General features: G+C 53.7%; 51 protein-coding genes and 1 pseudogene (1 of these 52 running past the window's edge). 25 read left to right on the top strand and 27 right to left on the bottom strand.

Annotated features, from left to right (window positions below; all coding sequences use genetic code 11):
- Window positions 1-227: 227 nt before the first annotated feature.
- Window positions 228-1,241 carry a phage shock protein operon transcriptional activator gene (gene pspF, locus A6A26_RS16530; protein WP_063879745.1) on the bottom strand — a complete coding sequence of 338 codons (1,014 nt, stop codon included), beginning with the start codon at window positions 1,239-1,241 and terminating at the stop codon, window positions 228-230.
- A gap of 163 nt (window positions 1,242-1,404) precedes the next feature.
- On the opposite strand from pspF, the gene pspA reads away from it, so the two are divergent.
- The 7 genes from pspA to tyrR all read left to right on the top strand — a co-directional run bounded on the left by pspA (window position 1,405) and on the right by tyrR (window position 7,266).
- The gene (gene pspA / locus A6A26_RS16525; RefSeq protein ID WP_063879744.1) at window positions 1,405-2,070 is read left to right on the top strand and encodes a phage shock protein PspA; all 666 of its coding nucleotides are present in this window, start codon (window positions 1,405-1,407) and stop codon (window positions 2,068-2,070) included.
- A gap of 37 nt (window positions 2,071-2,107) precedes the next feature.
- The gene (gene pspB, locus A6A26_RS16520; protein WP_063879743.1) at window positions 2,108-2,335 is read left to right on the top strand and encodes an envelope stress response membrane protein PspB; all 228 of its coding nucleotides are present in this window, start codon (window positions 2,108-2,110) and stop codon (window positions 2,333-2,335) included.
- Window positions 2,332-2,682 carry an envelope stress response membrane protein PspC gene (gene pspC, locus A6A26_RS16515; protein ID WP_063879742.1) on the top strand — a complete coding sequence of 117 codons (351 nt, stop codon included), beginning with the start codon at window positions 2,332-2,334 and terminating at the stop codon, window positions 2,680-2,682. Before pspB ends, pspC begins: the two co-directional genes overlap by 4 nt.
- A gap of 54 nt (window positions 2,683-2,736) precedes the next feature.
- Window positions 2,737-2,985, top strand: a complete 249-nt coding sequence (pspD, locus tag A6A26_RS16510) for a phage shock protein PspD (RefSeq protein ID WP_063879741.1) — start codon at window positions 2,737-2,739, stop codon at window positions 2,983-2,985.
- Window positions 2,966-4,363: a YcjX family GTP-binding protein gene (locus A6A26_RS16505; RefSeq protein WP_063879740.1), complete on the top strand. Its 1,398-nt coding sequence runs from the start codon at window positions 2,966-2,968 to the stop codon at window positions 4,361-4,363. The genes pspD and A6A26_RS16505 overlap by 20 nt, the downstream gene beginning before the upstream one ends.
- Window positions 4,360-5,421: a YcjF family protein gene (locus A6A26_RS16500; RefSeq protein WP_063879739.1), complete on the top strand. Its 1,062-nt coding sequence runs from the start codon at window positions 4,360-4,362 to the stop codon at window positions 5,419-5,421. Before A6A26_RS16505 ends, A6A26_RS16500 begins: the two co-directional genes overlap by 4 nt.
- 279 nt (window positions 5,422-5,700) lie before the next feature.
- Window positions 5,701-7,266: a transcriptional regulator TyrR gene (tyrR, locus tag A6A26_RS16495; protein WP_063879738.1), complete on the top strand. Its 1,566-nt coding sequence runs from the start codon at window positions 5,701-5,703 to the stop codon at window positions 7,264-7,266.
- Between the two features lie 41 nt (window positions 7,267-7,307).
- On the opposite strand, the gene tpx is transcribed toward tyrR, so the two are convergent.
- Window positions 7,308-7,811, bottom strand: a complete 504-nt coding sequence (tpx, locus tag A6A26_RS16490) for a thiol peroxidase (protein WP_063879737.1) — start codon at window positions 7,809-7,811, stop codon at window positions 7,308-7,310.
- A gap of 150 nt (window positions 7,812-7,961) precedes the next feature.
- Between tpx and ycjG the strand changes: the two genes are divergently transcribed.
- Window positions 7,962-8,945, top strand: coding sequence for an L-Ala-D/L-Glu epimerase (ycjG, locus tag A6A26_RS16485; protein ID WP_063879736.1), 984 nt, complete (start codon window positions 7,962-7,964; stop codon window positions 8,943-8,945).
- Here the strand turns inward: ycjG and mpaA are convergent.
- Window positions 8,920-9,627: a murein tripeptide amidase MpaA gene (gene mpaA, locus A6A26_RS16480; protein ID WP_063879735.1), complete on the bottom strand. Its 708-nt coding sequence runs from the start codon at window positions 9,625-9,627 to the stop codon at window positions 8,920-8,922. The genes ycjG and mpaA overlap by 26 nt on opposite strands.
- A gap of 154 nt (window positions 9,628-9,781) precedes the next feature.
- Here mpaA and A6A26_RS16475 point away from each other — a divergent pair, with 154 nt between their 5' ends.
- Window positions 9,782-11,401, top strand: coding sequence for a peptide ABC transporter substrate-binding protein (locus tag A6A26_RS16475; RefSeq protein ID WP_063879734.1), 1,620 nt, complete (start codon window positions 9,782-9,784; stop codon window positions 11,399-11,401).
- 116 nt (window positions 11,402-11,517) lie between these two features.
- Window positions 11,518-12,501: a zinc transporter ZntB gene (gene zntB, locus A6A26_RS16470; protein WP_063879733.1), complete on the top strand. Its 984-nt coding sequence runs from the start codon at window positions 11,518-11,520 to the stop codon at window positions 12,499-12,501.
- 477 nt (window positions 12,502-12,978) lie between these two features.
- On the opposite strand, the gene ttcA is transcribed toward zntB, so the two are convergent.
- From ttcA to A6A26_RS16450, 4 genes and pseudogenes are all read right to left on the bottom strand, one after another.
- Entirely contained in the window at window positions 12,979-13,914 is a 936-nt protein-coding gene (gene ttcA / locus A6A26_RS16465; RefSeq protein ID WP_063879732.1) for a tRNA 2-thiocytidine(32) synthetase TtcA, read from the bottom strand.
- Between the two features lie 47 nt (window positions 13,915-13,961).
- A pseudogene (locus tag A6A26_RS26050) lies at window positions 13,962-14,213 on the bottom strand (site-specific integrase); the annotation flags it as partial.
- A 485-nt stretch (window positions 14,214-14,698) separates the two neighbouring features.
- Window positions 14,699-15,810 (bottom strand): IS3 family transposase gene (locus tag A6A26_RS16460; RefSeq protein ID WP_156506674.1). Its coding sequence is split into 2 segments (ribosomal slippage): window positions 14,699-15,549 and window positions 15,549-15,810, totalling 1,113 coding nucleotides; the frame shifts between segments, so codons are not numbered across the junction.
- Between the two features lie 1,062 nt (window positions 15,811-16,872).
- Entirely contained in the window at window positions 16,873-17,529 is a 657-nt protein-coding gene (locus A6A26_RS16450) for an MgtC/SapB family protein (RefSeq protein ID WP_063879730.1), read from the bottom strand.
- A gap of 182 nt (window positions 17,530-17,711) precedes the next feature.
- On the opposite strand from A6A26_RS16450, the gene A6A26_RS16445 reads away from it, so the two are divergent.
- Window positions 17,712-17,987 carry a putative hemolysin gene (locus A6A26_RS16445; protein ID WP_063879729.1) on the top strand — a complete coding sequence of 92 codons (276 nt, stop codon included), beginning with the start codon at window positions 17,712-17,714 and terminating at the stop codon, window positions 17,985-17,987.
- 33 nt (window positions 17,988-18,020) lie between these two features.
- On the opposite strand, the gene A6A26_RS16440 is transcribed toward A6A26_RS16445, so the two are convergent.
- Window positions 18,021-19,013, bottom strand: coding sequence for a 2-hydroxyacid dehydrogenase (locus tag A6A26_RS16440; protein WP_063879728.1), 993 nt, complete (start codon window positions 19,011-19,013; stop codon window positions 18,021-18,023).
- A 154-nt stretch (window positions 19,014-19,167) separates the two neighbouring features.
- Between A6A26_RS16440 and A6A26_RS16435 the strand changes: the two genes are divergently transcribed.
- From A6A26_RS16435 to A6A26_RS16425, 3 genes are read left to right on the top strand one after another with little or no spacing between them, the layout of a single operon-like run.
- Window positions 19,168-21,789 carry a YdbH family protein gene (locus tag A6A26_RS16435; RefSeq protein ID WP_063879727.1) on the top strand — a complete coding sequence of 874 codons (2,622 nt, stop codon included), beginning with the start codon at window positions 19,168-19,170 and terminating at the stop codon, window positions 21,787-21,789.
- Window positions 21,786-21,974 (top strand): YnbE family lipoprotein, encoded by a 189-nt coding sequence (locus A6A26_RS16430; RefSeq protein ID WP_063879726.1) that lies wholly within the window; start codon window positions 21,786-21,788, stop codon window positions 21,972-21,974. Before A6A26_RS16435 ends, A6A26_RS16430 begins: the two co-directional genes overlap by 4 nt.
- A gap of 11 nt (window positions 21,975-21,985) precedes the next feature.
- Window positions 21,986-22,306, top strand: a complete 321-nt coding sequence (locus A6A26_RS16425) for a YdbL family probable chaperone protein (RefSeq protein ID WP_063879725.1) — start codon at window positions 21,986-21,988, stop codon at window positions 22,304-22,306.
- A gap of 71 nt (window positions 22,307-22,377) precedes the next feature.
- On the opposite strand, the gene azoR is transcribed toward A6A26_RS16425, so the two are convergent.
- Window positions 22,378-22,977, bottom strand: a complete 600-nt coding sequence (gene azoR, locus A6A26_RS16420; protein ID WP_063879724.1) for an FMN-dependent NADH-azoreductase — start codon at window positions 22,975-22,977, stop codon at window positions 22,378-22,380.
- Between the two features lie 247 nt (window positions 22,978-23,224).
- Between azoR and hrpA the strand changes: the two genes are divergently transcribed.
- Window positions 23,225-27,124, top strand: a complete 3,900-nt coding sequence (hrpA, locus tag A6A26_RS16415; RefSeq protein WP_063879723.1) for an ATP-dependent RNA helicase HrpA — start codon at window positions 23,225-23,227, stop codon at window positions 27,122-27,124.
- 94 nt (window positions 27,125-27,218) lie between these two features.
- Here hrpA and A6A26_RS16410 read toward each other — a convergent pair whose 3' ends face one another.
- From A6A26_RS16410 to rstA, 5 genes are all read right to left on the bottom strand, one after another.
- Window positions 27,219-28,028 carry a trypsin-like serine peptidase gene (locus A6A26_RS16410; RefSeq protein ID WP_063879722.1) on the bottom strand — a complete coding sequence of 270 codons (810 nt, stop codon included), beginning with the start codon at window positions 28,026-28,028 and terminating at the stop codon, window positions 27,219-27,221.
- A gap of 279 nt (window positions 28,029-28,307) precedes the next feature.
- A complete protein-coding gene (gene asr / locus A6A26_RS16405) occupies window positions 28,308-28,805 on the bottom strand; it encodes an acid resistance repetitive basic protein Asr (RefSeq protein WP_013025879.1) in 498 nt (165 codons plus the stop codon).
- Between the two features lie 168 nt (window positions 28,806-28,973).
- Entirely contained in the window at window positions 28,974-30,461 is a 1,488-nt protein-coding gene (locus A6A26_RS16400; protein WP_063879721.1) for a carboxypeptidase M32, read from the bottom strand.
- An 18-nt stretch (window positions 30,462-30,479) separates the two neighbouring features.
- A complete protein-coding gene (rstB, locus tag A6A26_RS16395) occupies window positions 30,480-31,781 on the bottom strand; it encodes a two-component system sensor histidine kinase RstB (RefSeq protein ID WP_063879720.1) in 1,302 nt (433 codons plus the stop codon).
- The gene (rstA, locus tag A6A26_RS16390; RefSeq protein ID WP_063879719.1) at window positions 31,778-32,503 is read right to left on the bottom strand and encodes a two-component system response regulator RstA; all 726 of its coding nucleotides are present in this window, start codon (window positions 32,501-32,503) and stop codon (window positions 31,778-31,780) included. The genes rstB and rstA overlap by 4 nt, the downstream gene beginning before the upstream one ends.
- A 174-nt stretch (window positions 32,504-32,677) precedes the next feature.
- Between rstA and A6A26_RS16385 the strand changes: the two genes are divergently transcribed.
- A complete protein-coding gene (locus tag A6A26_RS16385) occupies window positions 32,678-33,088 on the top strand; it encodes a hypothetical protein (protein WP_063879718.1) in 411 nt (136 codons plus the stop codon).
- On the opposite strand, the gene A6A26_RS16380 is transcribed toward A6A26_RS16385, so the two are convergent.
- On the bottom strand, window positions 33,085-34,473 hold the full coding sequence (locus tag A6A26_RS16380) for a basic amino acid/polyamine antiporter (protein ID WP_063879717.1): 1,389 nt from the start codon (window positions 34,471-34,473) through the stop codon (window positions 33,085-33,087). The genes A6A26_RS16385 and A6A26_RS16380 overlap by 4 nt on opposite strands.
- Before the next feature lie 210 nt (window positions 34,474-34,683).
- Window positions 34,684-35,637: a DUF1471 family protein YdgH gene (gene ydgH, locus A6A26_RS16375; protein ID WP_063879716.1), complete on the bottom strand. Its 954-nt coding sequence runs from the start codon at window positions 35,635-35,637 to the stop codon at window positions 34,684-34,686.
- A 534-nt stretch (window positions 35,638-36,171) separates the two neighbouring features.
- On the opposite strand from ydgH, the gene pntA reads away from it, so the two are divergent.
- Window positions 36,172-37,704 (top strand): Re/Si-specific NAD(P)(+) transhydrogenase subunit alpha, encoded by a 1,533-nt coding sequence (pntA, locus tag A6A26_RS16370; RefSeq protein WP_063879715.1) that lies wholly within the window; start codon window positions 36,172-36,174, stop codon window positions 37,702-37,704.
- 3 nt (window positions 37,705-37,707) lie between these two features.
- Entirely contained in the window at window positions 37,708-39,096 is a 1,389-nt protein-coding gene (pntB, locus tag A6A26_RS16365) for a Re/Si-specific NAD(P)(+) transhydrogenase subunit beta (RefSeq protein ID WP_063879714.1), read from the top strand.
- 46 nt (window positions 39,097-39,142) lie between these two features.
- Here the strand turns inward: pntB and uspE are convergent, their stop codons facing one another.
- Together uspE and A6A26_RS16355 are read right to left on the bottom strand one after the other, a co-directional pair.
- Window positions 39,143-40,096, bottom strand: coding sequence for a universal stress protein UspE (uspE, locus tag A6A26_RS16360; protein WP_063879713.1), 954 nt, complete (start codon window positions 40,094-40,096; stop codon window positions 39,143-39,145).
- Window positions 40,097-40,215: 119 nt separating this feature from the next.
- Window positions 40,216-40,956: an FNR family transcription factor gene (locus A6A26_RS16355; RefSeq protein ID WP_013025869.1), complete on the bottom strand. Its 741-nt coding sequence runs from the start codon at window positions 40,954-40,956 to the stop codon at window positions 40,216-40,218.
- Window positions 40,957-41,274: 318 nt separating this feature from the next.
- Here A6A26_RS16355 and smrA point away from each other — a divergent pair, with 318 nt between their 5' ends.
- Entirely contained in the window at window positions 41,275-41,841 is a 567-nt protein-coding gene (smrA, locus tag A6A26_RS16350; protein WP_063879712.1) for a DNA endonuclease SmrA, read from the top strand.
- Here smrA and A6A26_RS16345 read toward each other — a convergent pair.
- The gene (locus tag A6A26_RS16345; protein WP_063879711.1) at window positions 41,838-42,758 is read right to left on the bottom strand and encodes a LysR substrate-binding domain-containing protein; all 921 of its coding nucleotides are present in this window, start codon (window positions 42,756-42,758) and stop codon (window positions 41,838-41,840) included. The two genes, smrA and A6A26_RS16345, sit on opposite strands and share 4 nt — an antisense overlap.
- A 318-nt stretch (window positions 42,759-43,076) precedes the next feature.
- Between A6A26_RS16345 and A6A26_RS16340 the strand changes: the two genes are divergently transcribed.
- Both A6A26_RS16340 and A6A26_RS16335 read left to right on the top strand, forming a co-directional pair.
- Window positions 43,077-44,417, top strand: a complete 1,341-nt coding sequence (locus tag A6A26_RS16340; RefSeq protein WP_063879710.1) for an MFS transporter — start codon at window positions 43,077-43,079, stop codon at window positions 44,415-44,417.
- A 67-nt stretch (window positions 44,418-44,484) separates the two neighbouring features.
- Window positions 44,485-45,825, top strand: a complete 1,341-nt coding sequence (locus A6A26_RS16335; protein ID WP_063879709.1) for a 2-oxoadipate dioxygenase/decarboxylase HglS — start codon at window positions 44,485-44,487, stop codon at window positions 45,823-45,825.
- A gap of 35 nt (window positions 45,826-45,860) precedes the next feature.
- Here A6A26_RS16335 and A6A26_RS16330 read toward each other — a convergent pair whose 3' ends face one another.
- Window positions 45,861-46,295, bottom strand: coding sequence for a DoxX family protein (locus A6A26_RS16330; RefSeq protein ID WP_063879708.1), 435 nt, complete (start codon window positions 46,293-46,295; stop codon window positions 45,861-45,863).
- 172 nt (window positions 46,296-46,467) lie between these two features.
- Here A6A26_RS16330 and A6A26_RS16325 point away from each other — a divergent pair, with 172 nt between their 5' ends.
- Both A6A26_RS16325 and A6A26_RS16320 read left to right on the top strand, forming a co-directional pair.
- A complete protein-coding gene (locus tag A6A26_RS16325) occupies window positions 46,468-47,988 on the top strand; it encodes a carboxylesterase/lipase family protein (RefSeq protein ID WP_063879707.1) in 1,521 nt (506 codons plus the stop codon).
- A gap of 188 nt (window positions 47,989-48,176) precedes the next feature.
- The gene (locus A6A26_RS16320) at window positions 48,177-49,847 is read left to right on the top strand and encodes a methyl-accepting chemotaxis protein (protein ID WP_063879706.1); all 1,671 of its coding nucleotides are present in this window, start codon (window positions 48,177-48,179) and stop codon (window positions 49,845-49,847) included.
- A gap of 61 nt (window positions 49,848-49,908) precedes the next feature.
- Here A6A26_RS16320 and pepT read toward each other — a convergent pair whose 3' ends face one another.
- Entirely contained in the window at window positions 49,909-51,135 is a 1,227-nt protein-coding gene (gene pepT / locus A6A26_RS16315) for a peptidase T (RefSeq protein ID WP_063879705.1), read from the bottom strand.
- A 127-nt stretch (window positions 51,136-51,262) separates the two neighbouring features.
- On the opposite strand from pepT, the gene A6A26_RS16310 reads away from it, so the two are divergent.
- Together A6A26_RS16310 and A6A26_RS16305 are read left to right on the top strand one after the other, a co-directional pair.
- Window positions 51,263-52,858 (top strand): ABC transporter substrate-binding protein, encoded by a 1,596-nt coding sequence (locus A6A26_RS16310; protein WP_063879704.1) that lies wholly within the window; start codon window positions 51,263-51,265, stop codon window positions 52,856-52,858.
- 102 nt (window positions 52,859-52,960) lie between these two features.
- Complete coding sequence (locus A6A26_RS16305; RefSeq protein ID WP_063879703.1) at window positions 52,961-53,227, top strand: DksA/TraR family C4-type zinc finger protein; 267 nt, start codon at window positions 52,961-52,963, stop codon at window positions 53,225-53,227.
- Between the two features lie 2 nt (window positions 53,228-53,229).
- Here the strand turns inward: A6A26_RS16305 and A6A26_RS25550 are convergent, their stop codons facing one another.
- The 6 genes from A6A26_RS25550 to A6A26_RS16280 all read right to left on the bottom strand — a co-directional run.
- Window positions 53,230-53,328, bottom strand: a complete 99-nt coding sequence (locus tag A6A26_RS25550; RefSeq protein ID WP_015700245.1) for a YoaK family small membrane protein — start codon at window positions 53,326-53,328, stop codon at window positions 53,230-53,232.
- 56 nt (window positions 53,329-53,384) lie between these two features.
- Window positions 53,385-53,708 (bottom strand): hypothetical protein, encoded by a 324-nt coding sequence (locus A6A26_RS16300; protein WP_063879702.1) that lies wholly within the window; start codon window positions 53,706-53,708, stop codon window positions 53,385-53,387.
- Between the two features lie 615 nt (window positions 53,709-54,323).
- Window positions 54,324-55,508 (bottom strand): sugar transporter, encoded by a 1,185-nt coding sequence (locus tag A6A26_RS16295; protein ID WP_063879701.1) that lies wholly within the window; start codon window positions 55,506-55,508, stop codon window positions 54,324-54,326.
- Window positions 55,509-55,673: 165 nt separating this feature from the next.
- On the bottom strand, window positions 55,674-56,219 hold the full coding sequence (gene cybB, locus A6A26_RS16290; RefSeq protein ID WP_063879700.1) for a cytochrome b561: 546 nt from the start codon (window positions 56,217-56,219) through the stop codon (window positions 55,674-55,676).
- A 203-nt stretch (window positions 56,220-56,422) separates the two neighbouring features.
- Window positions 56,423-56,680 (bottom strand): hypothetical protein, encoded by a 258-nt coding sequence (locus A6A26_RS16285; protein ID WP_063879699.1) that lies wholly within the window; start codon window positions 56,678-56,680, stop codon window positions 56,423-56,425.
- Window positions 56,681-56,845: 165 nt separating this feature from the next.
- Window positions 56,846-57,671, bottom strand: the 3' portion of a protein-coding gene (locus A6A26_RS16280) for an MFS transporter (protein WP_063879698.1). It continues 422 nt past the right edge of the window; only the last 826 of its 1,248 coding nucleotides appear in the window; its start codon lies beyond the right edge, outside the window — the gene reads right to left on this strand; its stop codon occupies window positions 56,846-56,848.

Raw genomic sequence — 57,671 nt, 5'->3', positions numbered from 1 at the left:
ACAGATGCGAACAGGAATGATTATTATTCAGTTGCGATTCGACGGTGGCTCTACCGAAGAAGAGCACGACATTGCTCACATTGCTTCCAGTTGCCCGCTTCGGCGGGCCCTTTTTTCCCGCCCCCATCCTTTTGACTCCACCCGCCCGGTCTCAGCCGTACAATGATCATTGCTTACCACAGCAACAACCCAGCGTTTATCTGCAATCTAATCCGGTCGATCGTCCGTTATGCCTGGACGTCCCGCGCCTGGATACCGTGCTTTTTCATGATGGCTCTGAGCTGGTGGTAGGTGACGCCAAGTAAGCTGGCAGCGCGGCGTTGATTATATTTCGCCTGTTGCAGACTGATTTCCACCACATCGCGCTCCTGCTGGTTTTGCCACTGGCGCAGGTCGAGCGGCAGAGATGGCAGGGCAGCGGGTGCATCTGGCGTGCTGGCAGGAAGCGGAGCTTCTTCAGGGGCCGTACGACGCGCAAACGGGTTGATGATAATCTCATCCAGCGGTTCATCGCTGGTGTTGTGGCGGTACACCGACCGCTCAACGACGTTTTTAAGTTCACGCACATTACCCGGCCAGTGATGATCAAGTAAGGTGTTTTGCGCCTGCTGTGTAAAGCCTGGAAACAGGGGCAGCCCCAGTTCACGACACATCTGGATAGCGAAATGATCGGCCATGACCAAAATATCGCTACGGCGCTCGCGTAACGGCGGCAGTTGAACGACATCAAACGCCAGGCGGTCCAGCAGGTCTGCGCGAAACTGACCTGCGGCCGCGAGCGCCGGTAAGTCTTCATTGGTGGCGCAGATCAGGCGCACATTAACCTGAAAGACGTGGTTGCCGCCGACGCGCTCCAGCTGACCATATTCAATGACCCTCAGGAGTTTTTCCTGTACCAGCATTGGTGCGGTAGCCAGCTCATCTAGAAACAGCGTGCCACCGTCTGCACGCTCAAAACGGCCCAGATGACGCTTTTGCGCACCGGTAAATGCCCCGGCTTCGTGGCCAAAAAGCTCAGAATCCAGCAAGTTTTCATTCAGCGCAGCGCAGTTGAGTGAGATGAAAGGGCCCTGCCAGCGGTCTGAAAGATAGTGCAGACGGCTGGCGATCAGCTCTTTACCTGTACCGCGTTCACCCACCACCAATACGGGTTTTTCCAGTGGAGCGAGTTTCGACACCTGTTCCAGTACTTCCAGAAAGTTGTTCGATTCCCCTAGCAGGTTGTCGTTATTAACGGACATGATGAATTTCGCCACGGATTAATCAATTTAACTATCTTAGAACAGTTTAAAAAAACTGCAAAGCCACCAATGCAAATAAAATCAATAAGATAAAAGTTGGCACGCATCTTGAATCAGGTATCACCAGCAAGATGAAACCATGACAAATAAGAGGAACATCATTATGGGTATTTTTTCTCGTTTCACTGACATCGTTAATGCCAACATTAATTCACTGCTTGAGCGTGCAGAAGATCCGCAGAAGCTGGTGCGCCTGATGATTCAGGAAATGGAAGACACGCTGGTTGAAGTCCGTTCCACCTCTGCCCGCGCCCTGGCTGAAAAGAAACAGCTGTCACGCCGCATCGAACAGGCCGAGATTCAGCAGGTGGAATGGCAGGACAAAGCCGAACTGGCCCTGCGTAAAGATAAAGAGGATTTGGCCCGTTCAGCGTTAATCGAAAAACAGAAACTGACCGATCTGATTGCCTCGCTGAAGCAGGAAGTTGCGCAGGTAGAAGAGACGCTGGCGCGTATGAAAGGTGAAATCACTGAGCTGGAGAAAAAGCTGAGCGAAACCCGTGCACGTCAGCAGGCCCTTACGCTGCGTCATCAGGCCGCGTCTTCTTCACGTGATGTGCGTCGCCAACTGGACAGCGGTAAAATTGATGAGGCGATGGCCCGCTTCGAATCATTTGAACGTCGCATCGACCACATGGAAGCGGAAGCAGAGAGCCACGGTTTTGGTAAACCTAAAACGCTGGATCAGCAGTTCACCGACCTGAAAGCGGATGATGAAATCAGTCAACAACTCAACGCGCTGAAAGCCAAAATGAACCGCAGCGAATAATAAGCCGCTTTCTGCTGGAAAGGATTAAGGAGAGTCAATGAGCGCACTATTTTTAGCCATACCTTTAACAATATTTGTGCTGTTTGTGGCACCTGTCTGGCTATGGCTACATTACAGTAACAAGCGCAACGGCGGGGCAGATCTGTCGCAAAGCCAGATGCAGCGCCTGCAACAGGTGACCAAAGATGCACAGCGCATGCGGGATCGTATTGATGCCCTTGAAGCCATCCTTGATGCTGAACATCCTAACTGGAGGCAACCATGATGAAAGGCCGCACGCTATGGCGCAAGCCTGACGAAGGGAAACTGATGGGGGTTTGTGCCGGCTTAGCCGAATACCTTGATGTGCCGGTGCGACTGCTTCGTGTCATTGTCGTATTGTCGCTGTTCTTTGGTCTGTTCGTGTTTACGGTGATTGCCTATTTCGTGTTGGGTTTTGTCCTGGACGTCAAACCGGCAGGCGCAGACAACGGGGAACATCAACCCAGCCCCGGCGAATTGCTGGACCAACTGGAAACTGCACTGCAGCAGGACGAACGTAATGTCCGGGACATCGAACGTTACGTCACCTCTGAAACCTTTAGCGTGCGCAGTCGTTTCCGTCAGATTTAACCGTTGTCCTGCGGCGGGCCAGACTGGCCCTCTGCGGACCGTCAGGAGGAAATGATGACTGTTTCACGCACTGCGGCTTTTCGTCATCGTGCAACACCTGCATTGAAGTCAGCCGCCAAATTTATCATTATCAATGCGGTAACCTATGGTCCTGCTGGCGTGACTGGCTGGGCCGTAAAATCGGTGGCGCGCCGTCCACTTCGTCTTCTGTTAGGACTGGCGCTTGAGCCGCTGCTGAAACGCGTGATGAGCCGGGTTGCATCACGCTTCATCAAGGAGAAAGATGAAAAGACTGCAAACTGAGTTGCTGGCATTGATGAACCGCGGCGTCGATCGACATCTTCGTCTGGCGGTAACGGGACTGAGCCGCAGTGGTAAAACGGCCTTCATTACCTCGCTGGTTAACCAGCTCCTTTCTGTACACAGCGGCGCACGACTGCCGCTGTTTTCTGTGGTGCGCGATGAGCGCCTGTTGGGCGTGAAACGTGTGCCGCAACGGGACATGGGCACCGCCCGTTTCACCTATGATGAAGGGCTGGCGCAGCTGTACAGTACGCCGCCCGCCTGGCCCACGCCCACGCGAGGCGTCAGTGAAATGCGGCTGGCACTCCGTTACCGTCCCAATGATTCACTGCTCCGCCATCTCAAAGATACCGCCACGCTCTATCTTGAAATTGTTGACTACCCAGGTGAGTGGCTGCTCGATCTGCCTATGCTGGCACAGGATTACCTGACCTGGTCGCGGCAGATGAACGGCTTAATGCAGGGCGATCGCGCAGACTGGGCCGCACCCTGGCGCGAACATTGTCAAAAACTCGATCCGCTTGCCCCCGCCGATGAAAACCGCCTGGCCGGGATCGCCGCAGCCTGGACTGATTACCTGCATCGGTGTAAAGCGGAAGGGCTGCACTTTATTCAGCCGGGGCGTTTTGTGCTGCCTGGCGAGATGGCGGGCGCGCCAGCGCTGCAGTTTTTTCCGTGGCCGACAGCTGATGAAGCCCAGGAGGCTAAGCTGGCGCAGGCGGACAAAGGCAGTAACTTTGCCATGCTGCAGCAGCGATTTAATTACTACTGTCAGCACGTGGTGAAAGGGTTCTATAAAAATCATTTTCTGCGCTTTGACCGCCAGATCGTACTGGTGGATTGTCTGCAGCCGCTCAACAGCGGGCCGCAGGCGTTTAACGATATGCGCCTGGCGCTAACCCAGTTGATGCAGAGCTTTCATTACGGACAGCGAACGCTGTTCCGGCGGCTGTTTTCACCCGTGATTGATAAGCTGTTATTTGCCGCCACGAAAGCCGATCACATCACCAGCGATCAGCACGGCAATATGGTCTCGCTGTTGCAGCAGCTGGTGCAGGATGCCTGGCAAAACGCGGCGTTCGAAGGCATCAGCATGGACTGCATCGGCCTGGCCTCGGTTCAGGCCACGCAAAGCGGGCTGGTCGATCATCGTGGCGAAAAAATTCCGGCACTACGAGGTCATCGCCTGCAGGACGGCGAGGCATTAACCGTTTATCCGGGTGAGGTTCCGCCGCGGCTGCCAGGCAGCGCGTTCTGGCAGCAGCAAGGCTTTCAGTTTGAGCAGTTTCGCCCGCAGCAGCTGGATATCGATCGCCCCGTACCGCATATCCGCATGGATGCGGCACTGGAATTTTTACTGGGAGATAAATTGCGATGAGCGATCCGTTGAAACCGCGCATTGATTTTGCCCGGCCTCTGGACGATAAGCCCGACGCGGTGTTGCGTCCGGCTCAGACGTTTGAAGCCGATTCACAGGCCGCCTTTTTAGCCGTGCAGGATAACGAGGCGGCGGTTGAAGAAGAAGGTGCAGGCGAGCGGGCGGTCGAGGCGGCCTTAAAACCCAAACGCAGCCTGTGGCGTAAAATGGTGGGCGCTGGCCTGGCGCTGTTTGGCGTCAGCGTGGTGGCGCAGGGCGTGCAATGGAGCCACAATGCCTGGCTGGCTCACGACTGGTTTGCGCTGGGCAGCGGCATGGCGGGCGGGCTGATTGTGCTTGCTGGCGTGGGCGCGCTGACCAGCGAGTGGCGTCGTTTGTATCAGCTCCGTCAGCGGGCCGAAGAGCGCGATCTGGGCCGGGAACTGCTCAACAGTCACGGCATTGGGAAAGGACGTGCCTTTTGTGAAAAGCTGGCACGCCAGGCCGAACTCGATCAGGCGCATCCTGCCTTGCAGCGCTGGCATGCTGCGCGCCATGAAACCCACAATGACGGGGAAACGGTCCGGCTTTATGCCCAGATGGTGCAGCCTGTTCTTGATCGCCAGGCGCGGCGGGAAATCAGCCGTCATGCGGCCGAATCCGCGCTGATGATCGCGGTCAGCCCACTGGCACTGGTCGATATGGCGTTTATCGCCTGGCGTAACTTACGACTGGTCAACCGGATTGCCGCCATCTACGGCATTGAGCTGGGGTATTTTAGTCGATTGCGTTTGTTCCGACTGGTGCTGCTGAACATGGCCTTTGCCGGGGCTTCTGAGCTGGTGCGTGAAGTTGGGATGGACTGGATGTCGCAGGACATTGCCGCCAGGCTTTCGACGCGTGCTGCGCAGGGCATCGGCGCGGGATTGCTGACGGCGCGTCTGGGCATTAAAGCGATGGAGTTATGCCGCCCCTTACCCTGGCTCGAAAACGATAAACCGCGCCTGGGTGATTACCGTCGTGAGCTGTTGGGACAGTTAAAAGACGCGCTACAAAAGGGCGGTGAGAAACGCCAGTAAATGAAACAGGATGACGAGCGCTGTGGCCCAACGGCGCGGTCATGTCATTCTGCAGTACGTGAACGAACGCGCATCAGCTGTATTGTGCCATGCCTGCCGGTGCGTGTTCATTTCTGACCCACTCAGCACGCGTAAGGCTGTCATCCTGGCTGACGCCGTTTACGCGTTTAAAAAAATGCGCGTGCGTCACCGCTGTCAACTTTTCCTGACAGCCCTCTTTCTGCGGGCAGGTTATTTAGCGTATTATCGCCAAATATCAAACGGATTAAGGCCTACGCAATGCGTTTAGAAGTGTTTTGTCAGGACCGTATCGGGCTGGCGCGCGAATTGCTCGACCTGCTGGTGGCGCGCAGCATCGATCTTCGCGGCATTGAAGTCGCCGCCTCAGGCCGCATCTATCTTAATTTCTCTACGCTGGAATTCGAACAGTTCAGTAATCTGATGGCGGAAATCCGCCGTACGCCGGGCGTGACTGATGTCCGCACTGTGCCCTATATGCCTTCCGAACGTGAGCACCGGGTTCTGAGCGCCTTACTGGTGGCCATGCCGGAGCCGGTGTTTTCGGTGGACCTGAGAAGTAAGGTTGAGCTGGCGAACCCGGCGGCACAAAACCTGTTTAATCTTGATGAAAACAAGATCCGCAACGTGACGGCCGATCATCTGATCAACGGCTTCAACTTTATGCGCTGGCTGGAAAGCGACCGCGTTCAGGCTCAGGCACAACATGTGGTGATAGAAGGGCGCGATTTCCTGATGGAAGCGCATCCGATCTACCTGTCAGAAGAAAATGACCAGGCAGAACAGCTTGTCGGTGCGATGGTGATGCTGAAGTCCACCGCTCGCATGGGCCGCCAGTTGCAGAGTCTGGTCGTCACCGACGAAACCGAGTTCGATCATATCGTTGCGGTCACGCCCAAAATGCGTCAGGTCGTGGAACAGGCGCGCAAGCTGGCGATGCATGATGCGCCGCTCCTGATCATCGGTGACACCGGTACGGGCAAAGATATGCTGGCGCGGGCCTGCCACTTACGCAGCGCTCGCGGGAAAATGCCTTTTCTGGCCCTCAACTGCGCATCCCTGCCGGATGATGTGGCGGAAAGTGAGCTTTTTGGTCATGCGGCGGGTGCCTATCCTAATGCGCTTGAGGGAAAAAAAGGCTTTTTCGAGCAGGCCAACGGCGGGTCGGTACTGCTGGATGAGATTGGTGAGATGTCGCCGACCATGCAGACCAAACTGCTGCGCTTTCTCAACGACGGCACGTTCCGGCGCGTGGGTGAAGAGCACGAAGTTCACGTCAATGTCCGCGTGATTTGCGCGACCCAGAAGAATCTGTTTGAGCTGGTGCAACGTGGCGAATTCAGGGAAGACCTTTTTTACCGGCTCAACGTGCTGACGCTAAACCTGCCGCCCCTGCGCGAGCGGGTTCAGGACATTATGCCGTTAACGGACATGTTTGTGGCGCGCTTCGCCGATGAACAGGGCATTCCGCGTCCACGGTTGTCCTCACAGCTGAATGCTTTTCTGATGCGCTATAACTGGCCCGGAAACGTGCGTCAGCTCAAAAACGCGCTGTATCGTGCCTTAACGCAACTGGAAGGCCACGAATTACGGCCTCAGGATATCGTTTTACCTGAACAGGCACTGGATGTGTCACTCGGGGAAGAGGCGATGGAAGGGACGCTGGACCAGATCACCAGCCGCTTTGAGCGGTCAATTCTGACGCGTTTATACCTTTCGTATCCCAGCACGCGCAAACTGGCAAAACGCCTGGGCGTTTCCCATACGGCTATTGCCAATAAATTGCGAGAGTACGGTTTAGGTCAAAAACGCGGCGACAGCGAATAAAACAAACGCAGCGGATAAGTCTGGCTTATCCGCTGTGGTCATTATTTCAGCGCAGCGAGTGCGGAGTCATAATCGGGTTCAGTGGTGATTTCATTCACCAACTGACTGTAAAGCACTTTGTCATGCTCATCCAGAACTATCACTGCACGTGCAGTCAGGCCTTGCAGGGCGCCATCGGCAATTTCCACACCAAAATCACGTTTGAATTCACCCCCGCGCAGCGTGGAGAGCGTAACCACATTGTTCAGGTTGTCCGCGCCACAAAAACGCGACTGGGCAAAGGGCAGATCAGCGGAAATACATAACACCACGGTATTACTCAGTTCACCCGCCAGCTGGTTAAACTTACGTACCGAAGAGGCGCACACGCCGGTATCGACGCTGGGAAAAATATTCAGAATCTTGCGTTTTCCTGCATACTCAGAGAGTGAGACGTTAGCCAGGTTTTTAGCCACCAGAGTAAACGATTTAACGCTGTCGCCCGGCTGCGGGAACTGACCTGCAACCGCGACCGGGTTGCCCTGAAAGTGAACAGTCTGAGACATAAGCATTCCTTCTAATGATGTGATCTGACAAAAATAACGCGTCAGTACAGGTATAGCCATTGTTTATGACATAAATTTTAAGGGTTTACGAGAGCATTTGTTGCCTAAAGTTAAATGACAGTGATGAATCACCGACAATAAGGAGAGGTAATGAGAACGGTAAAATGTTATCCCGAAGCATGGCCGCTGCACACGCCGTTTGTCATTGCTCGTGGCACTCGCACCGAAGCTAAAGTCGTCGTCGTGGAAATTGAAGAAGATGGCGTGAAAGGCATTGGTGAGGCCACACCTTACACGCGCTATGGCGAAAGCGAAGCACTGGTGCTGGAGCAAATTGCGACCGTCATGCCACAACTGCAGCAGGGGTTGTCACGTGATGACTTACAGAACCTGTTGCCGGCAGGCGCGGCAAGAAATGCCATCGACAGCGCGCTCTGGGATCTTGCTGCACGCCAGCAGCATCGGAGTCTGGAGCAGTTAGTTGGCGTCGAACCGACCCGTTCTGTGATCACTGCTCACACGGTGAGTATTGATACACCGGAGGCGATGGCCAGCAGTGCGCAGGCCTTATGGCAACATGGCGCCACCCTGCTCAAAATCAAAATGGATAATAACTTTATTACCGAGCGGCTGATGGCGATTCGTGCCGCCGTACCGGAGGCGACATTACTCATCGATGCTAATGAATCATGGCACGCTGAGGGCCTGGCCGCGCGTTGCCAGCTATTAGCCGATCTTGAGGTTGCTATGCTCGAACAGCCCTTACCGGCAGGGGAAGACGAGGCGCTGGCGAACTTCATTCATCCTCTCCCCATTTGTGCCGATGAGAGCTGCCACACGCGTGAAAGCCTGCCTGCGCTGCGTGGGCGCTATGAGATGGTGAATATTAAACTCGATAAAGCGGGCGGACTGACCGAAGCACTAGCCCTGGCGCATGCTGCGCAACAGCAGGGCTTTACGCTCATGGCGGGCTGTATGATCTGCACATCAAGGGCGATTCGCGCCGCACTGCCGCTGGTGCCGCTGGTGCGTTTTGCCGATTTAGACGGTGCAACCTGGCTGGCTGTCGATGCCGAACCGGCCCTTAAGGTGCAGGGCGGTGCGTTGATCACGGCTGCCAGCGCAGCAGAGTGAGCATCGTCTCCAGATAGGTTTCGGTGGCTTCATCCACCGAAATGACCGGCATCTCGGCGGTCACGCACGGCAAACTCAGGTCGTGACACCAACTGCCAAAGGAACCCGGCGTGGCGTAGCCCACGCTGCTGACGCGAGGTAAACCGGTCTGTGCCGCCAGCCAGGCGCCGATTTCCGTCTGATCGGGATCATCGATGCAGGCCAGCGGTTCGTGCCAGGAAACCACCCAGGCCGGTTTAAGCTGATGAATCAGCGCACACAGCGCCTGGGTTTCTGGCTCGGATGCCGGATGTGTGCCCGTCGACAGCGTTACGTCCCGTTCGTCTGCTGCGCTATTCCAGCGATAAACCGTATCCCCTGACTGCCAGTTGGCGGCTGGAAAATTGCGGTTCAGATCGACACCTTTCGCATTGGCTCGCAAACCCAACTGACAGCCGTCAGGATTCATCGCCAGCACCACATGATGGCGACGCTGCGCCTCCGGCAACGTCCGCAGCGCAGCGGAAAGGGCCGCTATTGCCGCGTTTTCATCGCCGTGCGTACCGGCCAGAATCAGGCCACTGTCGCTGTCTGCCTGCACGGCCGGAAACCAGAGCAGCGGGGCGCCCAGAACCGAACGGCCATACTGCTGCCAGGAAATAGCCAGTTTGCCGCGTAGCGGTCGCGGGTGAAGGGATGACATAGTGACTTTCTCCTGAGGGTTTATGTCAAAGTAGCGGAAAAGCGGGTCAGGGAAAATAGCTATTTATCAATCAGCGATTTGCGCTAAAGTGACCGTTAACAGGCTGAGTCAGTAATATGCTGATTCAGCGCTTCTTTATTATAAAGGGGTGATAATGGTAATCCGCTTTTCGTTGACGCTAACGGCCCTGAGCCTGCTTAGCGCGTCCATGCCGATCTTCGCTGCCGATGTTCCCGCCGGTGCCCAACTTGCCGCTAAACAAGAAATTGTCCGCCATATTAAAGATGAGCCCGCCTCGCTCGATCCCGCTAAAGCCGTAGGTCTGCCTGAAATACAGGTAATGCGCGATCTGTATGAAGGGCTGACCAGCCAGGATGCGCACGGCAAAATTGTGCCCGGCGTGGCACAGAGCTGGAGCAGCAGTGACAACAAAGTCTGGATCGTTACCCTGCGAAATAATGCCCGCTGGTCTGATGGCGAACCAGTGACGGCGCAGGACTTTGTCTACAGTTGGCAGCGCGTCGTCGATCCTAAAACCTCTTCTTCCCAGGCGTCCTTTATTGCGCTGAGCGGCCTGAGCAATGCGGCAGCAATCACCAAGGGCGACATGCCGCCAGATAAGCTGGGTGTGACTGCGCTGGATAAAAATCGCCTCAGGATTACGCTGACGCGTCCGGTTCCCTGGTTTCCTGCCATGCTCTCCAGCGTTGCTTTTTATCCTGTGCCGCAAGCTGTGGTTGAAAAAGAGGGTGCGCAGTGGACGTTGCCGGGCAAACTGGTGGGCAACGGCGCTTACCAACTCAGCCAACGGGTTGTGAATGAAAAAATTGTCCTGGAGCGTAATCCGCATTACTGGGACAACGCCCACTCCGTCTTAACCAAAGTGACCTTTGTGCCCATCAATGAAGAGTCCAGCGCCACCAAACGCTATCGTGCCGATGATGTGGATATCACGGAATCTTTCCCTAAGAACATGTATGCGCTGTTGAAAAAGACGCTGCCGGGCCAGGTCTTTACGCCCGATCAGCTGGGAACGTACTATTACGCCTTTAATACCCAGAAAGGGCCAACCGCCGATGTTCGTGTCCGCAAAGCGCTGTCGTGGAGTATCGATCGCGCCGTCATCGCCGAAAAAGTCTTAGGCACGGGGGAAAAACCGGCATGGCATTTCACGCCGGACGTGACGGCAGGCTTTAAACCGCTGCCCACGCTGCAGCAACAGCACAACCAAAAAGAAATGGATGCCCAGGCCAGAGCGTTGCTGGCTGCCGCCGGCTACGGCCCCGGGAAGCCGCTCAAGCTGACGTTGCTGTATAACACCTCTGAAAGCCACCAGAAAATAGCGATTGCGGTGGCCTCAATGTGGAAGAAGAATCTCGGCGTGGACGTGAAACTGCAAAATCAGGAGTGGAAAACCTACATAGACAGCCGTAACAGTGGCAACTTTGACGTTATTCGTGCCTCCTGGGTAGGGGATTACAATGAACCCTCGACCTTCCTGAATCTGCTTACCTCAGGCAACAGCAGCAATATTCCGCGTTTCAGCAATGCCGAATATGATGCGGTACTTGCAAAAGCGAGCATGGAAACCAGTGAGCAGGCACGTAACGCTGACTACAACCGGGCAGAACAAATCATCGCTGATCAGGCACCCATCGCGCCACTTTATCAGTACACCAATGGTCGTCTGATTAAGCCGTGGGTGAAGGGTTATCCGATTACCAATCCCGAAGACGTTGCCTATAGCCGCGAGCTGTGGATAGAGAAGCATTAAGAGATAGCGGCCGACGTGCGGCCGCCTTTTGACATTTTTGTATACAGGCTGAAGATTGCAACTCAATCCCGTCACGCTAGACTGTATCGTATTGATTTTGATAGTGGGGTGACGTTGTGGATGTGATTCAAGGAAAAGCGCTGAAGGTGACCGATGCCATCATTTCCTGCCAGTTGGATGGCAAGGGCGGCATGGTGCCGATTGACGAAACGCAGTTGCTGCACGACGAGCATCCGTGCTGGTTACACCTCAACTATACGCATCCGCGTAGCGCAGAATGGTTGCAGTCAACGCCCCAGATTCCGGATGCCGTGCGCGATGCGCTTGCCGGTGAAAGCATGCGCCCGCGGGTTAACCGCCTGGGCGATGGTTTTATGATCGTTCTGCGCAGCGTGAACCACAACAGTGACGCACGTCCCGACCAGCTGGTGGCGATGCGGGTTTTTATCAACGATCAGCTGATTGTATCTACTCGCCGCCGCAAAGTGTTTGCCGTGGACGAAGTGCTGACCGATCTGCAAAACGGCAACGGGCCGGTTAACTGTGGCAGCTGGCTGGTGGAGGTTTGCGATGCCTTAACCGGTCACACCAGCGAATTTATCGAAGATTTACATGACAAAATCATTGAGCTGGAAGATGCCTTACTGGACCAGCGTATTCCACCGCGCGGTGAGCTGGGCCTGTTACGCAAGCAGCTGATTGTGATGCGACGTTATATGGCACCGCAGCGCGATGTCTTCTCCCGTCTGGCAAGTGAAAAACTGCCCTGGATGGACGACAGCGAACGCCGTCGTATGCAGGAAATTGCCGACAGACTGGGACGCGGTCTGGACGATCTTGATGCTGGCGTAGCCAGAACCGCCGTACTGGCAGATGAAGTCGCCTCGGTAATGGCAGAATCCATGAATCGCCGAACCTATACCATGTCGCTGATGGCGATGATCTTTCTGCCTGCTACCTTTTTGACCGGCCTGTTTGGTGTTAACCTGGGCGGCATTCCCGGCGGAGCATGGCGCTATGGTTTTAGCGTCTTTTGTCTTTTACTCGTGCTGCTGGCGTTGGGTGTAGCAGGCTATCTGCGTAAGCGACGCTGGCTATAAGGCCGTGGGAAGAGGTGCAGGGGGCGTTGCGCAGGAAAATCACATTAACAGGGCTAAAGCTGATCGACATCAATATCTGCGATGCGCAAAGCGCGCAAAATCTCTCCCGCAGGTGAATGCAACGTCAAGCGATGGGCGTTGCGCTCCATATTGTCTTACTTCCTTTTTTAGAATTATTGCATAGCATTTTTAATTCGAAATACGCCGGCTAACTAGCCGGCTTTTTTTTGTCCGCTGGCTGAGATGTCAATTCTTTCCTAAGCTTAAAATCCATTCGCTACAGAGGAGAACGGCATTATGGCGATACACAGCAGCGAGCCAATTCCGACCGATCCGCCCCCCATTCCGCAGCCGCAACCCGATCCGCCACCGGATCCTGAGTTTCCGCCGGTAATGGACCCGCCCCCTCACCGCAACGTATAAAAAAAGGGCACGCGACATGATGCGTGCCCTTTGCCTTTAACCAATAGATAAACGTTACTTAATTTCCAGCACGTTAAGACGATCGCTGACAGCCGGGGTTTCTTCCTCATCGGCACGCCAGCCAACCGGGTTGACCGGTAGCGTTTCACGATCAAATGCCAGATCGCCACCGTCGACTACCGCATCACCGTGTTGAATGCCTTTGAAATCAAACAGGTTGATATCGGCAAGGTGAGAGGGCACGACGTTTTGCATGGCGCTGAACATCGTTTCAATACGTCCAGGATAGCGCTTGTCCCAGTCGCGCAGCATATCGGCGATAACCTGGCGTTGCAGATTAGGCTGTGAACCGCAAAGGTTGCACGGGATAATCGGGAACTGACGGGCTTCTGAGAAACGAATGATATCTTTCTCACGGCAGTAAGCCAGAGGACGGATCACGATGTGCTTACCGTCGTCGCTCATCAGTTTCGGCGGCATACCTTTCATCTTGCCACCGTAAAACATGTTCAAAAACAGCGTTTGCAGAATGTCATCACGATGGTGACCTAGAGCAATTTTGGTACAACCCAGCTCCGTGGCGGTGCGATACAAAATTCCACGGCGCAGACGTGAGCATAGAGAGCAGGTCGTTTTACCCTCGGGAATTTTATCTTTAACGATAGAGTAGGTGTCTTCTTCAACGATCTTGTACTCAACACCTTGCGCTTCAAGATACTCGGGCAGGATATGACCTGGAAATCCTGGCTGTTTTTGATCCAGATTAACCGCCACCAGGCTGAATTTCACCGGCGCACTTTTTTGCAGGTTACGCAGGATTTCCAGCATGGTGTAGCTGTCTTTACCGCCCGACAGGCACACCATGATGCGATCGCCTTCCTCAATCATATTAAAATCAGCAATAGCCTCGCCGACGTTACGACGCAAACGCTTCTGAAGTTTGTTGAGGTTGTACTGCTCTTTCTTATTAATTTCCTGATCTTGTTGCATTTTATTCAATCTCTAAAACCAAAAGGGGCATGCAGGGGGCAACGTTTTTAAAGGGCAAGCTGACTGTTGAGCATCTGCACCTGATCGGCGTCCAGTTCATGTATCCACGAAGTATCGACTTCATAAACCCTTAGCGCGTTTTCATGCCCCAGCTGACTCGTAATAAATGATGGATTTGCGCTAGCGGCAGTAAACAGCCTGCAGGCAAAAGTATGCCGCGTATGGTACGGATTCCGGCGACGAATGCCAGCACGTTTTACTGCTGCGCTCCAAAGATGAGCGATGCGTGTTACGCCATAAGTGCGGATGGTCTGAAACAGGAATCGGTTGAGATGGCAGGGGAATGACTGCCTACAGCACTGAAACAGCTGAGGCAGTTCAGACAGACTACATCGTACCTGTTCGCGATGGCTGGACTCTCCTCAGCTCTGGAACAGACTTTGATAAAGGGAATGGGGCACGTGGGAACGGATAATGAAGCGCAAAAGAAATCGGCCATAGCTCGCACTAAAACAGAACAAAGATTCAAAAAGCGAACGCATTTACCAGCCAATCTGAGCGGGCGCTAAGGCCGGGCATGGCAACTGAAGAAAAGAATCCAGTCTTAAAGCCTGGGAGGTTTACAGGGTATTACGCAATCGCGTGGACCTGGCGAATCCTGTGTGGTCGCAGGCACCAGAGTGAGGTTTCAGCGATTTCCGTGTTACTTAATTAAAGAATAATTACTCTACCAAGTTGATTGCTTTCAAACTGATAAGCTGCTGAATCTGTAAGCACACCCGTTTTAGTTCCACGCACTTTTTGAGGTTTCCGGTTTTACGGCCATCAGCCGGTACTCCTCCGGTGTCAGGTTATTCAGGGATTCATGAGGCCGCTCGCTGTTGTATTCCATCAGCCAGCGACTTGTGATTTCCCGAGCTTCATTCAGCGTTCTGAACAGGTAAAAATCCAGGATTTCTGTTCGGTACGTCCGGTTAAACCGTTCGATAAAGGCGTTCTGCGTTGGTTTTCCCGGCTTGATAAATTCCAGCATCACTCTATGCTCTTCAGCCCACTGTGCCAGCGTCAGTGAGACCAGTTCTGGTCCGTTGTCCATCCGCAGTTTCAGTGGATAACCCCGGTTTGCCACGATTCTGTCCAGCACCCTGACCACCCGCTGTGCCGGGATATTCAGATCGATTTCTATGGCGAGGGCCTCGCGGTTAAAGTCATCAACCACATTAAAGGTCCGGAAGCGTCTGCCGCAGACCAGCGCATCATGCATAAAATCGATGGACCAGCTCTGGTTAAGCGCTTCCGGCGTAGCCAGTGGCGCCGGGTTACGCGCGGGTAAACGCTGTTTTCCCTTGCGACGAAAATTCAGTTTCAGCAGGCAGTAAATCCGGTGAACGCGTTTATGGTTCCAGGTGTTACCCTGCCTGCGCAGCAGCTGGAACAGTTTTTTGAAGCCGTATCGCGGGTAGCGCTCTGCCAGCTCAGTCAGCACCTGGATCACCGGTTCATCACGCCGGGTATCGGGCTGGTAAAAATAGACCGTCCTGCTCAGCGATAACGTCCTGCAGGCCTGGCGAATGCTCATGGTAAATTGCGCAGTCAGGTAACCGACGAGCTCACGCTTTATCGCTGGTTTTAAAGCTTTTTTTCGATGACTTCTTTAAGTGCCCGGCATTCAAGGCTGAGATCAGCAAACATCTGTTTGAGGCGACGGTTTTCATCCTCCAGGTCTTTCATCTTTTTTATATCAGAGGCTTCCATACCGCCAAACTTCGCTTTCCAGTTGTAATAGCTGGCTTCAGAGATACCGGCTTCACGGCAGACATCCTTAACGGTACGTCCGGCTTCGACGGACTTCAGAACGGCAATGATCTGGTGTTCGGTGAATCGGGCTTTACGCATGGTGATCTCCTCACAGGACATAATCAGTATGTCGGAAGATCTCTAAAAGCGAATGGTTCGGTTTACCGGGATGCTTACAAATCAGCTTTGCCGGTTGCAGATAATAAAAAGCCCGGTATTCCGGGCTGATAGTCATTTGATTTAGTCGTAGCCGCCTTCCTGATATTGCGGGCTATCGCCTGGTCGATCCTTTAACCAAAATGCAACCCCTACAGCTATAAGAATGGCCAGAGTTATAATTATATAAGTCATCATACATTCCCTCGTGTCAGCAACCATTCAATCTTATAGACACACACTTTGTGTGTGTAATCGTATGTGTAGATCAATTATGCAAAAACGATCGGTGAAAACGATCAATCACAAATGCTTTAACCAAAAAAAACCACTTATACATCATAGAGATTACAATTCTCACAAATGATATGTATTGATTAATACAGGTAGTGGATGAAGCTGTGTATGCCTACAGAAAGAAAGGGAGACAGTAAAATGCCCTGTGACTAAAAAATGAGGATTGCCTTTCGTCAGAGCACTAATCGTGACAGTGGTGGCAATAACGCTGATGTGAACCATGATAATTTTGAAATTTTACAACCCCGCAATCTGCTACGCCATAATTTCCTGAATGAACCTCATCTCAGGAATAAGTCTTCGCTTATATTAACTTTTGGATTGTGGTTTTTACTTTAATAAAAGCTGAGGGTGTATTTTCCGAAGACTTATTTTTGTCTTGAGTGACATCTCGACAGGAATGCTTCATATCATTCCCTTATCAGGGAGTTAATCCCTAACGCACCTGCAGACAGCAAGAAACATTACGACATTTGCCCATATGGCGACGAGCACGGCCACAGCAGATGTTTTCTTAACTTCACAGGGCACATTGTAAAATCGACATCTAACCTGTTCGATGAAGACCGACCACAGCCAAACAGCAAAACCCTCATGCGGGTTATTGATGGCCTCACCGAAGCGGCAAGGCCAGTTTATTTATGCTGGTAAAGTGATGGAGACATTATGGGCGATGAAACGCGATATGCTGACGCCAGCCTACACCGATTACATCATTTCCAGCGACTGCACGCCTTTAACTTCCATAATTTTGTCATACAGATGCGCATCGCTGGATTTGCGGGACAAGGTCACCTGCACGCTTAATTCACACTGGCCGCTTTCTTCATCCCGGTTAATCACCGAAATATTACCGTAGCGAATGCCTTCGCGTTGCATCACCAGCAGGACCAGTGGCACGCTCTTGGCCTTAAGATAAACAATCAGCGTGTGATGTTTGCCAATCAATAAATGGCTCAGGCGGCGGAACACCTCCAGCACCACCAGGGCCAGTACCGTACCGTAAATCCCAATCTCATACATGCCGCTCCCGATTACCAGTCCGATAGCGGCGGTAACCCACAGTCCGGCCGCCGTGGTCAGGCCTTTTACCACCTGTTTTTGAATCAGGATGGTGCCTGCGCCAAGAAAGCCCATCCCGCTCACCACCTGTGCCGCGACGCGGCTGGGATCGAGGGCGACATGATCTTTTATCAACATATCCGCAAAGCCATATTTGGACACCAGCATAAACATGGCACTGCCGATACCGACCAGGATGTGGGTCCGCAATCCGGCTTCTTTGGCGCGCATCTGGCGTTCCAGGCCAATCAGACCGCCCAGAATCCCAGCCAAGGCGATACGAATCAGCATATCCATTAACATTGTTTTTCTCCGGTAATCATCATGTTTAGATAAGTGCAGTTACGTGACAGTGTGATAACAGGATAATTCTGCTTGCAATTAGCCGTCATATTTTTTGTAAAAAGCTGTTTCTTCTATCGACCCCGCGTCAGGCCTGACATATTCTTGCTTAGCCTTTAACTCACCTTCCCGGAGTCTGATTGATGAAAGCCGCTACTTTTCTGCTGGCTGGTGCCGCGTTGCTACTGTCTGCCTGTAGCAGTAACAGCGACGACAACGAGCCACCACAGCAAGCTACTGCCGCCCATGTTCAGCCACACGTGGTGATGTCGTCTATGGCAGAGGCAAACTGTGCCAATGCAGGAGGTACCCTGGCGTTTTCAAGTCAACTGGACGGTTCGCGCATCGGGATGTGCCAGTTAGTTAATGGCCGTCGCTGCAGCGAGCAGGCGTTGATTGGTGGCAACTGCGCACGCTAAATGAAGCAGGCCGGATGGTGCCGGCCCACCGCGTCAGGCGGTAACTTGATTTTGACAGGATTCTCCCCGGTTGAGCTGACTGATATTTTCCAGCGTGGTTTCTGAAATCGCGGTCAGGGCTTCGGCTGTCAGAAAAGCCTGATGGCCGGTAAACAGCACATTGTGACAGGCTGACAGACGGCGGAAAACATCATCCTGAATCACATCATTCGATTTATCTTCAAAAAACAGGTCCCGCTCATTTTCATAAACGTCCATGCCGAGCGCACCAATTTTTTGCTGTTTCAGCGCGTCAATTGCGGCCTGAGAATCAATTAATCCTCCCCGGCTGGTATTGATGATCATCACGCCATCGCGCATCTGTGAAAAAGCCTGCGCATTCAGTAAATGGTGATTTTCCGGCGTGAGTGGACAGTGCAGCGTTATCACGTGCGACTGTGCAAACAGGGTTTTCAGATCGACATACTCCGCGCCGAGCGCTAAAGCCTGCTCGCTCGGATAGGGATCGAAAGCCAGTAAACGCATGCCGAACCCTTTTAATATGCGCAGAGTGGCAATGCCAATTTTGCCGGTGCCGATGATTCCGGCGGTTTTGTTATGCATATTAAAACCGGTCAGGCCATCCAGGGAAAAATTGGCATCGCGGGTGCGTTGGTAAGCGCGATGAATCCGGCGGTTTAGCGTCATCATCAGTCCCACCGCATGTTCGGCGACGGCTTCCGGGGAATAAGCCGGTACACGCACGACCTGCAGTCCCAGCGCCGCAGCGGCATCAAGGTCGACGTTATTAAATCCCGCACAGCGCAGTGCAATGTATTTGACGCCAAGCGCGGCCAGCTCTTCCAGTACCGGACGGCTACCGTCATCATTCACAAAGATACAAACCGCATCACAGTCTACAGCCGTCTTCGCTGTGGTTTCGCTGAGTAAAAAATCAAAGAAGACCAATTCGAAACCATACTGTTGGTTGACCTGTTCAAGATACTTCTGGTCATAGTGTTTAGTGCTGTATACGGCGATTTTCATCGTTGTGCTCCTGAAAAGGGGATGCAACAAGAATAACGTTTTCTGTTACTTTTTGCTGATACCTGTTTACCTTAGGGGGTGAAACCTTCACCTTCCCGGCGTTACGTGCCATCATTATTCTCAGGATATTGAGAAAAAAAGGATTCTTGTTTTCATGCCGCGGATTTTCCGTCGACGTCTCGCCGCTGTCCTGGCGCTGATTGTGTTGCTGCTGGGATTATTGCTGACCATTACACAGTGGCTGCCGCGTCTGGTTGGCATTTGGCTGCCTGTCGGCACGCGCGTCGAACTGGAAGGCGCGCCGCGCTGGCGCAACGGACAGGTCGTGTTTCCCCAAATCCATTACCAGGTGGGGGACTGTCGTCTGGCGAGTGTCAATCACGCGGCCCTTGGCTGGCAGCACTCGCGCTGGCAACTTAATGCGGAGCAGGTGACGCTACAGAGCGAATGTCTTCAACGGCTTCCTGAAACGGAAAACGCGACGGACGCGCCCAAAACGCTGGCCCAGTGGCAGGCAATGTTACCGGGCGCTGACATCCATATTGGCAAACTCACGCTCTCTCCCTGGCAGGATTATGCCGGGGGGCTGAATTTGACGCTGGATTCATCCCGCCAACAGTTGCACTACCGCGGCACCAACTTGCAGCTCGATGCCACCTTACAGGGCCAGCAGTTGAATATTAGCCAACTGACGTTGACGCATCCGGCATTACCCGAACCGCTGAGCCTTAATGGTCACTTCGAACTGCCCGAATATGCCAACGGCTTACCCGTTAACGGCGAGATTACCGGCACGCTGGCGTTGGCAGCTTTTCCACAGCAGGTGCAAGCCGCGTTAAGCTGGCAGCATCAGCGTGGTCTGCTCAATATTACTACGGCGGGAACTGACCAGCCCTTGCTCCATCTTCCCTGGCAGGCCAGCCGCGATCGCATAACGATTGAACGCGGGGAATATTACTGGCCACTTGCGGCGCAACCGCTGTCTGGCTTTGTGAATCTGACGCTGAACAACTGGCAGGCCGGTTTGGATGCCACCGAGATCAGGGGGCGTCTTAATATGTTAACCCAGGGACGCGGCGGCAAAGGTAATGTGGTACTGGGAATAGGGCCGGGTCATCTCAGCCTCACGCAAAGCCAACTACCTTTACAGCTGACGGGTGAAAGCAAATACTCTGCGATGCAGCTTTTTGGCACTATTCCTGGCGAGCTGAACGGCTCATTACTCAACCCGCAACTGACGGTTAAACCCAAAGCGCTTTTACGCCTGCGCGGGCGTTTACTCTCCACGCTGGAAGTCGATGAAGCGCGCTGGCCGCTGGCAGGTATACGTTTATCCTCACAAGGGATCTCCGGACGCCTGCAGGCAATTCTGCGTGCCCACGATCCCAGCTTTGGCCGGTTTACTCTGCATCTTGATGGTGGCGCGCATAACTTTTGGCCCGATTCGGGTGTGTGGAACTGGCGCTATTGGGGTGAGGGCGAAATGCGCCCCTTGCAGGCGAAGTGGGATGTGAACGGCACCGGCGGCTGGCGCGATACGCTGATTCATCTTGATCGCTTGTCTACAGGGTTTAACCAACTTGAATACGGTGGCGTTCGGGTTGAAAAGCCCCGCTTAACGCTGACGGCACCGGTCAACTGGCAGCGTGATGAGCGCCATCCATCATTTAACGGTAAGTTCCAGATGCAGGCAGGGGAAACGCGCTTTAACTACGGCGGCTGGCTGGCAGATTCCACCCTGGACTTTGCGGCGACAGGCCGCGATCCAGGTCATTTCGTCTGGGGCGGACAGCTGAAAGCGGGCAAGGTCGGACCGGTGCGTGTTAACGGTCGCTGGGACGGCGAGCGTTTACGTGGACAGGCCTGGTGGCCAACCCAGTCGCTGACGGTGTTCCAGCCGCTGCTCAGTCCTGAACTGAAAATGAAGATTCAGTCAGGTGAGTTGCGCGCCCAGGTAGCATTTTCTGCCGCGGCTAAGCAGGGCTTTCAGGCTGGCGGACACTGGACTGTGAAAAACGGCAGCGTCTGGACACCCGACAGCCAGGTCAACGGTATCGATTTTTCCCTGCCTTTCCGTCTACAACATCAGCAGTGGCATTTTGGACGTCGCGGGCCGGTTTCATTACGTATCGCTGAAGTCAAAAACCAGTTTGCCATGCAGAATATTCGGGTCGATTTACAAGGTGCTTATCCTTGGCGTGAAAGCGATCCGCTATGGTTACAGGATGTCAGCATGGATCTGCTGGACGGCCAGATCACGATGCCGTCATTACGGCTGCCGCAGCACAGCCCGGCGCGCGTTTCGCTGCGAAACATCAGCCTGAGCAAGCTTGTCAGTGCTATTGATCCCAAACAGTTTGCCATGTCAGGAAGCGTGAACGGCGAATTACCGCTGTGGATCAATAATCCTCGCTGGATCGTTGAAAACGGCTGGATAGCCAACAGCGGGCCACTAACCTTCCGCCTGGATAAAGACATGGCCGATGCCATTACCCGGAATAATATCGCCGCTGGCGCGGCGATGGACTGGCTGCGCTATATGGAGATTTCGCGTTCGTGGGCCACCCTTAATCTGGATAATCTCGGGGAGCTAACCATGGAGTCGCAAGTGAAAGGCACCAGCCGTTTCAGTAATCGTACTCAGACCGTGAATTTAAACTATCGTCATCAGGAAAACCTGTTCCAGCTGTGGCGCAGCCTGCGTTTTGGCGATAATTTGCAATCCTGGGTGGAGCAAAACGCCACCTTGCCGTCGAAAAAGGATCAATTACCATGAGCCTCAGGGCTGTACTGCTGATGGTAGCCTGGCTACCGCTAACGGGTTGCGTGCCGCGCATTGAAGTGACCGCACCGAAAGAGCCCATCACCATTAATATGAATGTGAAAATTGAGCATGAGATCCACATTAAAGTGGACAAGGATGTCGAAGCCTTACTGAAAAATCAGAGCGGCCTGTTCTGAGGAGAGCCAGCATGAAACGCATCAGTATTGCACTTTTACTGGCGACGACGATGAGCCAGCCCGCCTGGGCTTTAACGCTTGATGAGGCGCGTCAGTCAGGTCGGGTGGGCGAAACCCTGTCGGGCTATATTGCGCCGCGATCAGACGACAGTGAAACGCTGGCGCTGGTTAAACGCATTAATGACGGACGAAACGCCGAGTACCAACGTCTTGCCGAGCAGAACAACCTGAAAACAGACGACGTGGCCCGAATTGCGGGACAAAAGCTGGTCACGCGTGCGGCTGCGGGTGAATACGTGCGCGGCATTAACGGTCAATGGCTAAAGAAATAACCTGGCCGGGCGAGACATTTCAGGCATAAAAAAACCGGGCGGGTGCCCGGTTCTGGATCAAAACAGCATAATTACGCCGTGACGATCTGCTTAATCGCGTCTTTGGCTTCGCTGGTTGCTTTGGTGGCGACTTCAGGGCCGTAAGCGATGCCTTCAGCAAACACGAACTCGACATCGGTGATACCGATAAAGCCCAGGAACAGCTTAACGTAAGGGGTCAGCAGGTCAGATGCGGTGTCTTTGTGAATACCGCCACGGCTGGACAGAATCACAGCACGCTTACCTTTCACCAGGCCTTCAGGGCCCGCTTCGGTATAACGGAACGTAACGCCAGCACGGGCGATCAGATCGAAATAGTTTTTCAGCTGGGTAGGAATGTTGAAGTTGTACATCGGGGCTGCAATCACTACGACGTCGTGCGCCTGCAGTTCTGCAATCAGTTCATCAGACAGCGCCAGTGCATCCTGCTGACGGGGTGACAGTGGGGCATCAGAAGGGCGTAACGCACCGACTAACTCACCGTCGAGTACCGGAACCGGGTTTGCTGCCAGATCGCGAACGGTGATCTGGTCGCCTTTAGCCTGAGCCTGCTCAATGTAGAAGTCAGCCAGCTGGCTTGACTGAGAATAACCCGCAAGAATGCTTGATTTCAGAACTAATACTTTGCTCATGGTAGTTTCCTGTCTGTTATGCGGAAGGCTTTCCGCTCAATGATTTACACTCTACAAACATCAGGCCGAGGGTGAAAGCGCAATATTTCGAGAGCTATATTCGAATTAATTGAACAAGCTGGTTTTGCCGACGGCCACGACGCGAAAGGGAATGTGCTATGCTAGGCGCAATTATTATCGTTAATCAGCCGGTTATCTTAGCGCCGTGCGCTGAGTCCACCCCGTCTGAGTAGGGTACGTCATCACTATGTCTTCTCCGGTTTCATCGCCATTAACGCCGCTCTGGTCGCGGCTTGATGGGTTAATGCTGCGCGACCGTCAACGCTTACAGCGTCGGCTACACGGCGCTAAAAAAATCAAAAATCCTGAGGCACAGCAAAGTCTTGCTGCCGAGCTAGAGCAGGATATCATCGCTGCAGAACAGCGTGTGACACATCGTGTTGCGGCGACGCCGCGTATTACGTTTCCGGAAAACCTGCCGGTCAGCCAGAAGCAGCAGGCCATCGCTGACGCGATTCGTGACCATCAGGTGGTCATCGTGGCGGGTGAAACCGGCTCGGGAAAAACCACCCAGTTACCGAAAATTTGCCTGACGCTGGGGCGCGGTATTACCGGTTTAATCGGTCATACCCAACCGCGTCGGCTGGCGGCACGTACTGTTGCCAACCGCATCGCCGACGAGCTGGAAACGTCGCTCGGTGGCTGTGTGGGTTACAAGGTGCGTTTTAACGACCAGGTCAGCGAAACCACCCAGATTAAACTCATGACAGACGGCATCCTGCTGGCGGAGATCCAGCAGGACCGGTTGCTGATGCAATATGACACCATCATCATTGATGAAGCCCATGAACGCAGCCTGAATATCGACTTCCTGCTGGGCTATTTGCGTGAACTGTTGCCCCGTCGTCCCGATCTCAAAGTTATCATCACCTCAGCGACCATCGATCCACAGCGCTTCTCGCGGCATTTTAATAACGCGCCGGTGATTGAGGTGTCGGGCCGCACCTATCCGGTAGAAGTGCGTTATCGCCCGGTAGTAGAAGAGGCTGAAGATGTTGACCGCGATCAGCTTCAGGCTATCTTCGATGCGGTGGATGAGCTTGGGCGTGAAAGCCGGGGTGACATCCTGATTTTTATGAGCGGGGAGCGTGAAATCCGTGATACCGCCGACGCGCTGATGAAGCGCGATCTGCCCCATACCGAAGTGTTGCCGCTGTATGCCCGTCTTTCTAACAGCGAGCAGAACCGGGTGTTTCAGTCGCACAGCGGGCGGCGTATTGTGCTGGCGACCAATGTCGCCGAAACCTCGCTCACCGTACCGGGAATTAAATACGTTATCGATCCCGGCACCGCGCGTATTAGCCGCTACAGCTACCGGACAAAAGTCCAGCGTTTGCCGATAGAGCCGATTTCTCAGGCATCGGCTAACCAGCGTAAAGGACGGTGCGGGCGCGTATCCGAAGGGATCTGTATCCGGCTTTACGCCGAAGATGATTTTCTCAGCCGCCCGGCATTTACCGATCCTGAAATTCTGCGCACCAATCTGGCGTCCGTTATTTTGCAGATGACGGCGCTGGGGCTGGGTGATATCGCCGCTTTCCCGTTTGTGGAAGCGCCGGATAAACGTCACATCCAGGACGGCGTAAGGCTGCTGGAGGAACTGGGAGCATTAACCCTCAGTGACGACGGGCAGTATAAGCTTACCGGATCGGGCCGCCAGCTGGCGCAGTTGCCCGTGGACCCGCGCCTGGCACGCATGGTGCTGGCCGCGCAGCAGTATGGCTGCGTCCGGGAAGTGATGATTATCGTCGCTGGTTTATCCATTCAGGACCCCCGCGAACGTCCCGCAGACAAGAAGCAGGCCTCGGATGAAAAACACCGTCGCTTTGCGGATAAAGAGTCGGATTTTGTCGGGTTTGTGAATCTGTGGAACTACCTCGGCGAGCAGCAAAAAGCGCTGTCCGGTAACGTATTCCGTCGCCAGTGCAAAACAGACTTTTTGAACTATCTGCGGGTACGGGAATGGCAGGATATTTATACCCAGCTTCGCCAGGTCGTGCGTGAACTGGGCATTCCCGTTAACAGCGAGCCAGCGGAGTACAGAGAGATTCACTGTGCCTTGCTGACCGGATTGCTGTCACACATCGGTCAGAAAGATGCCGACAAACAGGAGTTTACGGGCGCGCGCAATGCTCGCTTTGCCATCTTCCCAGGGTCCGGTTTGTTTAAAAAGCCGCCTAAGTGGACAATGGTGGCAGAACTGGTTGAAACCAGCCGCCTCTGGGGCCGCATCGCGGCGCGTATCGATCCCGAGTGGATTGAGCCGCTGGCTCAGCACCTGATTAAACGCAGCTACAGTGAACCTCACTGGGAGAAATCGCAGGGCGCCGTTATGGCCAGCGAAAAGGTTACCCTGTACGGTTTGCCGATTGTGGCCGCGCGCAAGGTGAACTACGGCACCATCGATCCAACGCTCAGCCGCGAGCTGTTTATTCGCCACGCGTTGGTTGAAGGCGACTGGCAAACGCGCCACGCATTCTTCCGTGCCAATCAGAAACTGCGCAGTGAAGTCGAGGATCTGGAACATAAATCCCGTCGCCGCGATATCCTGGTGGATGACGAAACTCTGTTTGCGTTCTACGACCAGCGCATTGGCAAAGACGTTGTTTCAGCCCGCCATTTTGATAGCTGGTGGAAACAGGCCAGCAAAACCAATCCTGAGCTGCTGAATTTTGACAAGCAGATGCTGATTAAAGAGGGCGCAGATAAGGTTAGTCAGCTTGATTATCCCAACGTCTGGCATCAGGGAAACCTCAAACTTAAACTGAGTTACCAGTTTGAGCCGGGCGCGGATGCTGATGGCGTCACGGTCCATATTCCGTTACCGCTGCTTAACCAGGTGGATGAAGCCGGCTTTGAGTGGCAGATCCCCGGTGTGCGGCGTGAGCTTATCATCGCACTGATCAAATCCTTACCTAAGCCGCTGCGGCGCAACCTGGTGCCTGCTCCTAACTATGCTGAAGCCTTCTTAGGCCGGGTTACTGCAATGGAGATGCCATTGCTCGATGCGCTGTCGCGGGAATTCCGCCGGATGACCGGCGTGACGCTGGAACGGGACAACTGGCAATGGGAACAGGTGCCCGATCATCTGAAAATGACGTTTCGTGTTGTCGATGAACACAACCGCAAACTGCAGGAAGGTAAAGATCTGGCCGCGCTGAAAGTGCTGTTAAAAGGCAAGGTACAGGAAACGCTGTCCCAGGTGGCGGACGATGGCCTGGAGCAGAGCGGTTTACATCTCTGGAGCTTCGGCGATTTACCCCGGAGTTACGAGCAAAAACGCGGCAACTATCAGGTTAAAGCCTGGCCAGCCCTGGTGGACGAGAAGGACAGCGTCGGCATCCGTTTGTTTGACAGTGAGCATGAGCAGCAGAAAATGATGTGGCGCGGTCAGCGTCGTTTACTGTTACTGAATATCCCTTCACCGGTGAAGTATCTGCACGAAAAATTACCCAACAAAGCCAAGTTGGGGCTGTATTTTAACCCTTACGGCAAGGTGATGGAGTTGATCGATGACTGCATTGCCTGCGGCGTGGATAAGTTAATCGCAGAGGCCGGTGGTCCGGCATGGGAACAAACGCAGTTTGAAGCGCTGCGTGAGAAAGTGCGCGCCGAGCTGAATGACACCGTGGTAGCGATTGCGAAGCAGGTTGAGCAGATTCTGACAGCGGTGTTTAACATCAATAAGCGTCTTAAAGGACGCGTTGATATGACGCTGGCACTGGCATTGGCGGATATTAAAGCGCAGATGAATGGCCTGGTTTACCGGGGGTTTGTCACCCAGAACGGCTGGCAGCATCTGGCAGATACGTTACGTTATTTACAGGGCATTGAGCGTCGGCTGGAGAAGGTGGCGGTCGATCCTCACAGCGATCGTGCCCGTATGCTCAAAGTGCAGGCCATTGAGCAAGCATGGCAGGCCTGGCGTAACAAACTGCCGCCACAGCGTCAGGATGATGAAGACGTGCAGCATATCCGTTGGATGATAGAAGAGTTACGTATCAGCCAGTTTGCTCAGCAGCTTGGCACGCCTTATCCGATCTCGGATAAACGTATCTTACAGGCGATGGAGCAAATTGCAGGGTAGCCATTGATGCCTGATGTGATGAGCGAAAAAAAGCCCGCACCTTGATGGATGCGGGCTTTTTTATGCGTTCAGAGCGTGTAAACCCTCAGGCAAGCTACTGGGCCAGCGCTTCAAGCCGGTCTTTAAACGAGGTCACGGCAATGGCCCGGTTGTCGGCAAGATAGCGGTCTTTTGCTGCCGGTGCCGAACTCTGTACGGCAATGAGCTGCCAGCCTTTATCGCCTTTCAACAGTAAAGGCGAACCACTGTCGCCAGGCAAGGTATCACACTGGTGCGATAATACGGCGCGTTGCGCCCAACCTGTTATCAGGCAGTCGCTATGTGAATACAAGGTGTCCAGATGATCGGCCGGATAGCCAGCCTGCGTGACTTTACGTCCAGCGTTTTTCAGCGCTTCCGTTAAATCACTGCGTGAACCGTCAAACAGGGGAATAGGGGTGATGGCAGAAGGCGGATTACGCAGAATAACCAGACCGTAGTCGAACGGCGCCGCGCTGCTGGGCACGATCCATCCCTCGCCATCGGCCTTCAGTTTGTTAACCAAAGAGGGTTCAACGCGGGCATCAATATCATGAATTTCGTAGCGCCACCCTTTTTTGGTGGACATAAAACGCAGCGCAACCGGCTTATCAAACTTGCCCGGTGGCGTCAGTAAACAGTGACCCGCCGTCAGGGCCAGATGGGGAGAGATCAGCGTGGCGGTGCACAGGTTACCGCTTTCGGTTTCCAGTTGGCCTATCGCATCCCAGGGCGCGGAACTGACGTCGGTAATTGCCTGACGGTGATCTTTACCGAAAAACAGCATTTTTATTTCGGCAGGCGTCGGCGAGTCGTCATCATCATCGGCATGAACACAAGCGGTGAAACTGAAAAGTCCAACGATTAACAGGGTAGCCAGGCGCATAGAACTCTCAATAGCGAGAAAAAGAAAACGTTTTTGTTATAGCTGAAGTGACATAACTATAGTCAGTGAGCGGTAAAAAAGGGAGTTTTTTCAGTTAATCAGTACGCTACAGCGACTAAATAAAAAAACTGGCCGCGATAACGCCACATAAGATCATCACAATCAGAATAATTTCGAAGCGATAGCGACGGACCATATTAGCCACTCCAGTAAAGAAACACCCGGCAGAACCGGGTGTTTTTAATGATTAACGCTTACTCGGAACCCGAAGGGGTAGCCTTATTTTTTAGCGGCTTTTTTGTGGTGTTTTTTAGCAGCCTGGGCTTTCTGAGCTGGTTTAGCTTTGTGGTGTTTTTTAGCGGCCTGAGCTTTCTGGGCTGCTTTAGCTTTGTGGTGTTTTTTAGCAGCCTGAGCTTTCTGGGCTGGTTTAGCTTTGTGGTGCTTTTTAGCAGCCTGGGCTTTCTGAGCTGGTTTAGCTTTATGGTGTTTTTTAGCAGCCTGCGCTTTCTGAGCGGTATCTTTCTTAGCTACTTTCTTTTTAGCAGCCTGAGCTTTCTGCGCGGTGTCTTTCTTAACGGCTTTCTTCTTAGCAGCCTGTGCTTTCTGTGCAGCTTTGTGATGCTTCTTGTGAGCAGCAGCTTTGTGTTCAGTTTTAGCAGGTGCAGCGGTAGTAGTAGTGGTTGCAGCAGCTGCTGGAGCAGCAGTTGTCTCGGCAGCGAAAGCAACTGAAGACAGACCCATAGCAGCGGCGATTACCAGTGCAAATAATTTTTTCATTGCAAAACCCTCGGACTATTTTTTCATGTGTAGCCCACTGCGGGGCCGGTGAAATGACTATATGAGAAAATAAGCAGCGCGTCCGTGGGTCATTGGTATCGCCGTGTAACCGATTGTACAACATGGGGAAGGGGACAGAGAAAGGCGACCCTCAGGTCGCCTGCTACCTTAACTGTTCAGGTAACGCTGCTCAAGATGTTTGCGGAAATAGTGCGGATTAAGCGCTTCGCCCGTGGCGTTAAGCATCAACTGCTCGGTAGAGAACCGGCTACCGTGTTGCCAGATATTCTGTTGCAGCCAGTTAAAGATGGGCTGTAACTCGCCATGTTGAATCAGCTCGGCCGACTGCGGAATGGCTTTTTGCAAGGCCTGAAACAGCTGTGCGGCGTACATCGCGCCTAACGTGTAGGTCGGGAAATAGCCAAATGCACCGTCAGTCCAGTGAATATCCTGCATACAGCCATTGCGATAGTTTCCACGCGTATCAATACCAAGGGACTGTTGCATCTTCTCATCCCACAGGGCGGGAATATCCTCAACCTCAATATCGCCTTCGATCAAAGCACGTTCGATTTCATAACGCAGAATAACGTGCGCGGGGTAGCTGAGTTCGTCAGCATCAACGCGTATTAAACCGGGTTTAACCTGCTGAGTCAGGCGCACGAAGTTATCGGCCTGCAGTGCCGGCTGGTCACCCATTTTGCTGATAACCTGCGGCAGGATGCGCTGCAGGAACTGGCTGCTGCGGCCCAGCTGCATTTCCATAAACAGGCTCTGCGACTCGTGGATCGCCGTGGATCGCGCCAGCGCGACCGGCTGGCCACGCCACTGTTTTGGCAGGTTTTGCTCGTAACGGGCATGACCTGTTTCATGAATCACACCCATCATCGCGCTCAGGAACTCATCCTGATTGTAACGCGTAGTAATGCGCACATCTTCCGGTACACCGCCGCAGAACGGATGTGCGCTGATATCGAGCCGACCATGGTTAAAATCGAATCCCAGCTCCGCCATAATGCTAAGCCCCAGCTCGCGCTGCGCATCAATAGCGAACGGTCCCTGAGGTTTTACCACCGGCTGCTGCGCCTGTTTTTCTACGACCTGTTGTAACAGCTGGGGCAACCAGGTTTTTAACTGCCCAAAGGTTTCATCCAGCCGGGCGCTGGTCATCCCCGGCTCAAAAACGTCAAGCAGGGCATCATAACGGGAACAGCCATTGGCCTGCGCGCGTAGCTGCGCTTCTTCACGGCTTAAGCGCACCACCTCTTTTAAATTCGGGGCAAAACCCTGCCAGTCATTCGCCGGACGCTGGCTGCGCCAGGCATGCTCGCAACGGGAACCCGCGATGGATTTCGCCTCGACCAGTTCAGCGGGCAGCAAGGTGGCCTGCGTCCAGGCGCGACGCATCTCAAACAGGTTGGCGCGCTCTACATCATTCAGCGGTTGCTGCTCGGCCTGTTCCAGCCACTCGCCCAGACGTTTGTCCGTCAGAATCTGGTGTTGCAAAACACTCATCTCTGCCAGCGCTTCGCCACGTGCGGCGCTGCCACCGGCGGGCATCATGGTTTGCATATCCCATCCGGCGATGGCGCTGACGTGACTGAAGCGCGACAGGCGCTGAAAAGTGGCACAAAGTTGTTGATAAGCTGAAGTCACACAAAGCTCCTGAATGCGTTAATGTCGTGGGAGTTCCCGAAAGGGAAGATCCAGTGGCCAGCAGAGACGGACGCTGGCCCCGCCAAGCGGGCTGGTTTCAATGGAAACCCTGCCGCTGAGCGCGTGGGCGATAGAGTGAACGATGGCAAGGCCAAGTCCACAGCCGCCGGTTGCGCGATCACGGCTCGGGTCGAGCCGTACAAAAGGTTCGAATACGCGTTCACGTTCGTCAAGGGGAATGCCTGGGCCGTCATCCTCAACCTGCAGATTTCCCTGGGCACCATCAAACCACAGGCTGACCCGTAACCGCTGACTGGCATAGCGCAGGGCGTTATTCACCAGATTATCCAGCACACGCTCCATGAGCCGGGTGTCCGAGATGCCGTAGTTTTCACGCTGGGGCAAATCCAGGTCAATTTGCGTCTCCGGGTTGATTGCCCGGAAGTCTTCCATGCGTTCACGTAACCAGTTCGCCAGATCCAGCGATTGCAAATTAAGATCGACGCGCGGCCGGTCAAGGCGAGCATAGGTCAGCAGCTCTTCAATCAGGCTCTCTAACTGACTGACGTCGCGGTTTAATGCCGCCGACTCCGCTTCCGTCAGGTTATCGCTCATCTCCAGGCGATAACGCAGGCGCACCAGCGGGGTACGTAATTCGTGGGCGATACCGTCAATCAGCTGCTTTTTACTGGCGACCAGTGTATTGATGTTCTCTGCCATTTGGTTAAACGCCACCCCAACCCTGAACAGGCTGGAGGTGCTGTCAAAGTGGGTTCGGACATCCAACTGCCCCTGGCCGAAACGCTGGGCGGCGTGTTCCAGTCGTAGCATCTCTTTCCAGTGCGGGCGCAGCCAGATAAAGACCGGCAGCCCCAGCGACATGCCGATAAACACCACCAGCGCCATATCCAGCAGTCGCATCTGATGCAGGTAGAAGAGATAAGGGATTGGCCCCACGGTCAGAACGTAGTGACTGCGCGGAATGTGCTGCAGGAAGGTGTACTTATCATCCAGTGCGACGATTTCGCCTGCGCGCAGCCGACGAAGTTCGTTTTCATCCAGTTCAAATTTACTCATTGGCTCGATATGCAGCTCAAACGACAAGCCGAGATCCAGACTTTTAATGGTCTTGTTCCAGTCGCGCGGGGGGATTTCACGCAGCTCACTGCGAATCAGATAGAGCGAACTGGCCATTAAGTCGTTCATCGACTGGCGACCGGCGCGCTCGGCGGTAAATTTGTATACCAGCCCGACCATCAGCGACATCACCAGGAAACAGACAAACAGCAGCAGGTAGAACTGAATAAAAAGTTTTTTCATACCGAACGCGTGTCCCAGGCCTGCGGCGCAAACAGATAGCCTTTGTTACGGATAGTTTTAATACGAAAGGGTTCAGTGGCGCTGTCGTGTAGCTTTTTACGCAGGCGCGAAATCGCCACGTCAATACTGCGATCCATCCCGTCATAGCTGACGCCGCGCAGGGTTTTCAGCAGGGCGTCACGATTCAGAATTTGCCCGGCATGACTTGCCAGTACCCAAAGCAAATCGAAATCCGCCGTAGAGAGGGCAATGTTTTCATCAAACAGCACGACCTGGCGATTGAGCGCATCAATCGTCAGTGAACCAAAGCGCAACATGCGGTTGTTTTTCGCCGGCGCAGGGGCTTCTTCACTCTGTCCCTGTTGGGACTGCCGCAGATGCAGCCGCAGCCGAGCCAGCAACACCGCTGGGGGAGCCGTTTTGAGGATATAATCCTGCGCGCCCATCTCCAGCGCCAGAATATGGTTCATGTCGCTGTCGAGAGAGGTCAGCAGCACAATCGGCCCCTGCCATTCTGCGCGCAAATCACGACAGATGGACATGCCATCCTTACCGGGCAGCATAATATCCAGCATGACCAGGTCGGGTTGCTGTTCGGCAATGGTCGCTTCCGCCCGATCGCCGCGCGTCTCCACAATCACTTCAATATCATGCCGTCCAAGATAAGCGGCAATCAACGAACCGACTTCGGGTTCATCTTCTACGTAAACGATTTTGTGCATGATTCTTTCTAACGTAAAAAGGAGGAGTAAAGCATAACTTTTCCTGGCGCAGAGCTCTATGCAATCACACGAAATATCCTTGAGTAACTAGGATATATTCCGCAAAATATGCAATCATTAACCCTGCGTTTAACGTGAGTTCCGGATTCATTGTGATCACCTTGAGGAGCCAAAGTGTTTGATAAAGAGCTGGCATCAGCGGTATACCGCGATCGCATCTGCTTTAATTACAGTGATTTCCTGTCGGCATCCTGTAAAAAACGATGGAGCTTTGTGGATGCGATCTACGGCGTACTGCCTATATTCGGCATGGTGACACGCAAATCTGCGCACAGCTTGCAGGCGAGTGAAGATCAGCTTAAAGAATTAGCATTACAAATCATTTCAACCCAGGTCAGCGATGAAATTAACATCGCCCGTCTGATCACGCTCGCTGAGCAGCAACAGATTTGCCGCTTCGATATCCAACTGCCGTATCCGTTGTCGGATAAACAGCTGGAGGCGATTCATGAAGAATACCGCAAGCCTGTTGCGCTGACACAGCAGGATGACCTGCTGTGTGTGGTTCTGGGGCAGTCTCACTAAGCCAGCAATTCCCACATCGCAGGAAGGGTTGCCGCTACGATTAGCATCATGGCAACCCGTTCTACCGGCTTCAACGCCACCTCATGTCCGCCACGTCGCGCAAAAATAAACAGTAAAATACCTGGAGCATACAGCACCACCGACATAAACAGATGCAGTGGGCCTGATGCATACAACAGCCAGATACCATACAGGCTGGCACCGACACCCACGGCCAGTGCCCAGGGCTTTTGCTGTCCTTTAACGACCTTAATCAAATACAGGCCGACCAGCAAATAGGGCACCAGAATCATTTCAGACGCAATGGTTAACAGGGTGTTGTAATCCGCACCGGTCAGGGCGATAAGGATCAGGCAAACCTGAATGCTGCCGTTGGTCAGCCACAATGAGGCGGCAGGCGCGTTACGTGCGTTCTGGCGGGCAATGCTGCGTGGAAACGCACCTTGCTGTGCCGCGATCAGGGGCACTTCAGCCGCCATAATGGTCCAGCTCAGATAGGCACCACAAACAGAAATAATCAGGCCCACCACGATAATGGCGTTGCCCCAGCTCCCCGTCAGCCGCGTCATTAAGCCTGCCATGGAGGGATTGCGCATTTCCGCCAGCTCAGCGCGGGGAACCACACCCAGTGACAGCAGGGTAACCAGTAAATAGACCAGCAGGGCAGCCAGCACGGCCAGCAGCGTGGCGCGTCCGACATCTTTTTTATGACGGGCGCGTGATGACACAACCACCGCACCTTCAACGCCGATAAATACCCACAGGGTAATCAGCATTGTCTGTTTAACCTGTTCCCACAACTGTACGCCCAGACTGAGCCCGGAAAAATCAAACCGGAAGCGGTCATAATTAAAGGCGATCACGGCCAGCACAATAAACAGCAGCAACGGGACCAGTTTGCCCAGGGTCGCCAGCAGATTAATGCTGGCTGCGGTTTGCACGCCGCGCAGCACCAGCCAGTGCACCAGCCACAGCAATACCGATGCGCCCAGCATGGCCTGCCAGGTATTACCATTGCCAAAGAGGATTCTGTCAGGCGTGTCGGTGAAGAAACTCAGCGCAGAAAAAACAATGACTAAATACGAAACGTTAGCGATAACCGCGCACAGCCAATAACCCCAGGCGGAACAAAAACCAGTGAGTTCGCCAAATCCGGCGCGGGCATAGGTAAAAATGCCACCGTCCAGTTCGGGCTTCAGCCGTGTCAGTAACAGCATGGCCAGCGACAGGAAAATAATGCCCGCGCCGGTGATCAGCCAGCCGATTAACAGGGCCGCCGGACCTGCAACTGCCGCCATGTTTTGCGGCAGGCTGAAAACACCGGCTCCCAGCATTGAGCTGAGTACCAGCGCTGTCAGGGCACTGAGGCCTAATTTTTTCTCCAAAACGTTCTTCCTGCTAGTATAAGTGGCTGGATAACCAGCATAAACACAACGTTATATCGTGATTGTGTTACGTATAACGCGTTTAATACTCTGAAAAACAGGCGGAGGATTTTACGGAGTGCGGTGCGGGATGGCAATGCGTGGTTATGCAAAATCGAGCAGGAATTATGCAAACAGACAGCAGGGCGGCGATCGCCGCCCTGGCGCGTGCTACTTAAACAGGTCAGCCGTTACGGTCAGGTTACCACCGCTCTGGTTCTGCCACTGACGCGTCACATGGTAAAATTTAGCCCCTTTCGCGCCTGCGCGCTTGGCGGTTTCCTGTGAGACTTCAGTCGGGGAACCGAAATGCCCACTGAAGGTCACGGTATCAAACGGCTGCATCTGCGCCGCGGTCACCGCATTCACTTCCTGAATTTCCTTGCCGTCCGGCAAAGTCACCGAATAACGCTTACCGGTTGAGCTTTGGGTCTCAAAGAAACGGCCCACGGCGTTGCTTGGGGTTTCGGATGAAGCCACGCCCGGAATTTCAACTTTCTTCGCTTCGGCTCCGCCTGCGGCCAGAGCCGCTTTACCTGCCTGAGAGTCGGCCGGGATGGTGTCCGGGCTCTGTACCACACGTTGTTTGGCATCGGCCTTATAGATGTAGGCCGTCACAAACTGATTGCCGCCAGTATTGGCATCAACCTGACGCACAATAAAGAAGGAGGCTGCGCCTTTTTCTTTCGCGGCTTTGGAAATGGCTTCATTTACCTCAGGCTGGCTTGGGAAAAAGCCGCTGACGGTAACGGTATCGAAAGGCTCCAGACGATAAGCTTCCGCCTTCGGCAGCTCTTTCAGGCCATTGAACATCCGATAGTCGGTTTCCTGGCTGGCTTTAGGGGCATTAGCCTTGTACAGATCGGCGGTCACACGCCAGTTACCGCTGTTACCGTTGCTGTCGTTAATGCCTTGAATGTAATAGGAATCTGCATTCATTTCATCAGCACGCTTTGATACAGCATCAGCCGCATCGCCAATTGCATTAAAACGACCGGTGATATTAATACGTTCGAATGGCTTCAACGCGGCCGCTTGTTCTGGCGTCAGCTCTTTAGCCGCAAACGCATTTGCTGCCAGCAGAGATAACAGGGTAGATGCCAGAATAGTGTTCTTCAGCTTCATAAAAATGATCCTTCGCCTTACGCAAAATGAGTACGAAAACGTGCTGGACTCTTGATGTATAACAGATTAGCCGCTGATTATTACATGTTATAAACACGCTGTCGCAGCCATTTTTTGCGATATCTCTCTTGTTGTGAACCAGATTATTTAATCACAGCGTCACGCGACGCTATTTTGCCTTACGCTTACGACAATAAGATGAATTGACCAGTAAATGTATCGATAAAGTGGTTAATACATTGTTAATTTTGGCTTTTTCCAAAAGGAATATCAGGGCGGAACAGGTGATATTTAGCAGATTATCTGCTGCGAGAGTCTTCGTGCAGTGCGGACAGGCGGAATTGCCGTGCTTCAACTGGATATTACGGCAAATGTGACAGATGTGGGTCTGTGTAGTAGATCGTCCGTAACAATTTCAGTAGGTTTAGATACGATTAGGTTATTGCATTTCATTCACAACGCCTGAAAGCGGGTGTCGTCACGGCATTGTGTACCACAAGGATCATCCTCCTTTAATCGATGAAAGGGAAAACTATGTTAATTGGAATACCCAAAGAGCGATTGGCTAACGAGTCGCGCGTGGCAGCCACGCCCAAGACCGTTGAACAGCTCATCAAGCTGGGTTTCAGCGTGACCATTGAACATGATGCAGGCAAGCGCGCCAGCTTTGATGATGACAGCTACAGGGCCGCTGGCGCTGCGGTGAGTGACAGCCAGCAGGTCTGGCAGGCCGATATCGTGCTAAAGGTCAATGCACCGGATGACGAAGAGATCGCGCTCACCCGCGAGGGCAGTACCCTGGTAAGCTTTATCTGGCCCGCCCAACATCCTGAGCTGCTTGAAAAGCTGGCTGCGCGTCATGTCACCGTCATGGCCATGGATGCGGTGCCGCGTATTTCTCGCGCCCAGTCGCTCGACGCGCTCAGTTCCATGGCAAATATTGCCGGTTATCGCGCCATCGTCGAGGCCGCTCATGAGTTTGGCCGCTTCTTTACCGGGCAAATCACGGCGGCGGGGAAAGTCCCACCGGCTAAAGTCATGGTGATTGGTGCAGGCGTTGCCGGCCTGGCGGCGATTGGTGCGGCAGGCAGCCTTGGTGCCATCGTGCGCGCCTTTGATACGCGCCCTGAAGTCAAAGAGCAGGTCCAGAGTATGGGGGCGGAATTTCTCGAACTGGATTTTGCAGAGGAGGCCGGCAGCGGCGATGGCTACGCCAAAGTAATGTCCGATGCCTTTATCAAAGCTGAAATGGCGCTGTTTGCTCAGCAGGCTCAAGAGGTGGATATCATCGTCACTACGGCGCTGATTCCAGGTAAGCCGGCGCCAACGCTGATTACCGAAGAGATGGTTGCCAGCATGAAGCCGGGCAGCGTTATTGTTGACCTTGCGGCGCAAACCGGCGGCAACTGCGCACTCACCGTTGCCGATCGGGTGACGGTCACAGAGAACGGCGTGAAAATTATTGGCTACACCGATTTACCCAGCCGTTTGCCGACCCAGTCCTCACAGCTTTACGGCACCAACCTCGTCAATTTGATGAAGCTGCTGTGTAAAGAGAAAAACGGTGAGATCGATATTGATTTCGATGACGTAGTTATTCGTTGCGTAACGGTCGTGCGTGAAGGCGATGTCACCTGGCCTGCACCACCAATTCAGGTGTCAGCCGCTCCGAAAGCCACCACCACCGCTGCACCTGTGCAGAAAAAGAGCGAGCCTGCGGCCGCATCACCACGGCGTAAGTATCTGCTGCTGGCCGTGTTTATCGTGCTGTTTGGCTGCCTGGCCAATGTGGCACCCAGTGAATTTCTCTCGCATTTTACGGTGTTCGCGCTCGCCTGCGTGGTGGGTTACTACGTGGTGTGGAACGTGAGCCATGCGTTGCATACACCGTTGATGTCAGTCACCAATGCCATTTCCGGCATTATCGTGGTGGGGGCCGTATTGCAAATGGGTCATGGCGGCTGGGTCAGTTTCCTTTCTTTTATTGCCGTATTGATCGCCAGTATCAATATCTTCGGTGGCTTCACCGTCACGCAGCGTATGCTGAAAATGTTTCGTAAGGGGTAACCGATGTCTGGCGGATTAGTGACTGCAGCATACATTGTTGCCGCAATACTTTTTATTATGAGCCTTGCGGGTCTTTCAAAACATGAAAGCTCAAGACAAGGGAATATCTTTGGCATCAGCGGCATGGCAATTGCCTTGTTCGCCTCCATCTTCGGCCCGGACAGCAGCAATGTCGTCTGGATTTTGCTGGCAATGATCATCGGCGGCGCCATCGGCATCCGGCTGGCAAAACGGGTTGAAATGACTGAAATGCCCGAACTGGTCGCAATACTGCACAGTTTCGTCGGCCTGGCCGCGGTACTGGTGGGGATTAACAGCTATATCGATCATGCGCCCGGTCTGCCTGCGGTGATGGAAAACATCCACCTCAGTGAAGTGTTTATCGGCATTTTTATTGGCGCGGTCACCTTTACCGGTTTCCTGGTCGCCTTCGGTAAGCTGTGTGGCAAACTGTCGTCGCGGCCGCTGATGCTGCCACACCGCCACAAGCTGAATCTGCTGGCGTTGGTGGTGTCGTTCCTGCTGTTGGTCTGGTTCGTTAACACTGACAGTCCCGGCGCGCAGGGATTTGCCCTGTTTGTCATGATGGTGATCGCACTGGCGTTTGGCTGGCATCTGGTCGCTTCCATCGGCGGGGCAGATATGCCGGTGGTGGTGTCCATGCTGAACTCCTATTCCGGGTGGGCGGCGGCGGCGGCTGGTTTTATGCTCAGCAACGATCTGTTGATCGTGACAGGCGCGCTGGTGGGGTCGTCGGGGGCGATTCTCTCTTACATTATGTGTAAGGCCATGAACCGGTCGTTTATTAGCGTGATTGCAGGCGGCTTCGGCAGCGACAGCAGCGCGGTAGCGGACAGTGAAGAGGCTGGAGAGCACCGTGAAATCAGCGCGGAAGACACGGCTGAAATGCTTAAAGCATCCAGTAGCGTCATTATTACGCCCGGCTACGGCATGGCGGTGGCGCAGGCGCAATATCCGGTGGCGGAGATCACGGAAAAGCTGCGTGCCCGTGGCATAAAAGTACGATTTGGTATTCATCCGGTCGCCGGGCGTTTACCCGGTCATATGAATGTGCTGCTGGCAGAGGCAAAAGTGCCTTATGACGTGGTACTGGAGATGGACGAAATCAATGATGATTTCAGCGACACGGATACGGTGCTGGTCATCGGGGCCAACGACACAGTCAATCCCGCCGCTCAGGACGATCCCGGTAGCCCGATTGCCGGTATGCCGGTGCTTGAAGTCTGGAAGGCGCAGAATGTGATTGTGTTTAAGCGCTCGATGAATACCGGTTACGCCGGCGTCCAGAATCCCCTGTTCTTTAAAGAAAACACCCATATGCTGTTTGGTGATGCCAAAGCCAGCGTGGAAAATATCCTGAAAGCGCTGTAATAAAAAAGGGCGACTCACAGGGTCGCCCTTTTTGCAGTAAGAAGGATCAGTCGTTCTCGTCTTCGTCATCCAGCGTAATCGGTGAAACAAAATCATCCGGTTTTATCGCCAGCAGGTCACAGCGCAGATGATCGATGACCTGTTCAGCCGTGTTACCCAGAAACGCCGCAGACAACCCGGTACGGCCGATAGTGCCCAGGACAACAATTCCCGCGTCCAGATGTAACGATAATTCGGGGATCACTTCTTCCGGTAAGCCTTTTTCAACATGCGTAAATTCTTCACTGATGGAGAATTTCTGCCGCAAGGCTTTCATCGCCACCAGGTGTTGACCGCGGATGGCGTCGTTGTACACGCTGGGATCAAAGTCGGGCAGCTCAATGGCGATATTGATAGGCGTAATGGGATAGGCGCCGACCAGGTGAACTTCGGTATGGTTAACGCTTTCTGCCAGTTTGACGGTTTCGCGGATTAATTTCTGATTCAGTGCATCATGGTGAGGTTCTTCACTGGCAAGGTTAACCGCCACCAGTGCTTTGCCGCCTTCGGGCCAGGGCTGATCTTTAACCATCCACACAGGGCAAGGGCACTTGCGTAACAAATGCCAGTCCGTGGGGGTAAAAATTACCGCCTCCAGCCGATCGTGTTGATGTGCCATCTTAAGCACTAAATCATGCTGGTGCGCCAACACTTCCTGGATAATGGCCTCATAAGGGCGATTGTGCCAGATCACTTTGATATCGATATCCACGCCAGCATCCAGATAGGCTTTGGCCTGTTCACGTATCCACTCTGAGCGCTGGCTAATCACGCCCTGACGCATGGAGGTACGCTCATCCGGTGAGAGCAGGGTGGTCATTTCATATGAGAAGTCGTAGATAGGCAGAAAAGCTTTGATTTTGCCGCCGATAAGCTGGTTGAGATATACCGCACGTCGCAGCGCGGGCTGGTCATCCTGTTGCGGATCGATGGCGACCAGAATATTTTGATACTGGGACATAGGCTACTCTCCTTAAACCAAAGCGACTGGATTAAAGATAGCCTATGTTAAGTGCACTAAGAAAGTGAAAAAGATGTAGCCGGATCAATAAAATAAGATTTATTAACCCGGCTTATCTGTCAGGCGGCCTGGTGACTTTGACCCGCCAGACCTTCCAGCATGGCGTGGTTCTCAATGGTGATATATTTGCCTTTCACGGCCAGCATGCCGGATTTCTGAAAGCGGCCCAGTAAACGGCTAATGGTTTCAACGGTTAAACCCAGATAGTTGCCGATATCGCCACGCGTCATGGTCAGACGGAACTCACGCTGGGAGAAACCACGCTGGCCGTAACGGCGGGATAAATTCCAGATAAAGGCCGCCAGGCGCTCCTCTGCGTTTTTCTTCGACAGCAACAGGATCATGTCCTGATCGCCTTTGATTTCGCCACTCATCAAACGCATCATCTGCTGACGCAGAGCAGGCATTTTGCCCGACAAATCATCCAGCGTATCAAAGGGGATTTCACAGACCATCGCCGTTTCCAACGCCTGGGCAAAGCTGGGATGGCTGGCATTCATAATGGCATCAAAGCCGACCAGATCGCCGGCGAGGTGGAAGCCGGTAATTTGCTCATCGCCCTGTTCGGTAATGGTATAACTTTTAATGGTGCCGGAACGAATAGCATAAAGCGATCGTAGGTCGTCACCTGCTTTGAACAGCGTATGGCCTTTTTGAATGGGTTTCTTTCGCTCAATAATATTATCAAGCTGGTCCAGCTCATGTTCGTTAAGTGTGAAAGGGATGCATAACTGGCTGATGCTGCAATCCTGGCAGTGAATCGCACAACCGCCTGACTGTATACGTTTTTCAGGGAACATAATGGTTTGCTCGACGATAATTGACTGTGGTCAATTTTACCATTTTTTGGTCGTAAAGGAACTCATCCGAGCAGTTTTTAGGCCTACAGAAAGTGTGGTTTGTTAACGGCGGCTAAAGGCTGTTCTGACGGGCTTTTTTGATGTCAAAGTGTAACCTCCGTAAATAAATGTTTACGCTTTTTTGATCTAAAACAGAATCCATCTTCACTGTCATGCCTGGCGAAAACGCTAAAAACGGGATTAGCGCAGACTTTCCCGATTTTGCTACTATTCGGGTTATATACAATTTTGCGTCATATCATTTAACAGGGGCGAGCCATGAACCTTGACGATGACAATCTGTTCCGTGACGCGATGAATGACGTTACGCCACTGAAGGATGCGGATAATACGCTGTGGAATAATCTCTCCGCCAGCAAGAAAACCCGCCAGCCGCCGCCAGAACAGGAAGATGAAAATTTTTTAACCCGCGGCTATCTGGACATTATCCCGCTGGATCAGCCGCTGGAATACAAAGCTGAAGGTATTCAGCAGGGTGTGCTAGATAAATTACGCAAAGGCCAGTATGCGCTGGACGCCAGCCTTAATTTACTGCGTCAACCCGTGGAAGCTTGTCGACAGAACCTGTTTACGTTTATTCGGGACGTGCGACAAGCAGGGTTTCGCAACCTGCTAATCATTCATGGTAAAGGGCGCGACAGCGAATCCCACGCCAATATTGTGCGCAGTTATCTTGATCGCTGGCTGCGCGAACTGGATGAGGTACAGACGTTTTGTGTGGCGCAAAAGCAGCATGGCGGGGCGGGCGCGCTTTACGTCGGATTGCGTAAGACGGAAAAAGCGCGCCAGGAAAACTGGGAGCGACATGCAAAACGCAGTCGCTAGCTGTGAAACTTACGAATGGTGCTCATAAGGACTTCAGCGCTCAGGCTTAAAGTATCGCCAGTGCGGGTGATAATACCGACCGGTTCGCCAGGCCCGGGAGAGGTAATCGGCAGCGAGAACAGGGCATTGTGGCTGAGATCTTCCTTAATGGCACCTGAAGGCACAAACCAGATGTAGTCATAGCGCAGCGCCAGCTGGCGTGCCAGCGAGGTTGAGGATGTCTCAACGCAGTGCGGCGGCAAACAACAGCCTTGTTCATCCAGCATCTGCTGCGCAAGACGGCGCGGTGCAGTTCCTTCGGGAGAGATGACCACCGGCCACTGCATCGCGCGCGACAACGTGACGTTGTCACTTAAAAGGGGATGTTCGGGCCTGACGACCAGCTTTAACGACTCCAGAAACAGAAGCTCATACGTTAAGCCGGTCATCATCTCTTTGTCGGCCATACGACCAATACCAATGTCAAATTCACCGGCTCTCAGCCCGGCCAGCAACACATTGTTATGTAACGTGGCCACCTGAATGGTGGTATTGGGGCGCAGCTGATGAAAGCGATCGAGAATCTGTGGCAGCATGCCCATGGCGGCCGTGGTCAGCGCGCCAAGGCGGATAATCACCGGACGCTCATTAATCTGTTCGTTAAAGCTCTGACCGGCATGGTTCAGTGCATCCAGCACTTTTACCGCATGGGTCAGAAACTGCTCCCCCATGGTGGTGAGCTGTGCGCCCAGTCGGCCTCGTTCAAACAGCCTGACGCCTGTCAGTTCCTCTAATTCGTTAAGGGTTTTAGAGAGTGCAGGCTGGCTGAGACTCAACGTCTCGGCTGCACGCCCCAGCGTTCCCTGCTGCGCAACGGCAACAAAGGCATGTAAATGACGCAAGCGAATGCGCTGATTGAAAAGGATATTTTTTTCCATTTCCCAAACTTAATGACATTGCCAGGTGACTGGCAACTATTTAAACCGGATTTTGTTAACTTTGCTGCAAATATTTATTAACAAAGTGTACTTTTTGACGGTAATCCCAGTAAGTTATTGATAATAAATACCTGCGCTACGATTCCTTTCGTCATGGCCTGCGCGCAGTCGCTGTAAAATCATCGACTTAATTATCCGCTTGTTGAATGATTATTATTTGCATGCAAAATTCTGCGTTTTATCATTAACGATCGGCTATCATAAGCGCCGTTTTTTCTACCAAAACTGATGGTTTATTTCGTTAAGGAGAGGGTGCCCGTGAGCAGCGTTGAGGCGGTAGATGTTCGCCGGTTAATCAATCAGGGTAGCCTGAGCGGTGGCCAAATTCGATTGATTGTCCTCTGTTTTATCGTGGTCGCCCTCGATGGCATGGATATCGCCATTATGGGCTTCATCGCCCCCTCGCTGAAAACGGCCTGGAACGTGACCAATTCGCAGTTGGGCGTGGTGATCAGCGCGGCACTCATCGGCCTGGCGCTGGGCGCAATGGTTGCCGGGCCGCTGGCCGACCGCTTTGGCCGTCGCTTAATGATTATTTTCAGCGTGCTTTTTTTCGGCCTGTGGACGCTGGCCACCGCGTTTTCCCATTCCATTGAACAGATGGTACTGTTCCGCTTTTTGACCGGGCTGGGGCTGGGCGCAGCCATGCCGAACGTCAGCACGCTGGTTGCCGAATATGCCCCTGAACGCCGACGCTCGTTTATTATCACCGTGGTGTTCTGCGGCTTCACCTTTGGTGCAGCCAGTGGCGGATTTGCCGCGTCCTGGCTGTTGCCGCGCTACAACTGGCATTCCGTCCTGTTATTAGGCGGCATTCTGCCGCTGTTGGTGCTGCCGGTATTAGTAAAGCAGCTTCCTGAATCCGTGCGTTTCCTCATTAGCCGGGGTGCGCCAGCAGAACGCATCCGAACCATTCTGGAACGTATTATCCCCGGCAGCACCCACTCGCATAGTCAGTTTCACGCCTCTGAAGCGGACGCTGCGCAGCCTGAAAAGAATGCCATCGCGACGGTGATTTCCCCTCGTTATCGCACCGGCAGCCTGATGCTGTGGGGCGGCTATTTTATGGGGCTGTTTCTGGTCTATTTGATAGGCAGCTGGCTGCCTTCTTTGGTGAGCAAGCAGGGGATGACCGTTACCCAGGCCGCGATTATTACTGCGATGTATCAAGCGGGCGGCACGCTGGGTTCCTTATTTGCCGGATGGTTGATGGACCGGTTCAATGCCAACCTGGCGTTGGCCGTCATCTACTTTTGCGGTGGCATTGCCATTGTGGCGTTAGGGTTCTCACCGGCACAGGTCACCATAATGAGTAGCATTGCCTTTTTTAGCGGCTTCTGTTTTAACGGGGCCAACACCGGCATGAATGCCTTATCAGCCAGCTATTATCCCACTCATGCCCGCGCGACCGGCTCCAGCTGGATGCACGGTGTTGGACGACTCGGTGCCATCCTGAGCGCGTTTGTGGGGGCCGAAATGCTGACGCTGGGCTGGTCTTTCAACCTGATCTTTTTACTGCTGGCGATTCCGGCCGTGCTCACGACGATAATGCTGGTGATTAAAAACCGTTATGGTTTTAAGCCGATCACAAATTCATGATATTTTCCGCTGGCGACAACGCGTTGGATTACAGTAGCTGCAACGCTCACGCTGTCAGGTGGTTATTATGGATAACTTTTTAAGTGCGGATGCCATCCGTACCGGCTTTTCAAGGGCAATGTCGGACATGTATCAGCAAGAGGTGCCGCTCTACGGCACGCTGATGCAGTTAGTCAAAGAGGTTAATCAGGATACGCTGGCGGCAGATAGTGCATTGCAGCAACGCTTAACCCAGGCTGATGAGATGAGCCGTTTAAACCTGGAACGTCACGGCGCGATTCGCGTCGGCAGTGCTGAAGAGCTGGCCATGTTGCGCCAGATGTTCGCTGTGATGGGCATGTTCCCGGTAGGCTATTACGACCTTTCTCAGGCGGGCGTGCCGGTTCATTCAACCGCTTTTCGTCCCATTGATGACGAGGCACTGCGGCGCAATCCCTTCCGTATCTTCACCTCATTACTGCGACTGGAACTCATCGAGGATCAGGCGCTGCGCGACGAAGCCACAACTATCCTGGCTTCGCGGGATATTTTCACCGCAGGCTGCCGCGCGTTGATTAAACAGCATCAGCAGCAGGGCGGACTGACCGAGGCGCAGGCGCAGCAGTTTATCGACGAGGCGTTAGAAACCTTTCGCTGGCACTCACACAGCCTCGTTGAGAGTAAAACCTATCAGGCGCTCAATCAGCAACACCGGTTGATTGCCGACGTGGTGTGTTTCCCTGCCTGTCATATCAACCATCTTACGCCACGCACGCTGGACATTGACCGCGTCCAGGCGTTAATGCCGGCACGCGGTATCGATCCCAAAGCGGTTATTGAAGGCCCACCACGGCGCAGCGTCCCCATTTTACTGCGTCAGACCAGTTTTAAAGCGCTGGAAGAACCTGTGGTTTTCAAAGATGGCTATCAGGGCACCCACACTGCACGTTTTGGTGAGATTGAACAGCGCGGTGCCGCCTTAACGCCGCAAGGGCGCGCGCTTTACGATCGGCTGCTGAATGAGGCCGGTAGCGGGGCTGACAATCAACAGCATCAGCAGCAGTTGACCGCCGTATTTCAGGCTTTCCCGGATAACGAAACGCAACTGCGCCAGGCGGGACTCGCCTGGTTTCATTATCGCCTCAGTGACAAGGGGCAGGCGGAACCGCCTCGGCATGGTGAATCACTGGATAGCCTGATCGACCAGGGCCGGGTGCTGGCCGATCCCATTATTTATGAGGATTTTCTGCCGGTGAGTGCGGCAGGTATTTTTCAGTCTAACCTTGGTGATAAAACGCAGGCGCGTTCTGCGGGTCAGGCAAGCCGCAGCAGCTTTGAAACCGCACTGGGCTGTGCCGTACTGGACGAAATGGCGCTGTACGCCGCACGACAACAAGCCTCACTACAGCGGTGTGGCATACAGGCATAACAACATCGGGGCGGCTATCGCCCCGATTTACTCAGCTACTGCAACCGGGAATCGCGTACTAGCGTATATTTCCCCGGCCCCAGCAACATAATGATAAAGGCTCCCAGCAGGAATAGCGCTTCGGTTTCCAGCGCCCAGGCACCCACGTCCGTGCGGTGCCAGACCGCCCCGGTTTTTACCAGCAGCGTCGCCACCACCATATTTACCGCAATAATAAACGCCGCAGGCCGCGTCATGAATCCCACAATCAGCATGAGCGGAGCAACTATTTCACCCAGCCATGCGCCCCAGGCAAGAAAGCCCGGCAGGCCGTGCTGTCGCAGCAGGTGAGCAATCCAGCCCACGCCGTGTACCAGCTTGAACTCACCGTGAAACAGCAGTAATCCACCCAGCGTCAAACGTAACAACAGCTTGCCAAAATCAGGATGATCGGTCATTCGAACAAAAAGTTGATTGATACCACTGAACATTTTCCCTTCCTCTAACGGGTTAAACGATACGCTGTACTAAACACACGTTCGCGGGTAGCGGTCAACGACGGCGTGCGTAACCGGTGCGTTTTAGGCGTATTTACCGTTCCCCTTTCTGGACAACGGCAAATTGCCTGAAATAATGACAGCGGACGCAGACAAGGAACAACGCATGAAAAATGAAAAGGGCCTGAAGATCACCCTCGCTGACGGAGAGCTGCAGGGCGGCATTGATGAGGGCATCTTCGTGTTTAAAGGCATTCCCTACGCTGCACCGCCAGTGGGGGAACAACGCTGGCGTGCGCCCCAGCCGGTGCTACCCTGGCAGGGCGTACGACGCGCGCTGCACTTTTCTGCCGCGAGCTGGCAGAACCGCGACTATTGTCTTGCCATGGGCGGGGGCGATCCCGGTGATTTCAGCGAGGACTGTCTTTACCTGAATGTCTGGACGCCAGAGCTGCGACCAGAAAAACCCTTGCCGGTGATGGTGTGGCTGCACGGTGGCGGTTTCACGATCGGTTCGGGTGGTCTGGCCCCCTATAATGGCCAACCGCTGGCCTCACGCGGGGCGGTGATCGTCACGATTAACTACCGACTGGGCCATCTGGGCTTTTTTGCGCATCCGGCGATGGAAAAGGAGCAGGCGGCGAGCGGCACACTTCATAATTTTGCCCTGCTGGATCAGATCGCGGCATTAAAATGGGTACAGCAGCACATTCACGCCTTTGGCGGCGATGCCAGTAACGTTACGCTATTCGGTGAATCCTCGGGCGCACGTAGCGTGTTATCACTCTGCTGCTCACCGCTGGCGGCCGGTCTTTTCCACAAAGGGATAGTGCAAAGTGCCTACAGCCTGCCTGACGTTCCCCGCGCTGCGGCGCTTAAGAAAGGGGTGAAGGTCGCCACCGGTTTGGGTTTGCCCGCTGATGCCAGCATGGAACAGCTCCGCGCGCTGCCTGCCGATGCCTTTTGGGCACTGGACAGCCGCTATGGGCTCGGCCCGGTTGCTATCGCGGGCGATGCGGTTCTGCCTGCCCCTGTGCTGGAGACCTTTATGGCCGGACGCCAGCATCCCCTGCCGCTGATGGCAGGGAGCAACAGCGACGAGGCCAGTGTGCTGGAGTATTTCGGCGTCGATGCCGCCACCGTGGTAGATCGGATTCGCCGCCAAAACCGGTTGAGCTATCGTGTGCTGAAGTGGATTTACCGTGTTGAGCAGGATGCGCTGCTCGGGCGTGCCGCAGCACGCGATATGACCTTTACGCTTCTTCCCTGGCTGGTGATGCGGGCACAGCAAAAAGTCGCTATGCCGGGCTGGCGTTACTGGTTTGATTACGTCTCTGAAAATGCCCGGGATCTCTATCCGCACGGCACCTGGCACGGTAATGAAATTCCCTACGTGATGAATACCCTTGAGAACATGCCCGTAATCAGTGAAGACCGCTGCTTCACGGCTGCAGACCGCGCCTTTGCGCAGCAGGTTAGCGACTACTGGTTCCGCTTCGCCCGCGACGTTAACAGTAAGACGACGCAGCTTGAAGGAGAACGCTCATGGCCCATCTGGCGTGCAGACAGTGACGTGACAATGTCACTTGGTGGCGAGGGTAAGGCGTCATTCAGGCTGCTGCGGGGCTTTATGCGTCGCCGCCTGTCTCTGTTTCGCCTGATGATGGCGCGAATGGTGCGGCTGTAGGGCCAGATTCGTCAGTACCGGATGCACTTGCGCCCACCGCCGGGCCTGATTTTCACTGCAGGCTATGATTTATTGCCATGCAGCCGTGACCGCGTAAAAAAGTATAACAGCACCGTTACATTTTCGGCTTTTCTGCCGATATATCCCATACGCCCGGTTTTACGGGTTAACGTTTAAGGGATTTCAGTATGGGTATGCTTAAAAATTTCACTATTCGCGCGGTAATGCTGACGATACTCGGGCTGTTTTGCCTGCTGTGGAGCGGTATCGGTCTGTTCAGCATTCATTCACTTACGTCATTAAGTGACGGCAATGATGTCGACCGCCATATCGTTGAGCAGATGACCGCGTTGAGTAAAGGTAACGATCAGTATTTTCGTATGATCACGCGTTTGTCGCGCGTAATGGAGAAAAAAACGGCCGGTGTGGCGCAAAACGATGAGGCTTTTGCGCCCGTACAACAGGCATTAGACAGCATGTCTCAGCAGTTAACCCTGTTTAAACAGCTTTCTCCTGGCCCGATGGACCCTGCCGTTGCCAATGACGTGATTGATAAATGGCAAAAATTGCTCGACCAGGGCGTTACTGTTCAGCTTCAGCGTGCCCGTCAGGATTCGCTGGATGTCTATCGCCAACAGGCGAATGACGTCACGCCCGCCCTGAGCCGTGCCTTCGGTGCCAGTACTGAAAACTTCAATAAAGTGGCCAGCGTAAAACTGGGGCAAACGCGCGTCGAAGTCGATCGTCTGACCGCGATGACGAAAACAATGATTTCAGTCACGGTGGTGATTGGCTTGCTGATTCTGCTGTTTACCGACCGTTATCTGGTCAACATGCTGGTCAAGCCGCTGGAAAAAATCCGCGAACATTTTTCAGTGATTGCCAAAGGCGACCTGAGCAAACCCGTCGAGGATATGGGCCGTAACTGCGTCGGTAAACTGGTGCCGCTGTTGAGCGCCATGCAGGACAGTCTGCGCGAAGCCGTCAGTGCTATTCGCAGCGGTACGGAAAATATTTCACGCGGTGCCGCCGAGATTTCGATTGGTAATAACGATCTGTCATCCCGCACCGAAGAGCAGGCCGCCGCGCTGGAGCAAACCGCTGCCAGTATGGAACAACTGACGGCGACCGTGAAATTTAATGCGGAAAATGCGCGCCAGGCCAGCACGCTGACCGAAGCGGCAACGGTAACGGCGAAACAGGGCGGCAGCCTGGTGGGTGAAGTGGTGACCACCATGAACGGCATCTCTGACAGTTCGAAGAAAATTGCTGAGATCACCAACGTCATCAACAGCATTGCTTTCCAGACCAATATTCTGGCGCTCAACGCCGCAGTGGAAGCTGCCCGCGCTGGCGAACAGGGCCGTGGCTTTGCGGTAGTAGCCAGTGAAGTCAGAAACCTGGCGCAACGCAGCGCCGGTGCAGCGAAAGAGATCGCCAGCCTGATTGCCGATTCGGTTGAGCGCGTGGAAAAGGGCGCCCAATTGGTCAGCACCACCGGCGGCACCATGAGCGGTATCCTGAAGTCGGTTCAGGATGTTGATGCGATCATGAAGCAAATCGCCGAGGCCTCAGAAGAACAAAGCAAAGGCATTTCGCAGGTCGGCACGGCGGTGACCGAAATGGACAGCGTGACGCAGCAAAACGCCGCGCTGGTCGAAGAAGTGTCTGCCGCTGCCAGTGCGCTGGCCCTGCAAACGGAAGCCCTGCAGGCTTCGGTGGCGCAGTTCCGTTTGTCCAGTGATGCGCCAGCGGCACTCGTGACCAGCCGAAAACCGCCATCAACACCGGCCAGCCCATCGGCACCTCTTCAGCCGAAAACCGCCACCGCGGATAACGGCGACTGGGTAACCTTCTAAGCGAAACCTGTGCACCGCCTTCATAGCGAAGGCGGTGTTTTACAACGGCCTTCCTGATGAACTATTCCGCTGCCAGATAGCACAGCTTCTCTGCCACCTGATAGGACTTCACAAACGAGGTGACGGGCAGAAACTCGAAGCGTGAATGAAAGTTATGCGCGCCCGTAAAGAAGTTCGGTGTTAATAATCCTTTGGCAGAAAGCGCTGCACCATCGGTACCGCCACGCATAGGGATCACTTTGGGCGCAATATCCAGTTCGCGCAGGGCAGCAAAAATCAGATCAACGGCCCGACGATCGTCACCAATAGCGTTACTAATGTTGCTGTAAATATCGCGAACGGTCATCTCTACCTTGCCCGTGGGATAGCGTGCGGCGATAAGCTCGACAACCTGTTGAAGCTGCTGTTTTCGTGCCGCGAAACTTGTCAGATCGAAATCACGAATCGATGCGTTAAGCGTTGCAACACTGGCGTTGGCCTGCATTTCGTTAAACCAGATATAGCCTTCACGGCCCTCTGTATGTTCCGGCGTCGCCTGTCTGTCGAAGTGGCTGATAAAATCGTGGGCCATCAGCAAGGGGTTAACCAGCACGCCTTTCCCCGACATCGGATGCGCCGGTACGCCGGTAAAGCGGATTTCCGCTGCGGCCGCGTTGAAGTTCTCATACACCACCTCGCCCAGTTCACAGCAGTCAATCGTCCAGGCAAAATCCACATTAAAGCGGGCTTCAAGATCCAGCGCTTTAGCCCCGCGCAGGCCAATCTCCTCGTCGGGGACGAACGCCACCACCACATCGCCATGTTTGCCCTGTAAATTCTCCATCAGCGTCATGACGACGCTCACCGCCGCTTTATTATCCGCCCCTAATACGCTGGTGCCGTCGCTGAAAATGATCGGCTGACCGGTGTAGGGCGCGATCTCCGGATGCGCATCCCGACGCAGCCAGATGTCCTGTTGCGGGTTCAGGCAGAGATCCTCTCCTTGCCAGGTCAGGATCTGTGGATGGATGTCAGGGGACAGCCCGACGTCAACCGTATCAATGTGCGTAATAAACCCAATGCGAGGCGCGCCGGGGCAGTTGCCCGGTTTTACCGCGGTCACAGTGGCATGTTCATCAATCACAACCTGCTCAAGGCCCAGCTCGCGCAATTCGTCCGCCAGGAGCTTCGCCATCGCGTGCTGGCTCGGGGTACTCGGCAATGTGCTCGACCTGGCATCACTTTGACTGCTTACCGCCAGGTAACGAAAAAAACGCGTGATCAGTTGCGTCTGAAGTTTGTCGGTCATCACTAATCCTTATTAGTTGACGTACTGCGGGGTTCGCTATGGTGGAGATTCATGCTATCTATCAAACATCTAAATAATTCATTTAGATATTCTGACTAACGGAAGTCAACAGAAAGCGAGGACAATAATGAGAAACAGGCTAACGACCCTGGCACTGCTTACTGCGGGTATTGCTCTGGCGAGCGGCGTCAATGCGAAAACGTTGGTGTACTGCTCAGAAGGCTCCCCGGAGAACTTTAATCCGCAACTTTACACCTCGGGAACCAGCGTGGATGCCAGCGCAGTGCCGGTATTCAACCGCCTGGTAGATTTTAAGCCTGGCACAACGGAACTGATTCCGAGCCTGGCAGAGCGGTGGGACATCAGTCCCGACGGTAAGGTTTATACCTTCCATCTGCGTCATAACGTCAAATTCCAGAGTAATAAGCTGTTTACGCCCAGCCGCGCGTTTAACGCGGATGATGTGATCTTCTCTTTTATGCGCCAGATGGACAGTAAAAATCCCTATCATGCGGTATCGGGTGGCAACTATTCCAACTTTGACAGCCTGGAGTTGGCGACGCTCATCACCCACATCGATCGCGTAGATGACCATACCGTGCGTTTTACGCTGGCTCATCCTGAAGCCCCTTTTCTTGCCGATCTGGCCTGGTATTTTGCCTCCATCCACTCTGCTGAATATGCTGACAAAATGCTGAAGGCGGGCACGCCTGAGAAGGTCGATATGGACCCGATCGGTACCGGGCCTTTCCAGTTGGTTCAGTATCAAAAAGACTCACGCATTCTGTACAAGGCGTTTCCTGACTACTGGCAGGGAAAAGCCAAACTTGATCGGCTGATTTTCAGCATCACACCTGATGCGGCGGTCCGTTATGCCAAGCTGGAAAAAAATGAGTGTCAGGTGATGCCGTTCCCTAATCCGGCCGATCTCGAAAAAATGCGGCAGAACAAGGACATCACCCTGAAGCAGGCGGCAGGATTGAACACGGGGTTCCTGGCGTTTAATACCACCAAAGCGCCGACAGATAATGTGAAAGTCCGCCAGGCGCTGGCTATGGCGATAAACAAGCCGGCCATTATTGAGGCGATTTTTAAAGGCACAGGTACGGTTGCCAAAAACATCCTTCCGCCGGGTGTATGGAGCGCGGACAAGGATCTTAAGGATTATGACTACGATCCAGAAAAGGCAAAAGCACTGCTGGCAGAGGCTGGCGTGAAGCCGGGTACGGAAATCGCGCTGTGGGCAATGCCGGTTCAGCGCCCTTACAATCCCAACGCGCGCAGGATGGCGGAGATGATTCAGGCTGACTGGGCCAAAGTTGGCATTAAAGCCAATATCGTCAGTTATGAATGGGGCGAATACCTTAAACGCGTGCGCAGCGGCGAACATCAGGCCGCGCTGATGGGCTGGACCACTGCGACGGGCGATCCTGATAACTTCTTCGGGCCGCTCTACAGCTGTACCTCGGCGAAAGGCGGTTCAAACTCTTCAAAATGGTGCTATCAGCCGTTTGAAACGCTGATCACCCAGGCGCGGGCCGAACCGGATCAAAGTAAAAGGACCAGCATGTACCTGCAGGCACAGCAGATGATGCATGATCAAATGCCTGCCGTCATGATTGCGCACTCGACCATTTACGAGCCAGTCCGCAATACGGTCAGCGGCTATGAAGTCGATCCTTTTGGCAAACACATCTTTTATCAGGTCGATATTAAACAGTAACCCATGCTGTGCAGGCTCACAGGGATGTGCGCCGTTTTGCCTGCAAAATATCAGATATGTTGTACATTTAAGAGGTGTTTGATACGAAGTAAGGAAATGGCAATGGCAAACGGTTGGGCTTCAGAAGGGGCGGTACAGGAACAGATCGACAGTACGGTCAACGACGGTATTGAACGCGTACGTCAGTCGCTTGGCCAGGGAGAGAGCGCCACAGAGTGTGAACTTTGCGGTGAGCCGATTCCGGCTGCCCGTCGTCAGGCACTGAAAGGCGTGCGCTACTGTGTCGCCTGTCAGGAAAAAATTGATAAGCAACAAAAAGACAGCAGTCTGTATAACCGTCGCGGCAGTAAAGACAGTCAGCTACGTTAAGCTCAGGAGCCCGGCATGGCCAGGCCACTGCCAATAAACCAGGCGAGAAAACCGATACCGGCCACGATGATAGCGATGGGGAACAACAGACCAATTCTCATGTTTATCCTGTCAGGGTAGTTAGGGATGAATATTCAGGGACCATGTTATTCCGGGGCTACGCCAGCCGTAGCACGGCGCGATGGTTCTTCAGCAACGTAAACAGCTCAAACTGGGTCGCTTCATTAACCGAACGCTGCAGCTCGCCTTTGGTGTACATCATCGTGTGAATATGGCCCAGTTGACGCCACACGACAACGGCAGAGGCGATGAGTGCGCATGAATCCTCTGCCTGAACACATTCTACTGTGGCATGGTGTGTGTCGTCTAAGTCATTAACAAAAATTTTCAACCCATCCGCGGGTAAAATTGCCCGAAAGTCTTCCAGCATCACCTGGCTGACGTTGCGCGATAAATAGAGCGTTAACCATTTTCTCGTCATCATGACACCTGACGTTAATTATTTTCTCTGTTATACGGGGTAAACAGATGTAATGGAAGTGTTGAGATTATTGAGGTGATATTAAGTTCTGCGTAGTAACCGACGGGCTTTATAACCCGCGGGTTAAATTCTATTGGCCTAAATCAATGCGCGATACGTTCCTTGATAAATGAGCGATGCATTTTAATTAAGCATTTAATACAACACGTTTAAACCTGTTGATCCTGCACCGCTGGGCGTAACGACCATAAAAAAGGCTAAGAATATAAGCTTAAGGATTGCAGGTATTTTCAGGGGGCATTTTATCGTCGATGGGCGGGTAAACAGGGCCGGGGACTTACTTCCGCCAGACGCGTTACTTCAGCCAGACCGATGTCCGGTACGTCAGGCTGGACGGTGCATGACTGTTCAGCAACCTGACCGTTTTCGATGAGGTGGAACGCAGCGCTATTTCGCGGGACGTCAGAATGATTCACCCTGATAAGCGGCTATTTAGCAGGGCCTGGAAGGGCACCGGAGTTTTACGTCGCACGGTCTGTGATCTTATTTGAGATGAGCGTTACGGGGAGCAGTAAATAACATCAGGCTCCAGATAAAATCTGAAGCCTGTTATTATCAGCCATTAGAACGTAACTGCGGATAACGTTTGAAAATATAGACACACCATAATAGTGCGGCCAGACCAATCATCGCCCCCACATTACCCACATCAGACAGACTCATATAAGCGCTGACCTGACTGCCTAACAGCGCACCCGCGCCGATGCCGATATTATAAATACCGGACATTAATGACATCGCCACATCCGTGGCATCAGGGGCCAGAGACAGCACGCGGATTTGCATCCCCAGGCCGATCATCATCATGGCCATTCCCCAAATCACGCACAGGGTAATGATAGCCCCAGGGCGGACAGCCGCGAAGATTAACAGCCCCATGCACAGGGTCACCAGGGCGATAGCGGCAATCAGCAGGGCAGAGGGGAATTTTTTACCCAGCGAGCTGAACAACAGGCTGCCGACAATGCCCGCCGAACCAAACAGCAGCAGCAGTAACGTCGTGAACCCCTCGCTGGCGTTGGCGACGAGCTGCATAAAGGGCTCAATGTAGCTGTAAGCGGTGTAGTGCGCGGTCACCACCAACGTCACCAGCAGATACATTCCCACCAGCGCCGGACGGCGGAACAGCAGGGGAACGCTGCTGAGCGATCCCGTGTGCTCGCTGGGCAGTCGGGGCAATATGCGGACCAGCATAATCATCAGCACCAATCCAGACAGTCCGATCACGCCGAATGTGGTACGCCAGCCCAATGCCTGGCCCACAATGCGGCCGATAGGCACGCCCAGCACCATCGCCAGCGCAGTCCCGGTCGCCAGCATGCTCAGCGCCTGGGTCTTTTTACCTGCAGGCGCAACGCGAATGGCCAGCGAAGCCGTAATGGACCAGAACACGGCGTGGGATAGCGCAATGCCAATGCGTGACACGATCAGGGAGCTAAAGCTCCATGCAAACGTCGAGAGCACATGGCTGGCAATAAAAACGCTAAACAGCACCGTTAACAGTAACCGGCGCTCAAAATTTCGCGTCAACAGCATCAAAGGCAGTGACAACAAGGCCACCACCCAGGCATAGATCGTCAGCATAATGCCCACTTCCGATGTTTTCATCGAAAAGCCTGCAGCAATATCTGAAAGCAATCCCACCGGTACGAACTCGGTAGTATTAAAAACAAAAGCGGCGATGGCCAGCAGCACCACGCGTAGCCAGGCCGTTTTACGGGAAACAGTTGTTGATGGCATGAGAAGTTAAATCAGTCTGTGCGTCAAAAATGGATGAGAATGCTCACCCCATGAGAGTGACCTGCGTCACAATTTAGCGGTTATTGTGGAGGAATTAAGCGCCGGGTGGAACCACCAGGCGCCGATTAAGATGAAATTTTTTAGCCTGGCGCCTGCAGGTGGTGTTTATGGCTGGCGATTACGTTGTCCGGGCATCATGCGCCGCAACGTATTATCTTTCAGGGCATAGTGATGAAACAGCGCCGCTGCCACATGCAAGCCAATCAGCCAGTAGCCTAAGGGAGCGAGCGTCTCGTGCCAGTCGGTCAGTGTGTCCGCCAGATCAAAGTCAGGTTCGCCGGCCATCGGCATCGGAATGCCAAATAACCACCACTCACGTCCTTTCAGATAACGCGACGCCAGACCCAGCACCGGAAGGGTAATGAAAAGCGCATAAATCAGTGTGTGCGTCAGGTGGGCCAGGCCGGTTTGCCAGCGCGGCACCGGGGGAATAATTGCAGGACTGCGATGACGGATTTTCAGCAGCAACCGCGACAACATCACCACCAGAATGGTCGCCCCGGCGCTGAAGTGCGTCACCATCATGGCAAAGCGCTGCCAGGAGCCACGTTCGACATAGCCGCGCAGTTCCATGGTGGCATAGGCGACGATAAGCAGCAAAACGGTAAGCCAGTGAAGCGCAATTTGAGATGCGGCAAATTTATCACGCATGGTAAATCCCTGTCAGAAAGTAAGGGCTCTAAGATAACGGAAAAAAGCGAAAAAGCTTAGCGAATTGACCACTTCTGGCTGGGATAACGAAAGGATGATTGGCCGCGTCAGGCAGCAGAGAGGGGCGATATAAAGGGCAACACCGGAGTGGTTGAGGATGGCGGCCAGGAACCGCCATCGTTACGTCAAACGGGCGCGCGTAATCAGAAATCGACGCCGTGCTTAAGCGCCACACTGTCCTGGGCAGGCTGAGGTCTAGCCGCGGTCACCGGGCAACATTCCTCACAGCCTAAAGAGCCGGGATAATATTTGCGCGCCTGCTGAATGGCGGCGGTCGCCGAATAAAACGTGCCAAGAAACAGCCGACCTTCCAGGTCCGGAAGGTATTTACAGCCATTTGCATGCACAACATGATTATTGTTGTAGCCTGATTGTTTGTTGACGTAATAGTAACGCGCCATTAGGTCTCCCCTTTGCTGTGAATTCAAAGATTACATTAATCTTTGGGATCAAAACGAGTATAGCGGGGAAACGCATGAAATCAGCAATCACGCTGATAATACGGACAATTCTTGTACAGGAGGCATTCCGGGCAGCAAACCACCCGGAATATTTATTAAGATTTGCTAGAGTTTGCGCCTGTGCAACTGCCAGGCAACCCACAGTGCCACCAGCAGTAAAGCGGAGATGAACAGCGTAATACCGCCCCAGCCAAACTGATGCCAGAAAAAGCCGCCTGCCGTGCCAGCCACGCTTGAGCCCACGTAATAGCTAAAAAAATACAGCGAAGAGGCCTGACCTTTTGCCCGGCGGGCGCGAGGACCAATCCAGCCGCTGGCAACAGCGTGGGCGGCGAAAAAACCGGCGGTAAACAGCATCATACCGACAAACACCAGCACAATGGCGTTAAAGGCAGTCAGGAGTAAGCCTGTCAGCATAATCAGGGTAGAACCCAACATCACCGGACCGCGACCAAACTTGTTGGTTAATGCCCCGGCCTTCGGCGAACTCCATGAACCCGTCAGATAGACAACCGACAACAATCCCACCACGGCCTGACTTAAATGCCAGGGCGCGCCCAGCAGGCGATAGCCAATGTAGTTGAACAGCGTCACAAAGGCCCCCATCAATAACAAGCCCTCTGCGAACAGCAGCGGTAATCCCGCATCCCGCCAGTGCAGCCGAAAATTGATCGCCAGATGGCGTGGGCGCAGCGAGGCCGGACGGAAATGACGGGATTCCGGTAAGATTTTCCAGAACATCAGGGCGGCGGCCAGGGCAAAGCAGCCAATTGCCGCGATGGCCACGCGCCATGAAAAAAAGTCGGTTAACACGCCACTGATTAAACGGCCGCTCATACCGCCAATCGAGTTTCCGCTGATATACAGCCCCATTGAAAAGGCGATCACACTGGGATGAATCTCTTCACTCAGGTAGGTCATCCCCACGGCG

Source organism: Pantoea sp. OXWO6B1, assembly GCF_001641135.1.
Lineage (GTDB): Bacteria > Pseudomonadota > Gammaproteobacteria > Enterobacterales > Enterobacteriaceae > Pantoea > Pantoea allii.
This window is presented reverse-complemented; position numbering and strand designations above follow the sequence as displayed.

Coding starts and splice junctions, on each gene's coding strand:
- A6A26_RS16475 (WP_063879734.1), top strand. CDS start 9,782: ATGGTAATCCGCTTTTCGTTGACGCTAACGGCCCTGAGCCTGCTTAGC.
- A6A26_RS16305 (WP_063879703.1), top strand. CDS start 52,961: ATGGCAAACGGTTGGGCTTCAGAAGGGGCGGTACAGGAACAGATCGAC.
- A6A26_RS16410 (WP_063879722.1), bottom strand. CDS start 28,028: ATGCGCCTGGCTACCCTGTTAATCGTTGGACTTTTCAGTTTCACCGCT.
- tyrR (WP_063879738.1), top strand. CDS start 5,701: ATGCGTTTAGAAGTGTTTTGTCAGGACCGTATCGGGCTGGCGCGCGAA.
- pepT (WP_063879705.1), bottom strand. CDS start 51,135: ATGACCGACAAACTTCAGACGCAACTGATCACGCGTTTTTTTCGTTAC.
- A6A26_RS16345 (WP_063879711.1), bottom strand. CDS start 42,758: ATGGAAAAAAATATCCTTTTCAATCAGCGCATTCGCTTGCGTCATTTA.
- pspA (WP_063879744.1), top strand. CDS start 1,405: ATGGGTATTTTTTCTCGTTTCACTGACATCGTTAATGCCAACATTAAT.
- hrpA (WP_063879723.1), top strand. CDS start 23,225: ATGTCTTCTCCGGTTTCATCGCCATTAACGCCGCTCTGGTCGCGGCTT.
- rstB (WP_063879720.1), bottom strand. CDS start 31,781: ATGAAAAAACTTTTTATTCAGTTCTACCTGCTGCTGTTTGTCTGTTTC.
- A6A26_RS25550 (WP_015700245.1), bottom strand. CDS start 53,328: ATGAGAATTGGTCTGTTGTTCCCCATCGCTATCATCGTGGCCGGTATC.
- ttcA (WP_063879732.1), bottom strand. CDS start 13,914: ATGCAACAAGATCAGGAAATTAATAAGAAAGAGCAGTACAACCTCAAC.
- mpaA (WP_063879735.1), bottom strand. CDS start 9,627: ATGTCATCCCTTCACCCGCGACCGCTACGCGGCAAACTGGCTATTTCC.
- A6A26_RS16430 (WP_063879726.1), top strand. CDS start 21,786: ATGAGCCTCAGGGCTGTACTGCTGATGGTAGCCTGGCTACCGCTAACG.
- A6A26_RS16320 (WP_063879706.1), top strand. CDS start 48,177: ATGGGTATGCTTAAAAATTTCACTATTCGCGCGGTAATGCTGACGATA.
- uspE (WP_063879713.1), bottom strand. CDS start 40,096: ATGTCCCAGTATCAAAATATTCTGGTCGCCATCGATCCGCAACAGGAT.
- A6A26_RS16335 (WP_063879709.1), top strand. CDS start 44,485: ATGGATAACTTTTTAAGTGCGGATGCCATCCGTACCGGCTTTTCAAGG.
- tpx (WP_063879737.1), bottom strand. CDS start 7,811: ATGTCTCAGACTGTTCACTTTCAGGGCAACCCGGTCGCGGTTGCAGGT.
- A6A26_RS16505 (WP_063879740.1), top strand. CDS start 2,966: ATGAAAAGACTGCAAACTGAGTTGCTGGCATTGATGAACCGCGGCGTC.
- pntA (WP_063879715.1), top strand. CDS start 36,172: ATGTTAATTGGAATACCCAAAGAGCGATTGGCTAACGAGTCGCGCGTG.
- A6A26_RS16445 (WP_063879729.1), top strand. CDS start 17,712: ATGAAAGCCGCTACTTTTCTGCTGGCTGGTGCCGCGTTGCTACTGTCT.
- pspD (WP_063879741.1), top strand. CDS start 2,737: ATGACTGTTTCACGCACTGCGGCTTTTCGTCATCGTGCAACACCTGCA.
- smrA (WP_063879712.1), top strand. CDS start 41,275: ATGAACCTTGACGATGACAATCTGTTCCGTGACGCGATGAATGACGTT.
- A6A26_RS16310 (WP_063879704.1), top strand. CDS start 51,263: ATGAGAAACAGGCTAACGACCCTGGCACTGCTTACTGCGGGTATTGCT.
- ydgH (WP_063879716.1), bottom strand. CDS start 35,637: ATGAAGCTGAAGAACACTATTCTGGCATCTACCCTGTTATCTCTGCTG.
- A6A26_RS16295 (WP_063879701.1), bottom strand. CDS start 55,508: ATGCCATCAACAACTGTTTCCCGTAAAACGGCCTGGCTACGCGTGGTG.
- A6A26_RS16500 (WP_063879739.1), top strand. CDS start 4,360: ATGAGCGATCCGTTGAAACCGCGCATTGATTTTGCCCGGCCTCTGGAC.
- ycjG (WP_063879736.1), top strand. CDS start 7,962: ATGAGAACGGTAAAATGTTATCCCGAAGCATGGCCGCTGCACACGCCG.
- A6A26_RS16435 (WP_063879727.1), top strand. CDS start 19,168: ATGCCGCGGATTTTCCGTCGACGTCTCGCCGCTGTCCTGGCGCTGATT.
- A6A26_RS16355 (WP_013025869.1), bottom strand. CDS start 40,956: ATGTTCCCTGAAAAACGTATACAGTCAGGCGGTTGTGCGATTCACTGC.
- A6A26_RS16330 (WP_063879708.1), bottom strand. CDS start 46,295: ATGTTCAGTGGTATCAATCAACTTTTTGTTCGAATGACCGATCATCCT.
- A6A26_RS16300 (WP_063879702.1), bottom strand. CDS start 53,708: ATGACGAGAAAATGGTTAACGCTCTATTTATCGCGCAACGTCAGCCAG.
- pspC (WP_063879742.1), top strand. CDS start 2,332: ATGATGAAAGGCCGCACGCTATGGCGCAAGCCTGACGAAGGGAAACTG.
- A6A26_RS16285 (WP_063879699.1), bottom strand. CDS start 56,680: ATGGCGCGTTACTATTACGTCAACAAACAATCAGGCTACAACAATAAT.
- A6A26_RS16450 (WP_063879730.1), bottom strand. CDS start 17,529: ATGTTAATGGATATGCTGATTCGTATCGCCTTGGCTGGGATTCTGGGC.
- A6A26_RS16425 (WP_063879725.1), top strand. CDS start 21,986: ATGAAACGCATCAGTATTGCACTTTTACTGGCGACGACGATGAGCCAG.
- asr (WP_013025879.1), bottom strand. CDS start 28,805: ATGAAAAAATTATTTGCACTGGTAATCGCCGCTGCTATGGGTCTGTCT.
- pspB (WP_063879743.1), top strand. CDS start 2,108: ATGAGCGCACTATTTTTAGCCATACCTTTAACAATATTTGTGCTGTTT.
- rstA (WP_063879719.1), bottom strand. CDS start 32,503: ATGCACAAAATCGTTTACGTAGAAGATGAACCCGAAGTCGGTTCGTTG.
- pntB (WP_063879714.1), top strand. CDS start 37,708: ATGTCTGGCGGATTAGTGACTGCAGCATACATTGTTGCCGCAATACTT.
- A6A26_RS16440 (WP_063879728.1), bottom strand. CDS start 19,013: ATGAAAATCGCCGTATACAGCACTAAACACTATGACCAGAAGTATCTT.
- cybB (WP_063879700.1), bottom strand. CDS start 56,219: ATGCGTGATAAATTTGCCGCATCTCAAATTGCGCTTCACTGGCTTACC.
- azoR (WP_063879724.1), bottom strand. CDS start 22,977: ATGAGCAAAGTATTAGTTCTGAAATCAAGCATTCTTGCGGGTTATTCT.
- A6A26_RS16325 (WP_063879707.1), top strand. CDS start 46,468: ATGAAAAATGAAAAGGGCCTGAAGATCACCCTCGCTGACGGAGAGCTG.
- pspF (WP_063879745.1), bottom strand. CDS start 1,241: ATGTCCGTTAATAACGACAACCTGCTAGGGGAATCGAACAACTTTCTG.